This window comes from Citrobacter sp. W9 (assembly GCF_026719375.1).
GTDB lineage: Bacteria > Pseudomonadota > Gammaproteobacteria > Enterobacterales > Enterobacteriaceae > Citrobacter > Citrobacter werkmanii.
In genome coordinates this window covers 1-43,920 of sequence record NZ_JAPPTE010000031.1, presented here as the reverse complement: position 1 = coordinate 43,920, position 43,920 = coordinate 1, and the positions used below count along the sequence as shown (strand labels likewise).

General features: G+C 48.3%; 59 protein-coding genes and 3 pseudogenes. 45 read left to right on the top strand and 17 right to left on the bottom strand.

Going from position 1 to position 43,920, the window contains the following annotated elements; translation table 11 throughout:
• Nucleotides 1–208: 208 nt before the first annotated feature.
• A complete protein-coding gene (locus OOJ59_RS26055; RefSeq protein WP_007372141.1) occupies nucleotides 209–712 on the bottom strand; it encodes a hypothetical protein in 504 nt (167 codons plus the stop codon).
• Between the two features lie 253 nt (nucleotides 713–965).
• On the opposite strand from OOJ59_RS26055, the gene umuD reads away from it, so the two are divergent.
• From umuD to OOJ59_RS26025, 6 genes are all read left to right on the top strand, one after another.
• Nucleotides 966–1,382, top strand: coding sequence for a translesion error-prone DNA polymerase V autoproteolytic subunit (gene umuD, locus OOJ59_RS26050; protein ID WP_008786793.1), 417 nt, complete (start codon nucleotides 966–968; stop codon nucleotides 1,380–1,382).
• Nucleotides 1,382–2,647, top strand: a complete 1,266-nt coding sequence (gene umuC, locus OOJ59_RS26045) for a translesion error-prone DNA polymerase V subunit UmuC (RefSeq protein WP_009652912.1) — start codon at nucleotides 1,382–1,384, stop codon at nucleotides 2,645–2,647. Before umuD ends, umuC begins: the two co-directional genes overlap by 1 nt.
• A gap of 149 nt (nucleotides 2,648–2,796) precedes the next feature.
• Nucleotides 2,797–3,687 (top strand): DNA replication terminus site-binding protein, encoded by an 891-nt coding sequence (locus OOJ59_RS26040; protein WP_007372144.1) that lies wholly within the window; start codon nucleotides 2,797–2,799, stop codon nucleotides 3,685–3,687.
• Between the two features lie 312 nt (nucleotides 3,688–3,999).
• Nucleotides 4,000–4,380, top strand: coding sequence for a type I-E CRISPR-associated protein Cas6/Cse3/CasE (locus OOJ59_RS26035; RefSeq protein WP_127649377.1), 381 nt, complete (start codon nucleotides 4,000–4,002; stop codon nucleotides 4,378–4,380).
• 288 nt (nucleotides 4,381–4,668) lie between these two features.
• A complete protein-coding gene (locus OOJ59_RS26030; protein WP_001333498.1) occupies nucleotides 4,669–4,926 on the top strand; it encodes a helix-turn-helix domain-containing protein in 258 nt (85 codons plus the stop codon).
• A 170-nt stretch (nucleotides 4,927–5,096) separates the two neighbouring features.
• Entirely contained in the window at nucleotides 5,097–5,588 is a 492-nt protein-coding gene (locus tag OOJ59_RS26025) for a GNAT family N-acetyltransferase (protein WP_000217395.1), read from the top strand.
• A gap of 85 nt (nucleotides 5,589–5,673) precedes the next feature.
• Here OOJ59_RS26025 and OOJ59_RS26020 read toward each other — a convergent pair whose 3' ends face one another.
• Nucleotides 5,674–6,357 carry a hypothetical protein gene (locus OOJ59_RS26020; RefSeq protein ID WP_008786796.1) on the bottom strand — a complete coding sequence of 228 codons (684 nt, stop codon included), beginning with the start codon at nucleotides 6,355–6,357 and terminating at the stop codon, nucleotides 5,674–5,676.
• A gap of 356 nt (nucleotides 6,358–6,713) precedes the next feature.
• Here OOJ59_RS26020 and OOJ59_RS26015 point away from each other — a divergent pair, with 356 nt between their 5' ends.
• The 5 genes from OOJ59_RS26015 (at nucleotide 6,714) to OOJ59_RS25995 (ending at nucleotide 9,217) form a co-directional block, all read left to right on the top strand.
• Complete coding sequence (locus OOJ59_RS26015) at nucleotides 6,714–7,115, top strand: hypothetical protein (RefSeq protein WP_008786797.1); 402 nt, start codon at nucleotides 6,714–6,716, stop codon at nucleotides 7,113–7,115.
• Nucleotides 7,116–7,300: 185 nt separating this feature from the next.
• Complete coding sequence (locus OOJ59_RS26010) at nucleotides 7,301–7,591, top strand: hypothetical protein (RefSeq protein WP_007372147.1); 291 nt, start codon at nucleotides 7,301–7,303, stop codon at nucleotides 7,589–7,591.
• Nucleotides 7,592–7,668: 77 nt separating this feature from the next.
• The gene (locus OOJ59_RS26005; RefSeq protein WP_007372148.1) at nucleotides 7,669–7,905 is read left to right on the top strand and encodes a hypothetical protein; all 237 of its coding nucleotides are present in this window, start codon (nucleotides 7,669–7,671) and stop codon (nucleotides 7,903–7,905) included.
• A 29-nt stretch (nucleotides 7,906–7,934) separates the two neighbouring features.
• A complete protein-coding gene (locus tag OOJ59_RS26000; RefSeq protein ID WP_007372149.1) occupies nucleotides 7,935–8,486 on the top strand; it encodes a hypothetical protein in 552 nt (183 codons plus the stop codon).
• A gap of 326 nt (nucleotides 8,487–8,812) precedes the next feature.
• Complete coding sequence (locus OOJ59_RS25995) at nucleotides 8,813–9,217, top strand: hypothetical protein (protein WP_008786799.1); 405 nt, start codon at nucleotides 8,813–8,815, stop codon at nucleotides 9,215–9,217.
• A 26-nt stretch (nucleotides 9,218–9,243) separates the two neighbouring features.
• Here OOJ59_RS25995 and OOJ59_RS25990 read toward each other — a convergent pair whose 3' ends face one another.
• A complete protein-coding gene (locus OOJ59_RS25990; RefSeq protein ID WP_007372150.1) occupies nucleotides 9,244–10,233 on the bottom strand; it encodes a hypothetical protein in 990 nt (329 codons plus the stop codon).
• A 122-nt stretch (nucleotides 10,234–10,355) separates the two neighbouring features.
• Between OOJ59_RS25990 and OOJ59_RS25985 the strand changes: the two genes are divergently transcribed.
• From OOJ59_RS25985 to OOJ59_RS25915, 15 genes are all read left to right on the top strand, one after another.
• Nucleotides 10,356–10,679, top strand: coding sequence for a hypothetical protein (locus OOJ59_RS25985; protein WP_020996132.1), 324 nt, complete (start codon nucleotides 10,356–10,358; stop codon nucleotides 10,677–10,679).
• Nucleotides 10,672–11,742, top strand: a complete 1,071-nt coding sequence (locus OOJ59_RS25980; protein WP_007372151.1) for a phosphoadenosine phosphosulfate reductase domain-containing protein — start codon at nucleotides 10,672–10,674, stop codon at nucleotides 11,740–11,742. Before OOJ59_RS25985 ends, OOJ59_RS25980 begins: the two co-directional genes overlap by 8 nt.
• Nucleotides 11,743–11,851: 109 nt before the next feature.
• Complete coding sequence (locus tag OOJ59_RS25975) at nucleotides 11,852–12,169, top strand: hypothetical protein (protein ID WP_020996134.1); 318 nt, start codon at nucleotides 11,852–11,854, stop codon at nucleotides 12,167–12,169.
• Nucleotides 12,170–12,177: 8 nt separating this feature from the next.
• Entirely contained in the window at nucleotides 12,178–12,513 is a 336-nt protein-coding gene (locus OOJ59_RS25970) for a PerC family transcriptional regulator (protein ID WP_008786801.1), read from the top strand.
• Nucleotides 12,514–12,896: 383 nt separating this feature from the next.
• A complete protein-coding gene (locus OOJ59_RS25965) occupies nucleotides 12,897–13,358 on the top strand; it encodes a hypothetical protein (RefSeq protein ID WP_009653863.1) in 462 nt (153 codons plus the stop codon).
• 90 nt (nucleotides 13,359–13,448) lie between these two features.
• On the top strand, nucleotides 13,449–13,850 hold the full coding sequence (locus OOJ59_RS25960; RefSeq protein WP_020996135.1) for a hypothetical protein: 402 nt from the start codon (nucleotides 13,449–13,451) through the stop codon (nucleotides 13,848–13,850).
• Nucleotides 13,851–14,049: 199 nt separating this feature from the next.
• Entirely contained in the window at nucleotides 14,050–14,934 is an 885-nt protein-coding gene (locus tag OOJ59_RS25955; RefSeq protein ID WP_007372154.1) for a hypothetical protein, read from the top strand.
• 79 nt (nucleotides 14,935–15,013) lie between these two features.
• The gene (locus tag OOJ59_RS25950) at nucleotides 15,014–15,541 is read left to right on the top strand and encodes a hypothetical protein (protein WP_007372155.1); all 528 of its coding nucleotides are present in this window, start codon (nucleotides 15,014–15,016) and stop codon (nucleotides 15,539–15,541) included.
• A 5-nt stretch (nucleotides 15,542–15,546) separates the two neighbouring features.
• Nucleotides 15,547–15,852, top strand: a complete 306-nt coding sequence (locus OOJ59_RS25945; protein WP_032941601.1) for a hypothetical protein — start codon at nucleotides 15,547–15,549, stop codon at nucleotides 15,850–15,852.
• A 12-nt stretch (nucleotides 15,853–15,864) separates the two neighbouring features.
• On the top strand, nucleotides 15,865–16,317 hold the full coding sequence (locus OOJ59_RS25940; protein WP_007372157.1) for a hypothetical protein: 453 nt from the start codon (nucleotides 15,865–15,867) through the stop codon (nucleotides 16,315–16,317).
• 82 nt (nucleotides 16,318–16,399) lie between these two features.
• Nucleotides 16,400–16,930, top strand: coding sequence for a hypothetical protein (locus OOJ59_RS25935; protein ID WP_007372158.1), 531 nt, complete (start codon nucleotides 16,400–16,402; stop codon nucleotides 16,928–16,930).
• Between the two features lie 322 nt (nucleotides 16,931–17,252).
• On the top strand, nucleotides 17,253–17,810 hold the full coding sequence (gene ssb, locus OOJ59_RS25930; protein WP_008786804.1) for a single-stranded DNA-binding protein: 558 nt from the start codon (nucleotides 17,253–17,255) through the stop codon (nucleotides 17,808–17,810).
• Between the two features lie 55 nt (nucleotides 17,811–17,865).
• The gene (locus OOJ59_RS25925) at nucleotides 17,866–18,219 is read left to right on the top strand and encodes a hypothetical protein (RefSeq protein WP_154050669.1); all 354 of its coding nucleotides are present in this window, start codon (nucleotides 17,866–17,868) and stop codon (nucleotides 18,217–18,219) included.
• A gap of 277 nt (nucleotides 18,220–18,496) precedes the next feature.
• Nucleotides 18,497–19,177, top strand: coding sequence for a hypothetical protein (locus tag OOJ59_RS25920; protein ID WP_007372161.1), 681 nt, complete (start codon nucleotides 18,497–18,499; stop codon nucleotides 19,175–19,177).
• 27 nt (nucleotides 19,178–19,204) lie between these two features.
• Entirely contained in the window at nucleotides 19,205–19,519 is a 315-nt protein-coding gene (locus tag OOJ59_RS25915) for a hypothetical protein (protein WP_127649449.1), read from the top strand.
• Between the two features lie 17 nt (nucleotides 19,520–19,536).
• Here OOJ59_RS25915 and OOJ59_RS25910 read toward each other — a convergent pair whose 3' ends face one another.
• Entirely contained in the window at nucleotides 19,537–19,884 is a 348-nt protein-coding gene (locus OOJ59_RS25910) for a hypothetical protein (RefSeq protein ID WP_127649446.1), read from the bottom strand.
• A 133-nt stretch (nucleotides 19,885–20,017) separates the two neighbouring features.
• Between OOJ59_RS25910 and OOJ59_RS25905 the strand changes: the two genes are divergently transcribed.
• The 17 genes from OOJ59_RS25905 to OOJ59_RS25825 all read left to right on the top strand — a co-directional run bounded on the left by OOJ59_RS25905 (nucleotide 20,018) and on the right by OOJ59_RS25825 (nucleotide 31,861).
• On the top strand, nucleotides 20,018–20,431 hold the full coding sequence (locus tag OOJ59_RS25905; RefSeq protein ID WP_007372162.1) for a hypothetical protein: 414 nt from the start codon (nucleotides 20,018–20,020) through the stop codon (nucleotides 20,429–20,431).
• A 62-nt stretch (nucleotides 20,432–20,493) separates the two neighbouring features.
• Entirely contained in the window at nucleotides 20,494–20,820 is a 327-nt protein-coding gene (locus OOJ59_RS25900) for a hypothetical protein (RefSeq protein ID WP_223227020.1), read from the top strand.
• Complete coding sequence (locus OOJ59_RS25895) at nucleotides 20,810–21,154, top strand: hypothetical protein (protein WP_032951317.1); 345 nt, start codon at nucleotides 20,810–20,812, stop codon at nucleotides 21,152–21,154. Before OOJ59_RS25900 ends, OOJ59_RS25895 begins: the two co-directional genes overlap by 11 nt.
• Before the next feature lie 13 nt (nucleotides 21,155–21,167).
• Nucleotides 21,168–21,467 carry a hypothetical protein gene (locus tag OOJ59_RS25890; RefSeq protein ID WP_009653866.1) on the top strand — a complete coding sequence of 100 codons (300 nt, stop codon included), beginning with the start codon at nucleotides 21,168–21,170 and terminating at the stop codon, nucleotides 21,465–21,467.
• 72 nt (nucleotides 21,468–21,539) lie between these two features.
• Nucleotides 21,540–22,823, top strand: coding sequence for a DNA polymerase III subunit beta (dnaN, locus tag OOJ59_RS25885; protein ID WP_223226826.1), 1,284 nt, complete (start codon nucleotides 21,540–21,542; stop codon nucleotides 22,821–22,823).
• 150 nt (nucleotides 22,824–22,973) lie between these two features.
• On the top strand, nucleotides 22,974–23,795 hold the full coding sequence (locus OOJ59_RS25880) for a DNA adenine methylase (protein WP_007372165.1): 822 nt from the start codon (nucleotides 22,974–22,976) through the stop codon (nucleotides 23,793–23,795).
• Entirely contained in the window at nucleotides 23,792–24,022 is a 231-nt protein-coding gene (locus OOJ59_RS25875) for a hypothetical protein (RefSeq protein WP_007372166.1), read from the top strand. Before OOJ59_RS25880 ends, OOJ59_RS25875 begins: the two co-directional genes overlap by 4 nt.
• Nucleotides 24,009–24,992, top strand: coding sequence for a recombination-associated protein RdgC (gene rdgC, locus OOJ59_RS25870; protein ID WP_007372167.1), 984 nt, complete (start codon nucleotides 24,009–24,011; stop codon nucleotides 24,990–24,992). The genes OOJ59_RS25875 and rdgC overlap by 14 nt, the downstream gene beginning before the upstream one ends.
• Nucleotides 24,993–25,003: 11 nt before the next feature.
• A complete protein-coding gene (locus OOJ59_RS25865; RefSeq protein ID WP_094543383.1) occupies nucleotides 25,004–25,882 on the top strand; it encodes a hypothetical protein in 879 nt (292 codons plus the stop codon).
• Nucleotides 25,879–26,481, top strand: a complete 603-nt coding sequence (locus OOJ59_RS25860; RefSeq protein ID WP_227643483.1) for a hypothetical protein — start codon at nucleotides 25,879–25,881, stop codon at nucleotides 26,479–26,481. Before OOJ59_RS25865 ends, OOJ59_RS25860 begins: the two co-directional genes overlap by 4 nt.
• An 18-nt stretch (nucleotides 26,482–26,499) precedes the next feature.
• Nucleotides 26,500–26,928 carry an HNH endonuclease gene (locus OOJ59_RS25855; protein WP_032951321.1) on the top strand — a complete coding sequence of 143 codons (429 nt, stop codon included), beginning with the start codon at nucleotides 26,500–26,502 and terminating at the stop codon, nucleotides 26,926–26,928.
• Between the two features lie 97 nt (nucleotides 26,929–27,025).
• A complete protein-coding gene (locus OOJ59_RS25850; RefSeq protein ID WP_094543384.1) occupies nucleotides 27,026–27,508 on the top strand; it encodes a hypothetical protein in 483 nt (160 codons plus the stop codon).
• Nucleotides 27,498–27,938, top strand: a complete 441-nt coding sequence (locus OOJ59_RS25845; protein WP_227643482.1) for a hypothetical protein — start codon at nucleotides 27,498–27,500, stop codon at nucleotides 27,936–27,938. The genes OOJ59_RS25850 and OOJ59_RS25845 overlap by 11 nt, the downstream gene beginning before the upstream one ends.
• 51 nt (nucleotides 27,939–27,989) lie before the next feature.
• Nucleotides 27,990–28,142: a hypothetical protein gene (locus OOJ59_RS25840; RefSeq protein ID WP_160955733.1), complete on the top strand. Its 153-nt coding sequence runs from the start codon at nucleotides 27,990–27,992 to the stop codon at nucleotides 28,140–28,142.
• Between the two features lie 621 nt (nucleotides 28,143–28,763).
• Nucleotides 28,764–30,473 carry a DUF4942 domain-containing protein gene (locus tag OOJ59_RS25835; RefSeq protein ID WP_094543386.1) on the top strand — a complete coding sequence of 570 codons (1,710 nt, stop codon included), beginning with the start codon at nucleotides 28,764–28,766 and terminating at the stop codon, nucleotides 30,471–30,473.
• A gap of 153 nt (nucleotides 30,474–30,626) precedes the next feature.
• A complete protein-coding gene (locus OOJ59_RS25830) occupies nucleotides 30,627–31,382 on the top strand; it encodes a hypothetical protein (RefSeq protein ID WP_094543387.1) in 756 nt (251 codons plus the stop codon).
• Between the two features lie 266 nt (nucleotides 31,383–31,648).
• Nucleotides 31,649–31,861 (top strand): EAL domain-containing protein, encoded by a 213-nt coding sequence (locus OOJ59_RS25825; protein WP_072041631.1) that lies wholly within the window; start codon nucleotides 31,649–31,651, stop codon nucleotides 31,859–31,861.
• Nucleotides 31,862–31,883: 22 nt separating this feature from the next.
• Here the strand turns inward: OOJ59_RS25825 and OOJ59_RS25820 are convergent.
• From OOJ59_RS25820 to istA, 10 genes and pseudogenes are all read right to left on the bottom strand, one after another.
• A pseudogene (locus tag OOJ59_RS25820) lies at nucleotides 31,884–32,141 on the bottom strand (IS66 family transposase); the annotation flags it as partial.
• Between the two features lie 49 nt (nucleotides 32,142–32,190).
• Entirely contained in the window at nucleotides 32,191–32,529 is a 339-nt protein-coding gene (gene tnpB, locus OOJ59_RS25815; protein ID WP_029497456.1) for an IS66 family insertion sequence element accessory protein TnpB, read from the bottom strand.
• Nucleotides 32,530–32,582: 53 nt separating this feature from the next.
• A complete protein-coding gene (gene fecE / locus OOJ59_RS25810) occupies nucleotides 32,583–33,350 on the bottom strand; it encodes a Fe(3+) dicitrate ABC transporter ATP-binding protein FecE (protein ID WP_004152282.1) in 768 nt (255 codons plus the stop codon).
• Nucleotides 33,351–34,307, bottom strand: coding sequence for a Fe(3+) dicitrate ABC transporter permease subunit FecD (gene fecD, locus OOJ59_RS25805; RefSeq protein WP_004118246.1), 957 nt, complete (start codon nucleotides 34,305–34,307; stop codon nucleotides 33,351–33,353).
• Entirely contained in the window at nucleotides 34,304–35,302 is a 999-nt protein-coding gene (gene fecC, locus OOJ59_RS25800) for an iron-dicitrate ABC transporter permease FecC (RefSeq protein WP_004118243.1), read from the bottom strand. The genes fecD and fecC overlap by 4 nt, the downstream gene beginning before the upstream one ends.
• Complete coding sequence (fecB, locus tag OOJ59_RS25795) at nucleotides 35,299–36,201, bottom strand: Fe(3+) dicitrate ABC transporter substrate-binding protein FecB (protein WP_004118241.1); 903 nt, start codon at nucleotides 36,199–36,201, stop codon at nucleotides 35,299–35,301. Before fecB ends, fecC begins: the two co-directional genes overlap by 4 nt.
• A gap of 44 nt (nucleotides 36,202–36,245) precedes the next feature.
• A complete protein-coding gene (fecA, locus tag OOJ59_RS25790; RefSeq protein ID WP_094543495.1) occupies nucleotides 36,246–38,570 on the bottom strand; it encodes a TonB-dependent Fe(3+) dicitrate receptor FecA in 2,325 nt (774 codons plus the stop codon).
• A gap of 86 nt (nucleotides 38,571–38,656) precedes the next feature.
• Nucleotides 38,657–39,610, bottom strand: a complete 954-nt coding sequence (gene fecR / locus OOJ59_RS25785; RefSeq protein WP_017146590.1) for a ferric citrate uptake sigma factor regulator FecR — start codon at nucleotides 39,608–39,610, stop codon at nucleotides 38,657–38,659.
• Nucleotides 39,607–40,128 (bottom strand): RNA polymerase sigma factor FecI, encoded by a 522-nt coding sequence (gene fecI, locus OOJ59_RS25780; RefSeq protein ID WP_001572456.1) that lies wholly within the window; start codon nucleotides 40,126–40,128, stop codon nucleotides 39,607–39,609. Before fecI ends, fecR begins: the two co-directional genes overlap by 4 nt.
• Nucleotides 40,129–40,603: 475 nt before the next feature.
• Nucleotides 40,604–41,728, bottom strand: a complete 1,125-nt coding sequence (istA, locus tag OOJ59_RS25770) for an IS21 family transposase (RefSeq protein ID WP_032237994.1) — start codon at nucleotides 41,726–41,728, stop codon at nucleotides 40,604–40,606.
• A 12-nt stretch (nucleotides 41,729–41,740) separates the two neighbouring features.
• Between istA and OOJ59_RS25765 the strand changes: the two genes are divergently transcribed.
• Both OOJ59_RS25765 and nthA read left to right on the top strand, forming a co-directional pair.
• On the top strand, nucleotides 41,741–41,971 hold the full coding sequence (locus tag OOJ59_RS25765) for an amidase family protein (protein WP_024193449.1): 231 nt from the start codon (nucleotides 41,741–41,743) through the stop codon (nucleotides 41,969–41,971).
• 105 nt (nucleotides 41,972–42,076) lie between these two features.
• Nucleotides 42,077–42,636: pseudogene (nthA, locus tag OOJ59_RS25755) on the top strand (nitrile hydratase subunit alpha).
• Between the two features lie 91 nt (nucleotides 42,637–42,727).
• Here the strand turns inward: nthA and OOJ59_RS25750 are convergent.
• From OOJ59_RS25750 to OOJ59_RS25740, 3 genes and pseudogenes are all read right to left on the bottom strand, one after another.
• Nucleotides 42,728–42,889 (bottom strand): annotated as a pseudogene (locus tag OOJ59_RS25750) (FAD-dependent oxidoreductase); the annotation flags it as partial.
• A gap of 120 nt (nucleotides 42,890–43,009) precedes the next feature.
• The gene (locus tag OOJ59_RS25745; RefSeq protein ID WP_224776059.1) at nucleotides 43,010–43,423 is read right to left on the bottom strand and encodes a GMC oxidoreductase; all 414 of its coding nucleotides are present in this window, start codon (nucleotides 43,421–43,423) and stop codon (nucleotides 43,010–43,012) included.
• 103 nt (nucleotides 43,424–43,526) lie between these two features.
• Complete coding sequence (locus tag OOJ59_RS25740) at nucleotides 43,527–43,778, bottom strand: pentapeptide repeat-containing protein (protein ID WP_227643485.1); 252 nt, start codon at nucleotides 43,776–43,778, stop codon at nucleotides 43,527–43,529.
• Between the last annotated feature and the right edge of the window lie 142 nt (nucleotides 43,779–43,920).

Here is a 43,920-nt window from a genome sequence, read left to right as displayed (position 1 = left end):
TGACGATTCATCATGGCCGTTTATAGTACCGCAGTCTCTCCCCTTTATTTTTACTGAAGAGCAGACAGAAACCATAAACACCGGCGTTGACACGCCGGGGAAGCCCTTATAGTACAATAATTTTCGATATCCAAACTGACCCCAAGTAAGGACGGTCGCGCCTGTGGTGGTTTTATCTCCGTGGAGCGCCTGGCCCCGGCCATAATTGTTAGTTCGATACCCCATGAGTCACGCCTCCGGGTATTGCCAGAAAGTCGGGGGCTTCAGCCATACCTTTGCGCGATAACAGCACTAATCTGTCCTGCGGGGTCGAGACAATTTCATCCCCGTTATCCAGTACGCTGCCCACCAGCGCGAGCCCTTTCTCGAAGTGTGTAGCTTTCTGGCCAGCGCTTGAAACAATCCGTGCAGATGAACCATCGGTATAAGTGACTGCATCACCCTCCACTGCGATTTTGACCATTTGACCGTTGCCTAGATCCATAACCCTGGCGCTATCAACAGCGGTTACGACACCACCTCGCGCAGTCAGGCTTCCCTCGACCGCAACACGCCAGATTGCTGTTACCGGGTGTTGGCGATCCCTTTCAGCGTTCTGCTCAATAATTTGTCGAGCATCCACATCCATTGCGGCCAGATCAGCGTCAGAGAAAGGGGATTTGTCAAAGTCGGCCAGCATTTGTTGAGTTGCTTCATTTGTAAACTGCTTCATCGTTATTACTCCTTATAAAATGTACGGATAAATTCCGAATTGTATACGAAGTAAGCACGAGTAAATTCTGAAAATGAACTGAGGAATCATATGGTTGCAATTTGTTATGTGCAGTTACCCACTTCTGGACAAGTGATAAGAAAAACCTGAAGAGTGATAGCGGAAAATAACTTTCGGAAAAGGAGGTGCGAAAATTCCTGGCTCCTGTCTATAATACTGTATGGATATACAGCACCACGAAGAGCAGAGCATTATGAAACTTATCCCAGTGACACAACAATCACCAGGCCAATTCCCGTTGTTCGTTGAGCCTGTCAGCGCAGGTTTCCCTTCAGTCGCTTCCGATTATGTTGATGAATTTATTGATCTAAATACTCACCTCATCAAACATCCATCTGCAACCTACTTCTTACGAGTAACAGGTTCATCGATGGTAGAGGCACGTATTCACGAAGGCGATCTGGTCATCGTGGATAGCTCACTTGAGGCGAAAGAGGGGGATATTGTGATTGCGACCGTTGATGGTGATTTCACCATTAAGCGGTTGCAGCTAAGCCCGGCTCCCGCGCTACTGCCAATGAATAGCCGGATGTCACCGATCTATCTGAAAGAAGGCGAAGAACTGGCCATTTTTGGCGTGGTGACCTTCATCGTGTACAAGGCCTTGTGATGTTCTGCCTGGTGGATTGCAACTCATTTTACGCCTCCTGCGAGAGAGTCTTTCGGCCCGATCTGGTGAACAAGCCAATTGTATGCCTTTCGAACAATGATGGCATGGTCGTGGCACGTTCAGCGGAAGCTAAAAAATTAGGTATCCAGAATGGTGACGTGTACTTCCAGAAGAAAGCATTCTTTGAAGCTAACGGTGTACATGTTTTCAGTTCTAACTATGCCTTGTACGCGGAGATCTCCCGTAGGGTGTGTGAGACATTATTTAAATTCTCCAGTAATACTGAGGTCTACAGTATTGATGAAGTTTTCCTTTCGTTTGAAGGAATGCAGAAAAATTATAATTTTGATGACTATGGAAGAGAAATAAAGAAAACCGTATTAAAGAGCACCCATATACCCGTGGGGGTGGGCATATCGACAACTAAAACTTTGGCAAAACTAGCAAATAAAGCTGCAAAAACATGGACTAAAACAGGCGGAGTGGTTGATCTCAGCAGTCCAGAAAGACAACGTAAATTATTGCCATATATTGACGTAAGCGATGTCTGGGGGGTGGGCCGGAGATATGCCACCAGACTGAACAGCATGGGCATCAGGACTGCTCTCGATCTGGCCAATGCGCCAACATCGCTTATCCGTAACACATTTGGAGTCGTACTGGAGCGAACGCAGCGCGAATTGAATGGCGAGTCCTGCATAGCCCTGGAAGAGGTGAGGAAGGTTAAGCAGCAGATCATCAGCTCGCGTTCATTCGGCCAGAAAATAGAGCACTACGAAGCAATGCACCAGGCGGTGTGTGAGTATGCCGAACGTGCAGGCGAGAAGCTGCGCGAAGAGAAGCAATACTGTCGCTGCATAACGGTTTTTATTGGCACAAGTTACTATTCGAAAACGGCCCCTTACAGTGGCCAGCAGACAGTCAAGCTGGAAAACCCCACCGCCGATACCCGGGAAATCATTGCGGCTGCGGTCGCAGGGCTCCGGCATATCTGGCAGGAGGGATACCGATACCATAAAGCCGGAGTGATGCTATCTGACTTTTATGATAGCGCCACCAGCCAGCTCGATTTGTTTGGTGAGAACCGACTCTTTGCCAATGGTGAAGCGTTGATGGGCGTGATGGATAGAATTAACCGGTCAGGTCGGGGGAAATTATGGTTTGCGGGCCAGGGCATCGACAAAGACTGGACGATGCGGCGGGAGTTATTGTCACCATCCTATCTCACTAACATTAATGAAATCCCTCGCGTCAGGATTGGCTAATCAGCAGTGAAAACTTCATTCGTCATCGATAAAATTCGTCTGTAAACAAAACGAACTTGATATACTCGGTTTCGCTTGTTATGAGTATGTATGTACATACAGTCCTCCGTGCAGCGGAGGGAGTTTAGAGCCCTTTTTCGGGGATAGAAATGAATATCTCAACAACTTTCCAGACGCTGGAGAGCGAGATCACACAACTTCGTGGAGTGCTGGGTTCCCGGCTTCCGCTCAAGGCGAGTGTCTGCGTCCTGCCAGCCGTTGCTGATGGCGAAGAAGATATGGCCATCGAACACATCATGCCTGAGCTGAAACAGGGACACGATGCTGTCCATGCTGCCTGCGCGGCATACGCTGACCTGCATATCAGGGATGGCTATTCGCAGAAGTCCGCTCGGCGCACTACCGGCGTATTATGGTACGACAATACAGATGCGGAATTCTCTCAGCTGGTTACCCGTTTGGTGACATCCATCAACCAGCATAAAGAGAGCATTCAACGCCACATCATCGAAAACTACGGTGGTGATCGCCGACCGGAATACATGCGCTTCAACGCGCTGCATAGCGCCTGCCCTGGTGTCATGACCCTGCATCTCTATCGGCAGCTGCGTATGTTTGATAATGCTAACGTCAATCTGGTCAGTTTCGGCTGGAGGCAAAAGACGCTTTTTAGCAGGGTTAACAAAATCGAGTTGCTCCAGAAGATGGGCAAGGACATCGAGGAAGATGAAGATAAATCAGTCAGACTCAACTCGTTGATTAAGGCTATTGCGCGTGTACCGGAAGAAAAGCTTCGCTTACGCCGTCCGGTTAAAGTGCATCCAGCTGCAAACATCGCGATGGCTGATCCTGAACACCCCGACCAGATACTGCGTCTTTCTGCCGCTTCATCTATGCCGTTCATTATCATTCAGGATGAGCACGTGAAAATTCGGCCATTGCCAGAGTTCGTGGCCAATGAAGTAAAGCCGAGGAGTAACCGCCTCAAGACAGATGTGATCGGTATATTCCACGGCGAAAGTATCGAAATGATTCTCTGACCACACCGGCCAAAGGACTGGCCGTATTCCCCCCTCATAATTTCGTCACTCGCCGTCCATGCCATACCCTGAAACTAATATTGAAAATTCATTATGTTCAGCAAGGAATGTGGCGTGAAATACTTTGAATGTGCGCTCAGGTTCAGAATCGCCCCAGGTGACGTGTATGGGATCCACCAGCAACTGGATAAGGTAGTCCAGGAACGTTCTGGGTCGCGACTCCCATACACCTTCTACTCTCGCAAACAAAGTGCCTCCGACACCCAGGTTGTTCTGAGAACGGCTGTTGCACTCGGGCTCCCTGGCGAAGTCATGAAGGAAATCATGTTTGTGTCTGGCCAGAAAATTCGAATCTGCGGCTCGCTGGCCACTATTCGACGCGAGGAAGCTGGAGGCCGGAAAAGAGAGATTTGTCCACCTGCCCATGAACTCCCGGATTATATCCACTATCACCTGGAACGGGCCGGAGTGATCTGTGGACGGTTACGTATCGTTCGAAGCACCAAGTTCCATATTATTAAGCCCGGGAGCGTTGGCCGTACATCCCACAAGATCATTGTACCGATGAGCCAGTACGATGCTGAATGCGTGATTGAAGATGTCGGCGCACTTGAACAGGCATACGCTTTCGGGATCGGCAGAAAGCGGATATTCGGCTTTGGCTATATGAACAGCATCGAAGTGCTTTCCTGAACAGGCCATTAAGCATAGTTATTATCTGAATTTCAAACCGACTCGCAAACTTACGGCATTAACACTTCTGATACACCCTTTAAATGCTGTAAACTGTTGTAGCCCTTACTAAATCGTAAGAGTGGGGATTTGCAGCCCCGACTAATGACACGCCGTTCATGTACTTGAACGGTTCGCACTCGCTCGCCTGTTTTTTGTCAATGGTGGGTCGGGGCGTGGGAGCCTTACGGCTCGCCAGTCGTCATTAGCTGGTACTGCAAACCATGTTCCGATTCACCACCAAAGGAAATGGAGATGGAAAAACAGGACTGGCATAAGGCAGACATCATAGCTGCGCTACATAAGAAAGGTTTGTCACTTGCCTCACTGAGTAGGGCTAACGGTCTTTCAAGCAGCACTCTGGCAAATGCACTGACACGTGACTGGCCTAGAGGCGAGATCATCATCGCTAATGCAATTGGTGAAGAACCTCAAGAAATATGGCCAACCCGATATTTTGATAAGGCAGGAATGCCGATCAAGAGAATCATAAGAAAACCGGTTTAAATGAAAAAGGCTGGCATTTTTGCTGGCCTTATATACCTCCTGGCTCTGCTACTGAAACCACTAACACCGATCAAATGGTCATCAGCGAAATACCCCGTTCATTTCTATTGACCTCTTTACCTCCATGTAATCAAATTGATGGAATAATAACGGTTACGAGAGACAAACTGATGACGGTGTTATCTGCCCCTGAAATGCGCTTTGGAACCAAACAGGATGTTCCCTTTATCATAGCGGTGATTCGCGACGGTATGCGGGATGGGTATTTTAACTTTGATGATGATGACGGACTGTCTCAGTTCGAAAGTCAGATCTCAGAAGCCATTGCCAGGCGGGAACGGGGAGAGAATTGCGCCGATTTCTTGTTTGTCTTTGATGCTCAACATAATGGCGCAGCGATAGGTTTTGCCCTACTGACGGGCAAAAATGGTGCAAATGGACTTGCTTCACATCTGGAAATCAGGATGTTTGGTGTTACCAGGAGTCAAAGACAAAAAGGATTTGGGCGCTCCATGTTGCAAAGTATTCTGGATGCTACTCCCGGCCATAAAGTGGAGGCATCCTGTCTTCCTGCATCAGTTGTCATGGCCAGGATGCTGACTAATGCGGGTTTTCACGTCAAAGAGATAAGCCCGTTTGGAAAGCGTACTTTCAGACGCTAATGTAAAATTCAGATAAAAAAACCGGCTGACGAATTCAGTCGGTTTAGTAATCCTGCAAAAGGATGCTGGACAGCGACGGACGACTTCAGAGCTGTGGCAATGGCCCCTGGTTATCTTCAGTCGCAGCCTGGTCTTTATCCGGGGTGGCCGTTGCAGTCCGCGAGGCATCAAATGAGACCGTTGGGTCGCTGAGAGTCAGGATGCCAGTGTCTTCAACTTCTCGCGTTGTCAGCGTAAGCTCAGATTTACTGTCATCACACTTATTCGTTTTCTCCGCCAGTGCCTTGCACCAGATATAACGACCTCTCTGGGCATCAGAGACTGAAGGCTCTCCATATTTCTCGATCGCCGACTTCAGTAAGAGATCAGGGTTGCTGAATGAAAAGCGGATTTTGTAAGCCACCGGCTCAATGGGGTCAACTGCCGTATCGGGGATAAAATAGACCACCGTCTCCTGGTGAGCATCTCCCCAGAAAATACTATTCAATGAGTTGTTACTGTAGCGCTTTTGAATTTCTTCACCAGCAGACTGGCCAAGTTTGTCAGTGATAGCAGTGATCGCTTCAGAAGCTGTCATCCGCAGGCTTACCGGCCCTATAGAAAAAGACATAACATCAAAGCTATTCAGGGGGGTAATGGTGCTTTCTGGAGCGGTAGATGAATCGGGTACGTCATCACTGTACAGACTGTCATCCCCCGGAGAAGGCGTTACAGGTGCTGAATTTTGGATGTCAGGTGTGTAGCTGGGATCGGGAGCGTATAGGCCCATTGTATCATTCTGTACAGCAGAATATACCGAAGCGGTCGGCAGGACGGTAAGGAGCGCAAGGGCGCAGTATCCAAGGTATCTGGTCATATTCACCTCGTCAGTAGCAGTTGTCCTACTGTAACAGCGCGAGGTTTGAGAACATCATGGAAATGGGGTCAAAGCGGGGCGAAAAACAAGCCTGATTCACATGGCTTACGTAGCAGCATGGAGATCTCCTGAAGTCGGAGAAAATGAGTCAGATAACGCGAATATCGAAAATGGAACGAAGTACTTAATTACCTAACAGGAGGTACATGTTAACCTGACGAACATTGCTTACTGCCTATTTGTAGATTCAGGCTACAGGGAGAATCCAAGTGCCAAACTGCATACCCCTTAATCCGGTATTACCTAAAAACTTCGACGATACACCTAATGAAAAGCGCTCAAAGTCTCAGCTTGATGCCTGGTGGGATCATCCATATGGCATTACTTGCCCGGACGGGAAAATCACTGTTCGATGCCTGAATGGAGGAGCTTGGGATCGTTCGACAGTGCTGGGAGTAGCGGACAATTACGAAGAAGCCTGCGAGCTCGCAGAGCGCGAGCAATCAGCATGGGTCAAACGCCGTGCGGAGCCAATATTCTACTATAGCGGTGAAGCTCCATTCAGAGCGATAAGGGATGCACAACGTCCTGATCAGGAGCAGACCTTTGTCGCGTCTTTTGACACGCAAGATGAGCTAATCAGCTGGCTTAATAGTCAGAAAACCAGTTAATACCAAGTCTGGAAGTCTGCTTCTCAACAGACTTCCACATTTGATTATCAAGCTCCCCATAATTTGGGTTCAGTATAAACATTCCATTACGTTCTATTCCCCTCATTACATTCATCTATCCGTAAATTTCGTTAGCCAGCACATCGGGGTGATACTGATGTCAGGTAAACAAAACGGATGCAAAAATGCAGACATGTTCGGAAGTCCTGGCGGTTGAAATATTCAATCAAGTTGGACGTGAGGCAGCTATTGCTCAATATAACTTAATTTGTGAAATAGCCCAGCGACGTTACGAAGACAGCCTGGCCAAATATGGTTCCGTGCCAGCTGGTTTCACCGCGCTCAATTTCCTCCATCCGGCAGAACTTCAGGAGCGTTACATCCTGGGGTTGGGAATTCAGCTTTGTATCGATGAGCAGCATGAAGCCAGGGAACGGGTTTTAGCTCGCTGCCTGGCAAGAAAAAGGGCCGCATAAACAGGTGATAAAACAACTCAGCTATAGCTGAACACGCACTAATTGGCTATGTTAACAAAACGAACAAGGTGGCGATTATGTACAGTGAATCTATCGATCGTGCTATCAGTATCCTCAAGGACGCGGGCGAAAAAATCGGTATGGAACTGGGTAGTAATGTGACATCTCAGGAATCAGAACTGCTTGAGGATGCGCTGGTGGGCCTGACTAAAGTTAAAGGGCAACTCTGCGGTAATCACTCCTTAACTGATGTAAAAGCGGACGTCGTGCCTTTTAGTCTCAGTTCGACGAAGAACGTCGATAGCCCGCATTAATTAACAACCACCAACTGGACGGAAGGGATATGACTGAAGACAACGCCGGTAGTGTTTCTGGAAAAGCACAGAACGCCCCAAAAGCAAATGCCCACCTGGACAGGCTCTTTGATTTCATTGTGACAGAAATCAAAGAGCAGGGTGCAGCACCGTCTTACGAGCAGATCTGTTCTTCTCTGGGGTATTCAAAAGGGCTCGTTTCCCGGCGTATCCGGCAGTTGCATGACCAGGGACGAATCATTATCGATGGTGAAAGAAAGTCTATGACGCTGCGCGTAGCGAAAGGACAAGGTCATGATGACATTGCCGAACTCCCGGACATGACCAGTGACAGGAAAGCAATCATCACGTATGTCAAAAAATACATGAACAGAAATGGTGGCCGTGGGCCATCAGTTCACGCAATAGGGAAAGCGCTCGGCTTCTCGAATAACAAGGCGCGTAGACATGTGGACTATCTCGACGAAGTAGAGAGGGTACGTTACAGCCCTCATCTTAATGAAGTAATCGTTATCAATCAGGGTGATTACGTTAAAATTACCCAGGACAACGATGAACCACCGAGCCCGGCAGAAGGTTAGCCATGATTCGCATATGGAGAGAAGTTGTAAACGTAAAGGTTCAGGACGGGAGCCGTAACGGACGAATCTGGTTTCTTGAACTTTCGTGTGGCCATCATGCTGTCAGACGTATACCTCGATTACGTCTGCATAATCTGACGCAATTCGAACGACTTGAGCCACCAGCTAAATGTCACTGTGTATTGTGTGAAATAGATGCTATTGCAGGACAAAAATAGCAATAAACACAACATAAAAGCCCTCAATTTGTCCCCATTGTTTTTAGCCTGACAGCATTGGTACTGATAGCCTAATCATATTTAAACGCATAACCCTATGGTGGACATATGAAAAAAGCTGTTTTTGGCCTTTTAGCACTATTGCCCTTCATAACCAGCGCAGAATCGATCGATCCGAACGATTTCTATGCTCAGCAGCCTTCTCAAAACTACCAACAACCTGCTGCCAGCGAGCAACAGGACGATGCTGACAATTCCAGTGACCAGACAGCTGCGATCGTATTGAACCTGGAAAGTTACAAACCGCTGGGGAATTTTGTAGTCCCCCAGGGAGTAGAACGCCCATTCATTGGTCTTATTAACAGCAAAATTTTCATACTGTCTGAGCAACCAGATAAACGCTTGGCTGGCCTATGGATAGGTCGTAGTCAGGATGGTCGTGAAGCACTTTGTGGTTACCTGAACAACAGTATGCAGGTCAGAAAATGTTATTACATCTTATATCGTGAGTAAAAAATGGGGCCGTAGCCCCATTTATTTTAATGTTTGAATGAGGGTATAAAGGGTATTACTGGATTTGTTCCTAGCGAAGCTAATTCGTTAGGCGCAAGATAACGTCGCAGTTCAGTAATCAATATATCAACTGATTTATCCCAGCCATCTCTCACAATGTTTAGAATGTGCCGAGCTGGATAATGTGTTAGAAAAGGATGGTTGGGGCCAAATTTATTAAGGTGTTCAATAGTACCTATTGCATCGAGATAATCTGTAACAAGATGGTGTTCTGACTCAAAAATAGCGACAAATTTATAACCATCAGCAGCGTTTACCCACTGGCAAGTACAGTCATTAAGCTGAAATTGATTAGAACGTTTTTCCCCCTTGGGTTTAGGATTGACTCCAATACCAAAAGACAAATACAAACCTTTCCTTCCCCAGAAGGCCGGTCTCTTCAAGTCCTGACCATTGTTTCCTTCGACCTCTCCAAGAATGCCAAACAAAGTAGCTGATTCTTGGTTAGGATTCGTTCTCATACGGAAAAGAATGCATAGATCTGCAAACTTTAAGCTATTATAAACTGAATTATAAAAGACATTCTCATGGCCAAGTAGATAAGGATTATGCTCTACCGCAAAATTAGTGCCACTTCTAAAGTCACGGCAGCTAATGAATACACCAAACTGGCTCATATTAGCGAGGATATCGACATTGCGATAATCAGACAAATTAATAAGTATAGTATTTAAGACTTCTCTACCTTCATAACTCATCAGATAGTGGCAGAGCAAATTTTGTAGACCGAAGTTTCTGAACTGATCTTTAATTAAAGAAAAATATCCTTCACCAGCTAATGAAACTAGGTTTCTCATTGTTGGTGTATGTTTCCCCATGAGAGGGGAATTAAAACGTACCTTCATCCGGTTATTATCATAAAGGGTTTCAATAATTGAGCAAAAGTGCATCGCCCAATACGCGTTGTTATCACCAATTAAACCGGGTTTCACTACAGTAGTTTTAGAAAAATCCATTCTGTCTCCAAAGCAGTAATCAGTCACTCATAACACGATATTTGCAGTGAAAGTTATATCTGTAAGCAAATTTCGTCAGCTGTTAGCGTCGTATTAGGCTTAGTAAAAAGCCGGAGGTAGATATGCCTAAAGACGATGTTGCAACAATCATAATCCAGAATGGGTTGACGCATAAAGTAAATGTGATCTGCAAATTCAGCGCACAAATCGACAATCAAATGTTCTCATTCATCATCCATCGCACATTAAGCGTATGTCGATATGCGCTTGTCTGTAAGGCAACAGGCCAAAGAATTGCAGTTCTTGATACCAGTCGAGTAAAGGCACTTGGTATGGAAGCAGCAGGTAAACTAGCGCTATCAGATCTGGCCTCATCATTAGGCGAGACTAGACTTGCTGCGATTCTGACAAATTCACTTCAGAGCAGGAGCGCGGCAAGTGAGTGATTTAATCGACGATAACTTTATTATTCCTGCACTGAGTAGCATAGCAGGCATCACCACGCCACTATCAGGACAAACGTACAGGAACGCTCCAGATATCGACATATCTTGCTATGACGTGATAATCATTTGCCTTAGCGGCGGAAAAGACTCCATAGCCTGCCTTCTCCACTTAATTGACATCGGGGTCGATCTGTCCAGGGTGGAACTCTGGCATCACGATGTTGATGGCCGCGAGGGAAGTACTTTAATGGACTGGCCATTTATGGCCGACTACAACCGCAAAATAGCTTCAACATTTCAGATACCGTTGATGTTCTCCTGGCTTCAGGGAGGAATGGAAGGTGAGATGCTGAAAGAGAATGGCTACAGTCGCCCGCAATGTATCGAAACCCCAGATGGATTAATAATCGCGGAACGTGATATCCAGCGAAGCACTCCCGCCACGCGACTTCGGTTCCCTCAGCAATCACCAAGCCTTAAAACACGTTGGTGCTCATCAGCACTAAAAATTGATGTTGGTCGGCGAGCACTCACAAATCAGAGACGCTTTGACGGAAAAAAGGTGCTTTTTATTACGGGGGAAAGGAGAGCGGAAAGCTCTAATAGATTCAATTACTTACAACTGGAGCCACATACCAGCAGTTGCAAAAAAAGACAAGTTGATGCCTGGAGGCCAGTACTTGAATGGTCTGAAGAACAAGTCTGGGAGATTTTAGCAAAACATCGTGTTACAGCCCCAGTACCGTATCGTCTTGGATGGGGTCGCAGTTCATGCTTAACGTGTATATACAACAGTGCTCGCATATGGGCAACCATCAAACATTATTTCCCCGAGCGTATTCACGCAATGGCCAACTATGAAAACCGCTTTGGGGTCACTATCAGTCGTAAACGAATAAATGTTCTGGATCTAAGCCAGAATATTTCTCCTATTAATATCACGGATGAGGAAGCGCTGCTGCAAGCGGTAAATCCGGTCTATACATTGCCCGTCATTAACATGTCAAAAGAATGGGTGCTACCTGGTGGGGCGTACAACCGGGAGAAATGCGGGTCAGACTAATTAGCCATCAGCGATTTATAGCTGAGATTTCGTCACCTGAATATTACGTGGAAAATAGATATCAAATAGCAACATTGATACAGGCTTAACCGCCTCTGAAGGAAATATTATGACGATGGTAACGGCCAGAAATTGTACTGAAACACGGTTCAACCAGTTATGGGATGCTCTGCATGAAAAAAGCAGTGCGGAAAACGAATCCTTGTTTCAGCAAGAATTGCATCGCTGCCGCAGTAAACGTCAGCGAAGTAAACTGGCCGGGCGATTCGCCGGTGCCTGGCAAACCTTATTCGATGCCTTCTGTGAAGGTCGGGTCTTCTGCTCACTTCTGGACTCGGTTATCCACCAGGAGAGTATCAGCGAATGGCAGGTTGAAGAGTTAATCTCATTCACTTCTGCCCAGATGTCGACTCTATACAAAGGGTAGAGGTAGATATGGGACAAAGAAAATGTGCAGCAGCGTTCCTGCTCGCTGAAGAAATGTACCAGATACCAGCGACCAAATCGGTGATACTTGCCCGGGACCTGGAAGAAAGAGGGTTGTATCTCCGCGCTGCCAGGCAATGGGGAGAGGTCATGTTTGAACATACCCAGTGTACTGAGTACATTGTTGAACAACGGGAACGTTGCATTCGGTTATCCAATTCTCGCCATGAAGACCGTATCAGACAGCATGAGCAGGCAAGTGATCTTCAATATATTCACAAGCATATTAATGATGTATACACACGGATGGGACTAAAAGACGATGGTGTCTTTAATACCGCCTGATTTGTCGACCTTTTCCGTTCATTAAAAAATGAAACTGAGGAGAATGAGCGCACTCTTGACTGATTTTGACGGAGGATTACGTAAGTGGTTAAACAAAGTTTATTTGACCTTATAGGAGCTACCACGGGCCCAGAGCGAGATCTGTTGATCGTAAGCCTTCAGTCTCTACATCGTGAACGAGTAAGCTCATACAATGCATTGTGTACAGCCTGCTCAATCTCTGGAGATAAAGTCCCGCCAATGTCTTTATTCGGCATAGACGAGGTTACTGATGCACTACGCCGGTTAGGTGCATTACCGATCAGATAGTTCTTCAAGTAGTCAGGGTGAACAGGTTTGAATTGATACAAACGGCCTATGCTGAAGAGGAACAGAGATAACTGATGAAAACAAACGAAAACCTGCTGAACAGCATTGGAAAAAGTATTCGAATGTGGCGAGATAACTGCTTCCCTCCATTTCAGCGAGCGTATGGAACATGGTTATTGGTTCTGGTTTCGGTTAATGCCGGGATATGGTTTTACATAACCTCTGACTGGTCTGTACAGTTCGTCGGCAATATAGCAGGGCTCTTGGTTTTCCCAATGCTGGGTCGAAAGGTTTTTACAAAACGCGCCAGATCTTGGCAAGAAGAACTGGATATTAAGCTGGCAAAATACAAACCGCATAACATAGCTGCATGGAGGGAGTTGCAGGCTTATGCCTTGGAATCCAATACGCTATCTTCACAAATTGTTGAACGGTGGTATTTCAAAGAGCGGGAATTTATCAAGACGGCCCAAAAAGGGAAGCCGGGTAGTTCTGAACTCAAATTTCTCAAGAATAATACTGGATCAAAGCCTTAAGGAATCTGAGAGCCGGTGCGTAATGCAGAACCCACAGCCGAAGGGTTTTGGGAGTTAAACTGATACAGCTTTTACCGTGAGGTGGGATTTATGTCGAATGTCTTGCAGAAAGAAAACATCATCATGTCTCTGCCTCATCGTGACTGGAGTTGTGAAGTCATCGAGTGCCGATTAAAAGTGTGCCCCGTACCTGACGAACTCGACAGGGGGAATAACATCTTTTTCATCGTGGAAGACCTTTACCAGCTACGCGAGAACAGTGAATCACTTAACGTGCTTGGACAAATTCTGGCGAAACGTTTCCCACACATACCACCAAAAAGAATGCACCTTGTGCTGCACCGACGTGATGTGCAGAAAGCTCATGGAGTAGCCATCCACCTCTACCGCTTCATGCGTAGCGAGAAAGAAAATAACCGTAGTATTTTCATTGGTCGTAACCCTACTGAAGTTTCCCAGAAGACGGCATACGCCTCGATGTGCATTTTCTGACCACCAGCTGTTGAATCGTCACAATAGCCGACATAGTCGGCTATTTTTTTACGCTAAGAAAAACCATTTATGCCCACAAATTGCGGTTGAAAAAGCTATTTATTTTTGGGTGCAAAACGTCCTCATTCTCACTGTAACAATAAATTTCAACATGTGATTATAGTGAGAGTCGAAGCTGAAACATGAATGGTGGCTACATATGCATGATCTCCAGAATTCGTTAACTAGCAAAAATACCAACATTATCCGTGCTGAATTTGAAAATATGCTTTCTGCGCGTGGAACATCTATCGTGCGTTTTGATACCAACGCAGGGGCGAACAGCGGCGAGTATATAGGAAAAGGAATTCAACGTGAGTGGGTTGGGTATTTGCTAAACCATACGAGTTCTGGCCATACGGTCAAGGCATTTGAACCGGTGTATTCTATTCCTTTAAAAATCAGGCCAGACCTTCAATCCAGAAATATTGCAGACCACCAGACTAAAGTAAAAAAGTTATTTGAAAGTTATGATGAAGCGTATCTTACAGCCGCTATAGACTCAGAAGAGTATTGCAAGCCATTCTGGGTTTATCAGAATGCAGATGACGGTCATTACTCGATCAGTACTCGCGGTTTCAAAAATGCAAATGCACCTGCAAGCATTCCGAGCGATAATCGCATTGATATCGCTCAGATGAAAATGGGATATCCCATGCTCGATTATTGCCATAACATTATACCGTCCTCAGTCGTGCGATTAGGATTTAATGGGCGAGTGTTTACGCAAGGTAAGTATTATTACACCAATGAAGAGGTTTTCAGTTGGTTGTCCCGGAACCCGGATAGCGCAGTTTTCATTACGTTCCCAAAAGTTAACCAGACTGATAGATCTGAATTGATGTCAATTATGAAACGAGAATTCCTGAATTCGTGGGGTTTATTCTCATATTATCGCTGGCTGGGACGCAGCACCGCATTACTGGCATTGAGCCCGGTCAGTTCTAATGCTTCTGTTAAGTTAAGAAGTAGCAATGCACACTTCTTCAAAAATGCAATGCTGGCTGTTAACACGATCATTCCTAAAGGTAACGGAATTTCGTAATCGGAATAGTTACCGTTAGAGTGATTTAAAGATCGATTCATTCTGGAAATTGAACGAAGAAAATTTAATGGGAGTAACTATGACTGCACTACGCCGTATCTCAACAGAACCAAGCTGGACTCCAGTTGGCATCCGGGGCGAAGGGTTACCGACTAAAGCAGGTGTATACCGTTTTATTGTTCCCCGGGAAGCCGATAGCTCAGAACATATTGAGTTTCTGGCGTTAGTGCGCTGGCGTAAACACGGTGTTCATCAACTGTTATTTCCCACCTTTGAATACATCGTATGCGACGAGAATATCGTGCTCCCAGAAGGCACATGCTGGCGTGAACGCGAACCGTGGGATCCAGATACGCTGGGGGAAACCGAGTTCATCATCGTTCCTGAAATGAGCGCGGGTGCTCAACGCTGTCCGTTCTGCAAAGAAGTTCCGCGCATCGTTGGTGATAAATACAACTTTGAGTATAAGGAAAACTACATCACGAAAATGCCTCACCGGTTTAACCGCCTGTGGTTCAGCTGCTGTAAATGGGTTGCTCCTGTGCCCACTTCTGGGATTCAGTCACTGATTACGGCCTGGAACAAAATGCTCGGGTCATCCCGGTAGGAGTAATGATGAAATGTGCGTACCTACGAAAGTTTCTGATCATTGCTTTCATAACCGGCATTAGCGGATGCCAGAGTCTCGGAATAGGGTTAAGCCTGGATGAGCGCTACCAGAAGGCTTATCAGAAAGTACTGGCTGACCCTAATGACGATAACATTAAGACTTTCATGAAACTCAGCCAGGAAAAAGGCGAAAGAGACATGCAAGAGGCAAATTCGAAAGCCGCAGCCGACACTCGTGAAAGCGATAAGGGGTTTACTGAGTATTTTAAATCATATGGCAACGATGGATTTAAGCGGGCCAGACAATAAGAAAGAGGTTATATGTCATTACAGCAATCGCATGAAAATCTGGAGTTCCTGAAGGGGGCGGTCTGGTGCGCCGCAAAACTCGTTCAGGAAATTGGCGATTCAAAAGGTGCAGCTATTCTTATCACAAACTTGCCGGTTGGAATTTTCCCTCAATGTAGCGAAAGGGATTTATTTGTTCTGAGGCAATATGTCAGGAAAGATCTGCCACTTGGTATTGATGCCGAATATAGCGATATCAGGCCGGTCTTAATTGATTATCTGGGAGAGCCAGTAGACCTTCCTGAGTGTGAACTGGATAATTATGAACCGGCTCCTGGTGAAATGCTCCGCTGGGGAGTAACTGGAGATCTCAGTTCCGGGACACGATGTGTGCTGGTGGATAATCTTGCTTATCTCGCTGAAGCAATTGGTATCAGCAACGCACTAAGGCAACAGGCCGCAGAGTCAATCCAGCGCACCCTGTGATTAGTGAGTCGCCCCGAATTTCGTAAGCAGCATAAATGCCCTTAATCTTTATCCTACATATTTCAGGTTGTTGGGGTTTACCATGTACAAAGACCATTTTCCACAAGCGTGTCCTTCATCGATAAAAGAGGGCCAGTCATGCTGGCGGGTATTTATTGATATGGACGTAGACAACCCGTCGAAAATAAAAACCAGCGTCGAATTAATAGAAGTTGGCGTAAAAACAATTCGAATGAAAAAGAATGCGGCAGAAGGCAGTGAAAAAACTGTTTTTCTTGTGGATAAAATCCCTGGAATCACATTTATCAAAATTCGGCCTAGCGACAAAAAGCCAAGCGTCTGGAATACAAGCATCAGCAGTTTCTATAAACATGACGTGGAAATCGGGAAAACATTCCCCGTTGGTATCAGAACGACTAAAAGCGCTGCGTTTCGTACAGCAACAAAAAAAGTTGAACAGAGTATGCAAGAATACACTGATACTATAGCTAAGCTTGAAAACGACTATGTTAAGAATGAGACGGAGATTGCTGAGTACAAAAATGAACTCGCTGCTTACCAAACAATACTCCAAACCCTAAAACGTATGGCAAAAAGGCATCTCAAGCAATAATACATTTCGTCTCTTTTCAGGTAAACAAAATGGAAACACAATGTATTTTCATTGCAGGTTTCAAAAATTGTTTCACTCTGGGCCATACATGTTTAGTATGGGGACATAACAAAGAGAACGCTGGCGAGTACGCTGGCATAAAGATCACCTTTCCCGGCCTGGCCGGGATTTTTTTTGTCTGATGTGCCGTCCTTCTCACCACAAACTTAATATCCTGACTATTTTTATGGATGTGCAGTGCAATTATTTAACGAATTACCATTCGTCACCAGACCGGACAGGCTGATAATAATGTCATCCGATACAGAGCTGGGGAGGGTGTATGACTAATCGTGGCTATAGCAAAGTAATTATCGAAGGTACTGTAGGCCGTGAGCCTGAAATCCGACAACACCCTACCCACGGCATCTACGCAAAGATTTATGTAACAACATCTGAGTCCTCAATGGAGGATAAATCTGGTCTGGAGAAAATTACGGAAGAACACTATCAGATCATTTTGCTTGGTCAATTTGCTGATGTGGCCCGCAATCATCTTCATGTCGGGACAGGAGTGTACCTGGAGGCCCAATTGCGTACCCGCCTAATCAAGGAGGATGGTAAAGAACGCTTCTTTATGGACGTACTTGTCAACCCCGTGAAGGGGCATGTTCTTCGCAAAGTCAATGTAGGCGGTAATAAACTGGTGAGTCGTCACCTCCAGCAGAACCGTGGGCAGGATCACCGGCAGAATACCAGTTATAGCCGCAGGCCACAAAACACGAACGCGAGGCCAGCAACACCACGCAACTCGCCCCCAACAATGGAAAATTATTATTTGGGAAATCAGGATGAAGTTCCAGGAAGCACTGGTGCTTATGGAACTGAGATAGCCTTTTAATGATTAGCAGCATATCTGTTTTAATTTGTATCATAACTAATGGGGAATTATTGCCGTGAATGAATTCAATAACGCACTCCAGACGATACTGGAAAATGGGTCTATGTCATATGGCCAGGCTGCTATTTATGCCGGTGGTGCAATTTGCGTTGCGGCCCTTTTTTCGGCGATACTCAGAAGTGGACTACTGGTAATTTTGGGAATTGTCTCAGGCTTTTATCTGTTCAGTCTCAACACTCCAGACAGTACACTGGCGTATACTGCTGCTGCCTCAGACCGTCTCATCGAGCAGGTTAAAGCTGTCGGTGGATGCGCCACTAGACACATTGAGGATGCGCAAACTCTGGGTATCATCATAAAAAATGGCGATGTTATCGAGATAGCAAAGCAGTGCGGTATTATAAAATAATAACCGTAGCATATTATGATTGATGAATGCCTGAATGGTAATCTGCTCGCGGATTACCATTATTTTTTGAGATGTCTTATAGAACTTATCTAAAATTACATACGACTGTCATGACAGTATAAGGTCTTTATGAAAAACGTCGTCAAAACTTTACTACCCTCAGTGAACACTGGTGATCAAGACGAAAGCGTAAAATCGGATACGCTGACTGGCACTACTAAACCCTGCGACCACGGACTGGTTCATAATCATCTTTTAGGGCAGGAGGCCTGTTACTATGCCAAACACTAACGACTCGCTGACAGGACTCAACGTCGAGCTCGTTGGTGCATCGAAACAAGAGTTTACTCTCCTCACTGAAAACCATCTGATGCGCCGCATCATAGTGGCTTTATCTGAGTTAATGCGTAACGCGGAAGGCGTGATGATTGATTCTCATGTTTACCCGTGGGATCAAGTTCTCCCTGCTGCGATGGACATTCCATCATCCAACGCTTCTGATGAAGAGATACAGAACTGGATGATCAGTGCCTGTAAGGAGTGGCAGTGCGAATACAATCGCCGGGTTCAGTCGTTTACCGCATCAGAAGTAAAAAGCAAAAGCGACACCGAGAACGATAACCTATTCCTGCTGAATATCACCAACCTAGCCCATATGCTGATTGACCGGTTACTGCCGTTTGTCAGTATCGAGGAGATTAATCATGAGGATCCAGATTTACTCCCCCAAGTTATTGATATCGTGAATTATATGGTTGGTGTTATAAATGGTACAACCAGCACACAACAAGTCAGACAAGAATTGTTTACTGCCGGTGCTGATGACGCAGTATTTGCACTCAAACTAAAGCACAAAGAGCTAACCAGCCGGGGTGAAGATGCTGGATGGCTTGAAGAGGCAATGAAGATAATCGAAGAAAACAAACGCCAATCCATCGACTTTATGCAGCGCAGCTAATCGTTCCCATAATAAAAGGGTAATGCTATGAGTAAACATCTGTACTGTATTAAGGGTGTTTTAAAACCCAGGAAATTTTCTGTAAGTCTGATAAGAAATAAACTTAGCTCATTTGGTTTAAGGGGAAGTACTCTTCGTAGCGAAACCGCTCGCATTCTTGCCGGGCCAATAGATGGTATTAAGGGTACGTATCCCTTCGGCTGGTCAGAAGAACATTTTGACCGCAGGATGAAACGCATATTCATTCGCGCCGGTAATGCTTCCAGACTTTCTGATAATCGTCCATTTGCATTAAAACGACGCAGCGCTTTAACTATCAGTAAAAAGTATCTTTCTGTGTAACCACCAGCAGACGAGTTTTACTCGTCTGCCTGGCCCCATGCCTCTAATCTTCGCACCCGAAATGAAGTTGCCTGGAGTTCTCCTGATGAAGTTAACTCAAATGAAACTGTAAGATCGTTTTTGTTCCGGTACTTCCATACATAGCCATTTTGCTGCAATGTTTTGAGTGACTTACGTAGGTTGGGCTCAGCTACATCCTGGCTGTCTGGAACAGAGTTAATAAACCCCAGCAACCTGGTGAATGGCACTATCGCAGTGCCTTTTTCTTTGCACAAAAGAAGAAGTACCAACGCATCCTTCTGAATACGGGAAAAGCGCTCCAGGCGATGTTCAGTACCATCTCCCTGCATATTGGCATTGTTCATAATCAACCTAATCATATGGGATATGATTAAGGTTAAAAAACACCCCCCGTTTTGTCACCCTTTTTTTTTCTTACTCACCACTTAAAGCAGTAAGCTCAGTTCGATAAATCTGAATTAAATAAGGCGAGGTTATATGAAAACGAAATTATTGCTGGCGCTAATTGCGGGATCGACTTTCTGCATCAATATTGCTGAAGCCAATATTCCTCTTAGAGCAGATGGAAGTCCAGCAGCGGGGCAGACACCAACTCAGTTCATTCAGCTTAAAAATGAATGTCCTGAATGCGTCATGGTCGCAACTGATGTAGTAAAGATGCGTAGCGATAGCTGTAAACAGCAGGCATCCATCGATTCTACAATCCTACAGGATCCTGTTTACGCATATCTCAACAGTATCCGTCTGGTAGTTGCCGGGAATGGTGGTTATGCAAGTCCAATCTATACATCCGCCCGTCAGGTCGTAGCGTCAAACATCAATTGCAGTGATGCAAACGACTGGGTAGCGAGAAGTAAAACGGTAATGGATAACACCTTCAAAACGCCGTAAACAATCCCTGAATATTTCGTTGCAGTAATGCTATCCCGTAGTATGACGTTAAAGGCGGAGCTTTGAATCGGGAAAAAATAACTACTGCACTTAGAGGTATTTATATGGGTCGTCACTTTACTGGTCTGATTGATAGTTCGCAGCAAAATTTTACAATGCCAATCCGTCCGTATGGACGGAGCCGCATGGCTGCAAAATTAAAAGGAATCTCCCGATTGAAAAAATCTGAAAAGCATGACGATGAATATCCTGATGAACTCTGGAAATTTATGAGTCCTTCAGAGAAAGCTAAATTTCTGGTCGCGGATGTATTTTCACGCAGTAGTAAAGACTCTTCCGCCATTCAACCGGGAGAACATAAGCAAAAGGAGCATGATAATGAGCACTGATAATTTACTAGCAGAACTCACTTCAAAAACAGGCCTGACAGAAACGGAACTTAATCGGCAGGCATTGATTATCGGTTTGATGGCATTGTGCCACCCGGATGCTATTGCCGGTGATTTGGTGAGCGCGGCACTTACGGGGTCATACTCAGATAGTACTGATAAACTACTTACCCGTGGTGATAACGCATCAGACAGTGTGTTGATGTCCATGCGTATCTTACTTCACCGGTTGAGTAAGTATGAAGGGTCTGATGGCAAAGTAGGTCAGATCAATAAAATGATGCACCGACTCGGCTACTTTAAGGCATCCGATGTGTTACGCGAGGCTCAATAAAGAGGCTCAATTTATGTTCACCATGACGAATTTCGCGTCCAATATTCTTGACATGGTTTTTCTATCAGAAATGGAAGGGGAACTCATTTATATAAAAGCGCTTAGCGGCGTTACTGGTTACGTTCCTCAGATCCATCTTTTCCGCCTCCAGCTTATCGCATTTGATATAGGTTGGTACTACGAGTACAGATTGAATTCAGGCAACCTCATTATAAAGGAAATTGTTGAGGCCATCACATCTCTTGGATGTGCTTTAAATGAATACCAATGGCAGTTCGCGTTTGAATTAGGTTATCGCCGTCACCACAAATAAACTTCATTTTTTCATAATTTGCTATTCGTCACTTGATTGACCGGGGGTACGATTAATTTAACACGGATAATTATGGGAGACAGTAAAATGACAGACGCATCTACAATAGACGCAGTTCAACCAAAGGCAAGACGCTTATCATTTAAAGAGCTTCCAGGGTTTGATATTTCTGCTGAAGCACTTCTCAAAATTATCGAAATGCCGTGTATGGTTATTCGCCGGTCTCCTGCAATGAAAGTACTGGAGATGATCACGCTGCGGTTACGTGGGGATTGTCTTTCTGCCCTTGGCATTGACTTAAACTCTGCCCAAATTACCAGTAAAGGGACGGTATCGGGGGGCAATGGTGATATGGACGTATCAGTACCTGCAACACAACTCTTTTCTTTAATCCGCAACATGCGCGGCGAAGATGAAATTAACGTCCGCTTCCATGCGGCAAAAAACCATCTTGTCATTCGCACCGACAAAAACTCCTATAACATCCCGGTTTGCTTAGACCATATACCCGAAATTCAGGCTGAGACGCTGGAACATAATTACAGCGTTTACTTTCCAACGCAGATGCTGAGTCAGATTATCAAGCGTGTCAGCCACGCTGCGGCTCAGAACGATGTCCGCTTTTATATGAATGGGGTCTACCTCGGTATCGATAATGGCCAATTTATTGCTGTAGCCACTGATGGACATCGTATGGCCGTCAGTTCTCATGATATCGACTTCAGCGATGACGTGGGCGATGAGATTCAATCTCCGACAGCTCCTACCTCTATCAGTAACACGAATGCAGGTGTGATTTTACCCAACGGGGTTTTCCCCGTGCTCCATAAAATCCTGAGCGGTAGCCAGGGTCAATTCAAAATTGACTACAGCAACCGTAACCTGACATTTACGCTCGGAAGCCATACAGTCATTTCAAATCTTGTCGATGGCCGTTACCCGGACTGGAAGCGCGTGGCCAGCACGGTAGCCAAAAATACTGAACTGTTTAAGGTTGATCCTTCTGAACTCACCACCGCACTAAAACGCGCAACCCCATTGCTTAAAGAGGGCTCGCCAAACAACACCAGTGTTTGTGTGATGTCATTCAAAGACAACGCCCTACAGCTTAAGTCGCCCGGCTCAAATGCAATCAGTTGCAAAGAGGTGATGGACATTGCGAAAGAGGCAGGCGAGCCCGAAACAATTGTTGATATCGGTATGAATGCCGATTACCTCCTGGAATCACTGGCAAGCCTGGGGGCGTGTTCGGAAGAAGGAGAAGCCGCACAGATTGCTTTGCGTGATACAACGACCGGCATATTGATTTCAGTAAACAAAAACAATTACGACATCATCATGCCTGTCCGTGTCTGACAAAACGCTCTCGTTTTGTCGGCCTTTTCGAAATAGCCAATTTCATGGGCGTGATAACGTTAAAACAAGCTTCCTGACGGGATGGCTATATGCCATCTCGCTCCCATTGGTCGCGATCACTGCGTCCTAATATTCTGGAGCCAGAATGAAATGAAAAGCGTTCTGAAGTGGGTAGGAGCCAAACACAACATTATGGCAAGTCTTAAGCATGTACTACCGAAAGGTGGTCGGCTTATTGAGCCCTTTGGCGGTTCAGGCGCTGTAATGATGAATACGAATTACCCAGAATACATTTTGGCCGATATTAATAGCGACCTGATCGATACATACCAGAGTATTTTTAAGTCGCCTGAAAAGGTACTTTCTGAGCTTAAACGCCTTTACTGTCTCGGGCGTTCTGAGGACGCCTATTATGAGCTGCGAAGCCAGTTCAATAATCATGATAGTGCAAGTGACACTCAAGCTGCTCTGTTTATCTATCTGAATAGGTTTGGCCATCGCGGACTATGCCGATACAACCGGAAAGGCATCTTTAACGTCCCCTGGGGTTATTACGCCAACCCCTATCTCCCAGAGACAGAGTTATACGCAATGGCTGAGAAAATGTCCTCAGCAACTTTACTTTGCGCCAGCTTCCAGACCACGCTATCAATGGCCCGCCCGGGTGATGTGGTGTATTGCGACCCACCATATGTTAATCCCGGCAGATTCACGGCTTACCATGCCAGCGGTTTTACACCCGCTATGCAGATTGAGCTTACCAAACTGCTCCAGTTGCTGCCTGAACGCGGGGTTCATGTCATCGCATCATGCCACGATGCGCCTGATATTCGTGAGCTTTATCAAGCCTTCGCTATTCATGGTGTGACTGCCCGGAGAAGCATATTTAAAGGCAGCGGGGATGGGAAAAAAGCTTCAGAAATCTTCGCGGTCAAATTAGCGGATAACTCGAAAAAGGGAGCTGCGGCATGAAACGCTTCCATTGTTCTGAAAAGCTGCATAACCCAGAGACTGAGAAATTTTGTCAGGATATCGCCGAACAATATCGGACAGCACCTGATATTGCCGTGGCGCAGTTTAAACAAGTGCTGAGCTCTAAGCCTCTAACTTACTGGGAGTGTGTCGTGATCCGCGAGCGTGTCTCTGACCTTATTAAAATTAATCAAGCAACAGCTGAGGGCCACGATGAGCCAATTTAAACCCAAAAGCCTTGTAGTCTACCGCATCCAAAAAGCTCTGGAATTAGACAAGCTGGATGAACAGTTAAGTGAGTTGAAATACACTCCCTGCGGGCCTAATGATATGGCACGGTCAGGATGGATCCCGCCATTGGGTGAAGATGTCGAGCTGTTAAAGCATGAGTCGAATAATCTCATTCTTCTGACTGTTAAGCACGAATCGAAAATACTTCCTCCCGCGACCATCAAAGAAATTGTGCGAACCCGGGTTCAGAAACTGGAGAAAGAGCAAAACCGCAGGCTAAAGAAAATGGAGATCCAGGCCGTCAACGATGCCGTGCTCGCTGAGCTCATACCAAAGGCTTTCAGCAAATACAGCACTACAAACATTTGGGTGGATACTAAATCACGTCTACTGCTTGTTGAGACCACCAGCCATAAAAAAGCAGATGATGTAACAGCTTTGCTACGTAAAACTATTGGCTCACTTCCAATTATCCCATTCACGCTGGAAACGCCGGTAGAACTGACGTTAACAGAGTGGGTCAAAACAGGAAGTCTGCCGCCTGGCCTAGCTTTATGCGACGAAGCCACGCTCAAAGATGTGCTCGAAAACGGGGGGGTCGTTACAACAAAACGCCAGGATTTGATATGTGATGAGATCGCTCATCACATCGAGGCCGGAAAGCTTGTGACAAAGGTTGCACTGGGCTGGATGAACCAGATGTTTTTCATCCTGAATGACAATTTCATCTTTTCACGACTGACCTTTACGGAAGAACTTATTGAACAGAACGATGACATTTCGCCAGAAGATCACGCCCAAAGATTTGATGCCGATTTCGTTTTGTTTACCTCTGTTGTTATGGAGGTTCTGGACACAATGATAAAAGCCCTCGGGGGTGAAAGCCCAGGACTCATCACAACGCCGTCAGACGAACAACAAGGTGTCGCGGCAGAAGCCAAACAACCAGAAAAAACCTTCCATTAAAGGGCTGAGAGATGATTACAGCTACAGAACTCCAAGAGTTATCACGCCAGGTTGAAAATGCTAACATTGCCCGAGCCCTGGCAGTTAAAGAGTTGGTTAAAGAGACAAGAGATCGTCAGTTTTCATTGTGGGCGCTATTTATTGGTCTCTTCAGAGAGACACCGGCGCGAAAAAAGCTGAACGAATGTGAATTGCATCTTAACCTGCTGCTGCCAAAATGCAGGAGCATCTTTCTTCAATACGTAGTTATGTCCTCGTTGGAAGAAATTTCGAAATCACCAGATTGTGAGATTTATCAGCATCTAGTCAACTGCTGGAAAGAAGCTCAGATAAAATATAACGAGTCAGGCAGACGACTCAAACTTGCAGAAAATGCCCGTGAACTATTAAAAACAGCAAAGGATGAATGTAATAGTGCTTCCACAACTGAATTTCTGGATATGGTTACTACCAGTAAAGCAATATCCATACTTTCAGCAATAGACACATCCTCTGCGAGTAGTTCGTTAAAGAGAGCTATGGGTGCGCTTAAGCGATTAGCAGATGAAATGCCTGCCCGGCAATCACCTATTGATTCAAATTTACCAGATGACATGCTTGATCTGTTTGTCGATCTGACTATAAATCCTGTTATCGATATTCTCTCCTGGTTAAATATTGAAAAGCTGAATAATGCCGAAGTGCAGTGCAGCAAAGCCTTAAAGAAACTTCAGACGTTATTAGGACAACTGGGTGCTGAGCATGATTTGAGAACTAAGGATTATCAATCTCAATTAGATACGCTGAAGAGAATTGAACAACCATACATCAAAAAGGTGATGCGGCATATACCCGAAAATATGAAGTTCAAGGAGCCTGAGTATCTCCAGACTATAGGAATGAACCCATGACTCTAAAATATATAATCGCTCTCGCAATATTTCTGACATTTGTGTGCTTTGCAGCTTTCATACTTATCTACGCGAGTCGAACAAAACGAGAACAACAACAAACTCAGCAACCTTTGGACGAGCATGATCAGCAGGCAGATATTAATGCCGATGCCGACGAGAACGCCGCACTTGATGGGTTGAGCGAGTACTTCATCAAAAAAAATTCAATATTGCCAAAAGTCCTGATGGATCTTTATGTGCGCTTGAGTGCGGTGTTCAATGGTCAGTACATTATCGCACCCCAGGTGCTTGCCCGGGACTTAGTAGGGCTGGAGCTCGAAGATGAACCGGTTGCCCCGGTTGACGTACTTCAGGCGCAACAGTACGCAGATGAATTCGTGTTCGATTTTGTTCTCTCCGATGCGCATACCGGGGAACTAGTGCTAGCAATGATCAATGAAGATGCTATCAGCGCTCAGCCTGAAGGAGAGTTCATTATTGCCCTTTTTAAAAGAACTCACATTCCTGTCTTTCGCTATGAAACGTTGTCAGGCTTGGACGATAACGCCCTGGCAGTCAACATCGCTGAATCAATAGACGATGGCCGATTCTCTTAGTTCCACAAGGAATTTATTATGTCTCTGTCAAAAAAACAAAGAATAGTACTGAGGGCTAAATTTGGTGGTCGATGTGCATATTGTGGCGAGGTACTGAAAGAAAAAGGTTGGCACGCTGATCACGTAGAGCCTGTGCTAAGGAAATCCGTCCAGGATATGCAAGCTGCGGCCAGAGGGAAATTTAAGCTTAAGGCTACCGGTGAAGTGTTTAATGAAAGTGCCAACTGCTTAGAAAATCTTTTCCCAGCCTGTGCGCCCTGCAATCTGCTCAAAACAACATATTCACTGGAAATGTTCCGCAAACAAATAAGTTTACAGGTTGAAAGGGCACGGAAGAGTAGTATGAATTTCAGAACGGCAGAAAGATTCGGCCAGATAAGCATTGTAGAGAAACCCATTGTTTTCTGGTTTGAACAGTATTCAGAGAAAAATGGTGCTATCAAATAAACGACTAATTTAACATTATCATGGCGCGTATCGCGCACTGCTTCGTCAAATATTCAGCCGTGATAATATTGTTTAGTAGGCCCATTACGGAGCGTATATGACTAATCATACAAACTGGACTGGAGACCTGACCGAAGGCGCAACTATATTTGTAGCCACACCAGATGGCCAGCTCAGCAAATGTAGAGTCGAGTCCGTTCGAGACCGACATTTCTCGGTCGAGGGTATTGAACGTGAATTCGATAAGTTGAATGCCTGCTCAGTTGATGGGTTACTACACTCTTACCCCGACGATTTCGAGTCGAGGGAGTTATTTGGTGTGTGCCAGCAAAAAAACAGGCTCAAGTCTCTGCAAATTGATTCATTATCGTTACAGCAAGTCCAGTACATGCTGGCTGGCCTGGAACTTGCCAGGAAGAGATATGGATACCAGTACCGAGGCAGCAAAGCCGTAGATACCAATCAGAAGGGTAGACTGGCCATGAGCATTGATGATTCGCTTCACCCAATTCAGATCGCTTATATACTGGCAGGTTTAAAATTATCTCTCCTTCAAACAGAGGTGAACCATGACTGCTAACCAACGTAAACGCCCTTCGCGTAACAATCGAGCTGTCCAGTTAACGTCCGAGCAGTTGGTAGAAGCGAAGACGCTTGACCTGAAAGCCCACCATTCGTTTAAAAACCTTATGGGTCTTGCTGCAATCAGTGTCGTGGTGTTTGTCTGTCTTGGCTCCTTGATCCATAAACAACGCTCAGTAATGAACGAATGGGACCTGGGTGAAGTGATCAGAGGCGTTGATTTGAAAGCCGGAACCCTCGCAAAAAACAACTTTTTCATCACCAACAAAGGGCAGTTTGAAGCAAATGGCGTTACAGTGTCACTTACGGGTACAAAACTGAAATTACAGCAGCATCAGGACGGAAAATATTACGTTTGTAATTCTGCAACAGGTGATTGTGTTCTGGTATCCGATGTACAAGCTGAAAAAATTCGTGACCAGCTGTAGCGAGGGGAAAATATCGGTTACTGTCACCGGTAACCGAAGGAACCTTCGTATATGTCACGACAAGAAGCCGCAACGCAGTTATTTATGTCTGCACCACCAGCAAGTATTGATGTCGTTATTGAGCAGTTGGAAAGGGACGCTCAAGCAGCCGGTATCGATATCCATACAATCTCTGTAATGGCAGCCTGTTACGTGATCGAATAGAAGCATACAGTGACGTGCTTAAAATCGAGCCTGAGCGGGTGATACACGCACTTGAGGTACTGCGAGGTACGGAAGTGCCGTGGGCTTTTTACACTCCGTCCAGGCTACCTGAGCTTGAAGATGTTCATTGCTGGGAAACTCCTCACGATTTTGACCAAGACCTAGGTGAACACCAGCTGCGGCGCTATATTTGCCCTAAATGCGAGCATGAATCAACCGACCCAATGCGCTGCACCGCTGGCCATGCTCCTGGAGTTAACCAGTATCCTGAAAGCTGTGATGCCACTATCTGGAATTCGCCCGATTCTTGGGATAGTATTAACCCTATAATAAAATTAATTATCAAATCTACGTTCCTGGCTGACCTGACTGTTCATACAATCTTCTATCCGAAAGGGTTGAAGCTTCCTGAAATTCAGGACGTTGAGTAGTCTGCTTCGGGCTCTGTGATCTGATAGTTATATATACCTCATTTAAGACCCCTTACTGGGGTCTCTTTTTTTGGACTTCCGCCGTGCTATGTACTTCACGGTATCCCCAAAATCCCGGCTTATGTAGTTCGTCGATTTGCTTCGTCACCTGCCATACCTGTCTCATAATTTCTCTATTTGGAGAAATCTGATGAACCTACCGACAGCTGTATTAGCGAATAACGATGAAAATGAATCAGACGTCCTCAGCCTTTATGCTAATCCCGTAGACAGTCAAAGTGGCCTCATTGAACATGACGGCTTTCAAAAACTAAATGCCATGCGCGATCTGCTGGTGGAATACAACACAACACTGAAGCACATGCAGGCCATGTATGATGCAGTGATGCGGAACCGGCATGATGAAGCATGGCGCATGTTCTGTGATTCTTGTGACAATTCCATCAAATATACGCTGGCTGTAGAAAATTTGTTCTGTATAGAACGGGCCCGCTGTGCTCTCGATGAAAAGTACTGGCAAAAGCTGCTCGATCTGACCGGCGTAAAACCATTTATGCCCACCGAAAGATACGATGACTGGAACGAAGGATTAAGGGCATGGCGAAAATCATCAGAATCAAATTTTGAGAAGCTTAAGCCTGTACCCTTCAACGAAGAAAGTATCTTTTCTACCGCATTCGCATTGAATGAAGAGAAAAAAGACTACTTCGCCCAGATGGTTCATGGTGTGTTTGAAAAGCTCTCCACTCTGCACAAGACTAACCGTGCCCAGGGCTTCAGCAACAAACTCATCATAGCCAGCTGCTTACCAAGTAGAGATAACCGCAGATCCTATGACTATCTCAACTATTTTAATGACCTTCGTAAGGTTATTGGACTGATGTATGGGCGAAGCGGTGCTGAGGATGTGAATTCGGCTGCGGTCAAAGAGTACATGATGAGTAACCCTGGCGAATGGGTAAGTATTGATAACGATAGTCTTAAAGTGAAGGGGTTTATTAACGGCAATGTGCATATCCTGATTGAGGAGGAAACTTGTGACAATCTCAATCTGGTACTATCCCATTTAATGCCAGGCTGCATTCCTCTCGATCGCCGATACACCACCGGCCATAACTCCGCAAGAACTGTAAAAACCAATGAATATCGGTCGCAGTTGATATCATTCTCTGCTGTTAACTCCTTAATATCATATGCCACTGACCATTTGAACGCGGGCAAACACCTGTCACCGGGGCCGCACACTTTTATCCTGCGGGACAACCAGTCTGTTAGTGAGAAAAAAGAACTGGTGAACATATGGGAGTCATTGGGTGCTGTCAGAAGATATAGAGAAGTATATGACTTTGACTTTAGCCCCGTTGAAGCATTCAAACTTCTGGCATTACATGGTTCTATACCTGACCGCTATACGCACCAGTTCTATGCAACGGTCGGAGAACTCCAGAAACGAGCAATTGATGAATGTATGGTGGCTTCAGGTATGCGTTTGCTGGAACCGAATATCGGTCTTGGTGCGCTACTGAAAGGGTTACCAGAGGGGGTGGATGTTACTGGTTTTGATATACACCCCGCAGCTGTTGCAATTACTGGCCTGCGCTGGAACGTCACCCTTAATGATTTTCTATTGGTCAAGCCTGAAAATACCGGCTTGTTTGAAAGAATTCTGATGAATCCTCCATTTAGTGACTCACGCTGGATTGCACATTTTCAACATGCGATGAGATTCCTGAAACCGGGAGGACGCTTGATAGCAATACTGCCAGGGAGCGTAAAGGAGCATCTTTTAACCCGAGAAGCTGGGCCCGGTTACGACATCAATATTCTGGGTTGCTATGACAACGCCTTTGAAGGAACCGCAGAATCCATAAAACTTTTCTCCGTTGATGCCCATGAATAGTGGGGAAAGGAAGAGCTGGTCGAGTTAATTTCGTCACCCGTAACTGAACAGAAAAAATGAGATAGAGAAAAAGCCGTCAGTTTGTCGATGTTAAATGCTATTCAAATTTTTCAACATGCGACAATTAAGCCAACTACATGAAGAGGAAACACAATGTCAGCATTTCTCATCAATAAATTATCTTTCGAAGATACCAAACAAATAATGTTGTCCTCCATGAAAACAATGGCATCTCTTCATGGTATTTTGGCAATATTCTTGCCGATAATTGCTGGTGGTGGACTCCTGACACTCATCATGAAAAATGTGACAATGGAGGGGCTTGCATTTTTTATCTTACAGCCAGTTGTACTCACCCTCTACCTTACGGCTATCTTATGCCGATATCAAAGCTCAGAGCTAAGATTGAATATCTGGGAAGAACTACGCAACTTTATCGTTGTGTTAGTTTATGCATTATTCCTGACCGTATTAATGATCGTAATATTGTGGTTAGTTAAATTTATGATTGCTTCAGCGGTTGCGGGTGAAACCAACCATGTTGAATATCAACAACCAACATTAACAAGCATTAGTCTGGCTTACTCCAACCTAATAGTGTATTTCAATATGTACGCCCTTGCCACTTTGAGCGTATTTATCGCTACGCCAATGCTCGTTTTATTCATACCAACAGTTACGCGGTGTAAAGGTTCTCTGCTGAAAAGTATACCAGTCATTTGTAAAAGTACTTTTATGAATATTGGGCCGTTGTTCGCATTTTCAGCTATCTCTGGTGTTGTTTTACTTTCGTGGTCATACTTTTCACTCAGGTATGAATGGTTAATCCCGGCAGCAACTATACCTCTGGCCTACTTATCAATATTGAATTACCAGCTGTCTGAAGCAGCATTGCCTCGTAACCAATAAAAAGGAAACCTGTGATGAGAAAAATAATATTAAATGCGGTTGTTTGTTTAATTGCAATTAATGCATCAAGTTTCGCAATATCAGCGGAAAGCTCTCCATCTCGTGACGAACTGAATGACGTGATGAAAGTTCATGCTTCCGAGATTGCGGTAATGATACCAACGTGTTGATTTCGTATTTTCACTGACACCAGGATCATCCTGATGTTACAAGGATTGAATGACTACAGATTAAAATAGTCATCAACAGGTTGACAGCATTACCGTATTTTTATTGCCAATATTGATGACCCGGTGAAGCGAGCGCTACTTGTTTCTGTGGTGAAAGGGTTACGTGGTACTGGCAAACCACTGGTGTTTGAAGGGGTGGAAACGCCAGGACAGTTTGAATTCGTCCGTTCTCTTGGCCCCGGTTACCTAGTTCAGGGCTGGTATACCGGAAAACCCGAAACAATATCTGCGATGAATATTCAGGGTTAAAACGATACGGGGCCCGGCCCGTATCGGCAACCCGACCCGTCAGCGTATCGCTTTCTGTCTGAAGCCGGTTCAGGTCGGCTTCTATCTGCGCGATGCGGCGGGAGATTTATTCAGAACGACTGCCGAAGTTCATCCGGCGAAGCTTATCCAGCTGCGCCTGCAGATGGTCTATTTCGCGCTCCCGGTCGGCCTGCTTTTCCAGCAGGGCGCGGTTCAGCGCTTCCTGTTCGGACAGGCGCTGTTTCAGCAGAAGGATGTCGTCAGGGTAGGTGTTGTTCATAAGCCCGCATTTTACCAGGCTTATTCAACGACAACCAGGATAAAGAGGCCTACAACATGGTCAGGGACGTAAGCAGTCTTTTAGGCTGCCGCCAGTCGATGCCTTCCAGAAGCATTGCCAGCTGCGCCGGGGTCAGGAACACTTTGCCATCGCGGGCAGAGGGCCAGGCGAAGCGGCCGCGTTCCAGCCGTTTGGTCAGCAGGCACAGCCCGTCGCCGGTGGACCACAGCAGTTTGACCTTACTGCCGCTGCGGCCCCGGAAGATGAAGACATGGCCGGACATCGGGTCATCTTTCAGCATCGTCTGCACCTTTGCGGCGAGACCATTGAAGCCGTTGCGCATGTCGGTGATACCGGCAACCAGCCAGATTTTGGTGCCTGTTGGCAGGTGGTTATCACTTCCTTTATCTGTCCTGTGATGATCCTTATGACTTCGCCAGACTACTTCACCACACACATGGGTCTGCCAGATACCGGTTCGGGATGGATTTCCGCTTCTACGCTGAACACCGTCTTTAGAAGCTCTGGTTTCATCACTGCTTCCGGAGCACCTTGCGCCATCACGCGACCGCTTGCCAGTACCACCAGATGATCGCAATAGCGGCTGGCCTGATTCAGATCGTGGAGTACCGTCACTACGGTTTTCCCCTGCCTTTTGAGTTCAACCATCAGGCGCATCAGTTCAACCTGATGATTGATATCGAGGTAGGTCGTAGGCTCATCAAGAAGAATGAGTGGGGTATCCTGTGCCAACACCATCGCCAGAAACGCACGCTGGCGCTGGCCGCCGGAAAGCTGGGTTAACCTGCGGTCAGCCAGATTGCGCGTCCGGGTCTGACTCATTGCCACGTTGACCCGCTCGTTGTCTTCCGCGGAGAGTCGCCCCCACAACGACAGCCACGGGCTGCGGCCGTAGGAAACCAGTTCCCGTACAGTGATCCCCTCGGGGGATAAATGGTGTTGCGGCAGTAAAGCCAGGCGGCGAGCCAGCTGGCGGGCGGAAAAACCGGCTATGGGTTTTTCATCAAGCAATATCTCGCCAGAGTCTGGTGTTAACAGGCGAGAAAAACAGTTCAACAGCGTCGATTTCCCGCAACCGTTAGGGCCGAGCAGGGCCGTGATTTTTCCGGCAGGCAGGGCGAGAGAAAGTCCATCCAGCACGGTTTGTGCGCCATAGCTGACGGTCAGATTTTCAGTACGTAATCTCATTTATCGCATTCTCACAAGCAGCCAGACAAACCACGGTGCGCCGATAATGGCGGTCAGCACGCCTGCCGGAAGCTCCAGCGGCGGATGAATGATTCGTGCCAGCAGATCGGCAATGACCAGCAACAACGCGCCCGTCAGGGCCGAAACGGGCATCAGCCAGCGGTGACGCCCGCCGGCGATCCTGCGCACCATGTGCGGCACGACGAGACCAATAAAACTTATCGGGCCACAGACGGCCACGCCGGTTGCTGTCATCGCGACAGCCAGCATCAGCCCCTGGAACCGGGTGCGCTGAACCGACACGCCGAGCGTGGCTGCTCGTGCATCGCCCAGCGCCAGCAGGTCGAGATCGCGACAAAAGCGCAGGCTCAGCGGCAAAAACAGAATGAGCAACGGCACGGCAATCTTCACAAAGTGCCAGTCGCGCCCCCATAAGCTACCCGTCAGCCACAGCAGGGCACTGTTTACATCCTGCGGGTGCAGGAGCATCAGGTAATCCGTCAGGCTCGCCCAGCAGGCGGAAAGCGCCACGCCGGTGAGCGCCAGCTTCATCGGCTGGTGGGTCTTTGCCAGCATCTTCAGCAAGATCAACCCCGCCATACCGCCCGCAAAGGCCAGCAGCGGCAGCACCATCACGGATAGTGATGGCATAAGAAGCAGTGCTCCCACAGAGGCAAGGCTGGCGGCATGGTTAATGCCGAGAATATCCGGTGATGCTAGCGGGTTACGCACAATCCCCTGTACCAGCACGCCCGCCACGGCGAGGGCTGCACCGACAAACAGTGCCAGCAGCAAGCGCGGCAGTCGGTACTCCATCAATACATAATAATGCTCGCGTCCGTCCTGCCAGTCGGTCAGCAGCGCGCGCCACGGCACGGGGATCACCCCCATATGGAGTGATAACAGCGCACAGCCTGCCAGGGCAAGGGTGATGAAAATGACCAGCGCAATTTTCATCCTCGCCTCCTCACCAGCCAGACAAAGCAAGGACTGCCAATCAGCGCCAGCACTGCGCCTGCGGGCAGATCGCCGGGGAAGGCCAGCGCGCGTGCGAGTACATCTGCCATCAGCATCAGCGTGGCCCCCAGCAGCATGCTCACCGGCAGTACGTTGCGCTGATCGAAGCCTGCCCAGAAGCGCGCCAGATGTGGCACCAGCAGGCCGATAAACGCCACCGGACCTGCCACACTGACGCACGCGCCAACCAGAAGCAGCACTAACATATTGATTATCAAACGTAGTCTCGGCAGGTTCACTCCCAGCGTATGGGCGGTACTGTCGCTGACGTTGAGCAGGTTCAGTTGATTCGCCAGCAGCAACACGACAGGGACTGCAGTGACCACCACCGGCAAGAGCTGCCAGACATCCTGCCAGTGGGCGTGGGACACTCCGCCTGCCAGCCAGTAAAAGATGCCGTAAGCATGATCTTCGGCCAGCAGCAGGGTGATGCGGGTCAGGGCCATACAAAAGGCCGACAGCGCGATACCCGCGAGGATCAGTTTGTTTCTGTCCTGGGTATGACGAAACCCGCCTCCTGCGGTCATGACCAGCAGCCAGCTCACGCCGCCCCCGCATGCCGCGATGAACGACAGGGAATAGCCTGCAACCGGCGTCGGACTCAGCGCGCTGGTAAGCGCCATAGCCAGCGCCGCGCCGCTGTTAATGCCGAGCAGTGAAGGAGAGGCCATTGGGTTGTGGGTCAGGGTTTGCAGCAGCGTGCCCGCGAGCGCCAGGCTTGCGCCGATCAGAACGGCGACCAGGCTTCGCGGCAAACGAAGGTTTTGCACCAGCGCTTCTGGTAGCGTTGGCGTGTGTCCAGGCAGCAGGGCGCGGATTGCGTCTGCTCCGGAAACAGGAATGGCCGAGTAGCAAAACAGACTCAGCCAGAAAATAATAATAAGTACTGCAACGGGAAGCCCCCACAGCAGCACCGGGTGTTTTAGCGCGGTCATTTCACATCGGTAAGCGGCTGATGGTGGAAGATTTTTACCGTGTCAGCGGCAATACGCTCTGCGGCAAAAATACCGCGCATCCGCGCCCAGGCGTTACTGTCGACTGAAGCAACCTGCTGCTTCTGCGCGGCGGTTAATATCTGCCAGAGCGGATCTTGTTGCCAGCGTTTAACAATGCTCTCTTCGCGATAGTGGGCAACCAGCAGCCAGGCAGGATTGACCGCCAGCAGTTGCTCCAGGCCGATGGACGGCATGGACGCGCCCGCCATCGCAGCGGGAACGTTCAGCCCCAGAGAAGCCAGCACGCTGCCGGTCCAGGTCTCCTGGGTATGCAGGTTGAATAGCTGTTCGCGTGATGTGCCAAAGGCCACGCGTGTCCCTGTGGGAAGCTGGCTGGCCCACTGCGCCATCTTCTCTTTATGTTGTTCCAGACGCGCCTGCATCTCTCGTTTTTTACCTACCACTTCGCCGATGATAGCCGCTGAGTGCAAATTTTCAGCGTAGGTTTCGTTGCGGGACTTAAGCAGCAGTACCGGCGCGATTTGCTGCAAGGCGGTGTAAATCCCCGCATGGCGACTGCTGTCGGCAATGATCAGGTCTGGTTTCAGGGCAGCAATGGCTTCCAGGCTCGGCTGCGCGCGCGTTCCGACGGACTGCCACGGTTTCAGGTGCGCACGCACTTCGGGCAGGATGCGTTTTGCATCGTTATCGTCGGCAATACCGATCGGGCTGACGTCCACGGCGGCCAGCGCATCGGCGAACGAGAGTTCCAGCACCACAATCCGTTGTGGCGTTTTATCGAGTGTAAACGTGCCGTGTTCGTCCTGAACCGTGGCGGCAAAGGCGTGGCCGATCACCAGCAGCAGGCCTGCAAAAAGAAAACGGATAAATGCCAACATAGTCACATTCCAGCTAAAAGCCCGGCAAGCCGGGCGTTAACACATCAGAACTTCAACGACCCCTGCATATACAGCGTGCGCGGCTGGCCTGCGTAGATGCCTTTGTTGTTGTCGTCATAAGAGCGGATGAAGTAGTCCTGGTCGAAGATGTTTTTCACACCGAACGCCAGGTTCAGATCTGCCATCTGCGGGCCAAAGTCATACGCCACGCGTGCGCCCCAGAGCATGAAGCCGGGAATGCGGCCGGTACTGCCGTCGGCGCTCTCTTTCACCGTATTGGCGTTATCCACAAACTGGCTGGACTGGAAATCGCTGTTCAGATTGAACGTCCAGTTGCCCGGCTTGTAGTCCACGCCCAGCGTGCCTTTATGTTTCGGGGAGAATGGCACCTGATTGCCATAGGTGTCGCCTTTCTCGCGGATTTCCGCTTTCACATACGCATAGCTGGCGTAGACGGAAACGTTATCAAGCGTTGGCGTTAGCGTACCCAGGTCGTAACGTGCCTGCGTTTCCAGCCCGGTATGGCGCGTTTTGCCACGTGCAGTGACGGTGTCGTTGGTCTGGTTGGAGTCGTACTGATTGTTAAAGTTAATCAGGAACAGCCCCATTTCCGCCGTCAGCGCGCCGTCGTCGTAGCGGGTACCGAGTTCCCAGGTTCGCGCTTTTTCCGGTTCCACATTGCCGCTTTGCACAGCCTTGCCAATCTGGCTGTACTGTACGGTGCCGAACGAGCCTTCAGTGTTTGCATAAAGATTCCAGCTATCAGTCAGGTGATAGAGCACGTTCAACGCCGGAAGCGGTGCGTTATAGCTCACCTCTTCGTGCGTGCCTTTGATGGCGTTGTTCTGGTATGACTCGATATGTTCGAAACGCATACCCGGCGTGATGGTCCAGTTGCCGATGTCGATTTTGTCATCCAGATACCAGGCGTGCGCCTCGGTGCCGGAACGCGTGTCGCGGTCGTAAGGGCTTGAGCCGGACGGCAATTGCCCGCTGCTGGTGGCGGTGTAGTAACGCATTTCATGCGTTGATTCATTCACATAGCGATAGCCCACGCCCACTTCGTGCGCGGAAGGGCCGATCATAAAGCTCTGGCTGTAGCGTGGCTCAATACCGCGCACCCAGTAGTTACGCGGCGAGAGGGTGATGCGTTTGCCTTGCTCCAGGTAGCCGCTGCGCAGGGTTTGGGTGTAGAACCCCTGAATGTTGAATTTATGCTGGCTGTCCGGCTGGAACTGGTAGCCCAGGCTCGCCAGCTTGCGACGGCCCCAGAAGCGGTCATACGGGCGGGTGGATTGCCAGCGATCGGCGTCGTAATCCGCGCGGGACAGGCCGCCGGGCATGTCGGCTTCACCATCGTAATATTGCAGCAGGCTGTTGAAGGTGTGCACCTCATTCGGCGCATATTTGCTTTTCAGCATCAGGTCGTCGATGCGGGTGGCGCTGTGCTCGCGCCAGTCACTGCCGCGCGTGCCGGAGTAGAGCAGCGCGGTGCCAAAACTGTTGTCCGCTGTGCCGCCCACCATCAGGTTGTGCGTCTCTTTCGGGTTGTTTTGTGAAGAGGTTGGGCTGAGCTGACCTTCCACCCCCGCCTCGATACCAAAGTCCTGCGGAATGGCGCGGGTAACAAAGTTCACCACGCCGCCCACGCTCTGCGGTCCGTAACGCACCGCACCACCACCGCGCACCACGTCAATGGCATCCATGTTGCCGAGCGAAACGGGAGCCAGTGAAAGCTGCGGCTGACCGTAAGGGGCAAAGGGGACGGGGATGCCGTCCATCAGGACGGTCGAGCGGCTGGCGAGGCGTGGGTTCAGGCCCCGGATGCCAAAGTTCATCGCCAGGTCGTGGCTGCCGGTGCCGTTGTTTTCCGGCGCGCTGACGCCAGGGATGCGGTTAAGCACCTCACGCATGGTGGTTGCGCCGGTTTTGGCGAAATCCTCACGGCGGATCACGTCACGCGCGCCAGCATGTTCAAATACGTCGTTTTCACGCGCATCGCCCAGCCAGTCGCCGACCACGGTCAGGGCATCTTCTTTTGGCGCGGGCGCGGTCTCCAGCGTCCAGCTGTTATTTCCCAGCGGTTTTACCTGCAGTCCGCTGCCGTCCAGCAGCTGTTGCAGGCCGCTCTCGACGTCGTAATCTCCGTGCAGGCCGTTGCTCTGCTTGCCGCGCGTCAGGCTGGCGTCAACCGAGAGGGTAATTCCGCTGTGTGCGGCATACTGATTGAGCGCTTTGTCGAGCGATCCCGGTGCGATATCAACCTGTGCAGCAAAAGCGGAAAACGAGAGACCGGCCAGCGGCAGCAGGCTCAGGCGAATGGCGTTAACCAAAGGTGTTGTTTTACGAAAAACGCGTAACGGCGTCATACCTTCTCCATCATCATTTTTGTTGTGTTCAGCTATGAGTCGAACGAGAAGGGTAAAAAGGACAATCGAAATGAGAATTATTTTTCTTACAGCGGTGAAATGTTTATCCAGTACCGCGTAATAGACTGAATTTTAACGGGAAGCGTTTGAGCGATAACGTTCAGGATCGCATCGGTATTTTTCAGCGGGAACGTCCCGCTCAGGCGCAGCCCGGCAACGGCGGGATCGCAGCGCAGCACGCCGTTGCGGTAACGGCTTAGCGTGGCTATCACCTCACCCAGCGGTTTATCGCTGAAGCTCAGGATGCCCTTCGTCCAGCTTGTACTCTCGTCATCCAGCGGTTTCACTGCGCCAAACTCAGAGGCGCTGAACTGCAGGCTTTCACCAGCGTTCACGATGCGTTTTTGCGCGGGGGCACTGGCGAGAAGCACTTCCACGGCGTGCTGCTGCACGTCAAGCTGCGTGAAATTATCCTGCTGGCGGACGGTAAATTCTGTCCCTAAAGCGGTGAGTTGGCCCTGACGGGTCAGGACGCGGAAGGGGCGTTGCTGCGCATCTTTCGCGGTAGTAATGGCGATTTCACCGTACCAGAGCCGGACGGTGCGCTGATGCGCATCATAACGCACATCCGCCGCGCTTTGGGTATTCAGCGTGAGCAGGGAGCCATCTTCCAGTTGCTGACGGCTGACTGCGCCTTTGGCGGTGCGGTAATCTGCCCGCAGACCTTCGCCGGTTTCCGACTGCCAGAGTTGCCAGCCTCCGCCAGCGCCGAGCAACAGCAGTAATCCTTTCATCACGTGACGGCGGGTGAGGCGGGTATCGTGCAGCGCCCGGCTGGCAACGTCGCCAGGCACACCGCCAAGCTGGTTGCGCAGGTTTTCAACCTGCTGCCAGGCCCACTGGTTATCCTGATCCTGTTCATACCACTGTTGCCAGCGCGCTTCCTGTTGTGGGCTGACGCGCTCGCCGCTTAGCACGGCATACCAGTGGGAAGCTGAACGCAGCGCCTGACGGCGGGAATCGGTTAACGAAGGATTCATAACCCATGCTCCAGACGAAACAGCAGGCAGTGCTCGACGGCTTTCGCCACGTATTTTTTCACGGAGCTGACGGAAACACCGAGTTTGTGCGCAATCTCGCTGTATGTCAGGCCATCCAGTTGCGAAAGCAGAAACGCTTCACGTGTTTTTCCGTTTAGCCCGTCCAGCATGCTGTCGACGAGTTGTAGGGTCTCGAGCTGGCTTTCGCGTTCCTCAGGTGAAGGCGCTACCCCCTCCGGCATAAGCGCCAGCATCTCCAGATACGCTTTTTCCAGCGCGTTTCGGCGAAACAGGTCCACCATCACGCGTTTGGCGATAGTGCACAGGAAAGAGCGAGGATCGCGGATCGTCGAGAGCGTTTCGCTGCTCATTACCCGCAAAAAAGTGTCCTGGGCAATGTCATCTGCATCAAAAGCAGACTGGAGTTTGCGCGTCAGCCAACTTTTCAACCAGCCGTTATGGGTGCCATAAAGCGACTCGAACGTTAAGGAAGCTGTGGTAGTGGCACGGTCAGACATGTGGAGTGCATCAAAAGTTAATTATCACGTAGCCATATTAATATGAGAATGGTTATCATTACAATTGTAAATAAAATTGTTTCCAATAAACATTTTTAACATGTTGTTTTTCTAAGTGTTATAAGGTAGGTATAAAATGGGATGGATCCTCTGCTTCTGGCATCTGTCGGTCAGAATGACATCATGATGTGGTCTGCTATTATTGACATCCTCCCCGCCCTTTAGGGCGGGGAGGATGTCAACTATGAGTGTTGCCTGAAATGTCGCCAGCCCCCGGTACAGCAGAAGTATCTCGGGCTTTTTGCGTTTGCTCCTGGTGGGTATGGCCCCCGCAAGCGGGGGTTATTGCTAACTGTCGTTTCAACAAAAAGTAACTTTTTTCACTTTGCCCCTCAGTACAAATTAGGGGCTTGCCGCGGATGTACCATGCCTGAATATCTTCGAGTGATGATTTGGTGCGGCTTTGTTGAATAAATCAGATTTCGGGTTCCACCTGACTGACCTGCTGCCAGAGCGGGGCGTGATGCTCCGGCACGGTCTGCCAGCCGGATGCAGCCGAACAGAGACGGTGCGATGCCATCTGCTGCTCATTACTGTAGATCCGCAGTTCATCATCCAGCGAGATCCGTATTGATACCGGCTGGCCACACAGGCTTTCCGGCACGCTGTAACGGTTTCCGCCAACCTCGATATAGCCATCCCAGGAGACATGACGGATATCGAAGTAGCTGGTATCGAAGTCCGTATCCGGCAACGGCTGCAGATGCTCCTGTTCCTGCGTGAAGCGCTGTTCCGGTGTCTGCCTGAACTGGCGAAGTTCTCGCCTGTCGGCATCGTCAGCCATCCACTGCTCCAGTAGCTGATTAACCTGGGCGAAGCTGTCGAACCGGCGGTACCGGACGAAGAAGTTCTCCTTGAGGTATTTCACCATCCGCTCCACCTTACCTTTGGTTCTGGCCCTTCGTGGACGGCATGCCCGTGGCAGGAAGCCATAGTGATCGGCCAGCAGCAGGAACCCGGAGTTGAACACCATCTTCCCGTTGTTATTTTTCAGCACTGCGGCTTTCTGATTATCGACCAGCACGGTTTTCACGCTGCCGCCGAAGTAGCGGAAGGCGCGGACCAGTGACTCATAGGTATGTTCAGCATCCTGCTTTGGTGCCGCGAAGACATGGAAGCGACGTGAGAACCCCAGCGTGTTAACCGCGAAGTTAACCCTGCATCGTTGCCCGGCAACCTCAGCCTCAACTTCTCCCCAGTCATGCTGGAGCTGGTAACCGGGCTGAGTTTCGAAGCGAACCGTTTTCTTCGATGGCCGCATCTTACGTTTTGGCTGGATGTAGTAACGCAACATGGAGCGTCCGCCGGTATAACCCATCGCTTTGATTTCCGCGAGGATGACCTCGCCGTTCCAGACATTCTCAGCCAGACGCATGTCGATATAGTCCATGAACGGCCTGAGTTTGGCCATTTTGTGGCGTGTTTTTCTGGCCGGAGGTTCCGGGTATTTCAGGTACCGTCTGACAGTCCGCTCAGAGCAACCAACCTGAGTGGCAATATCAACAATATACGCACCCTGCTGGCGCATTTGCTTTATCATGTAAAAGTCCTCATGAGCATGTTTGGTCAGGACGAAACACTGTTCAGTGGTGTGCTGCGTTACACCAGCGTTTTTGATTTGACCTGCCACCCAACTCTGACATTGCCCTGCGGGCGTACTGCTGCAGGCGCACCAATCGCCTTCCAGCTTGTTGCACCACATTTTGGCGAAACCGCATTGATACAGTCTGGCTGGGCGTGGCAGCAGGTTACTGACTGGCATCGCACTCATCCCGCCCTTTAATTTTCTTTGCTCCAGCCAACAGGCTGGAGCAATCAGTTATGAATCACTTACAGTGGAGTCAGCATATCAAATCATGATGTCTTACCTTCCGAAAATGCCATCAAAGTGCGGGCGATTCAGTCATTCCTGACGGAGAAAGGTCAGCTCGATCCAGAAACTTCAGACGCCATCGTGGACTATTTTGAAAACAAGATCGGTCCCCGTAACGGTGCCAGTGTCGTGGCGCGCGCCTGGCTTGATGCCGAATTTAAAAAAAGCTGCTTGAAGATGGCACGGCTGCCATCAGCGAGATGGTTTTTTCAGGTGCCGAAGGCGCAGTCATTCACGTCCTCGAAAACAGTGATGCGGTACATAACATCGTTGTTTGTACGCTGTGCTCCTGCTATCCGTGGCCGGTTCTGGGATTGCCGCCAATCTGGTTTAAATCTGCACAGTACCGCTCCCGTGTGGTGATTGATCCAAGAGGCGTGCTGAAGAAGTTCGGTACTGAGCTTCCACCGGAGAAAGAAATTCGCGTTTGGGACAGTAATGCCGAAATTTGCTATTTCGTACTGCCGCAACGCCCGGCTGGTACGGAGAACCTGAACGAAGAACAACTGGCCGCGAGAGTAAGGCGTGATTCAATGATTGGTACGGGCCTCCTCTACCGGCGTAGGCTTCAATAAAGCCTTTGTTATTAAACGTGAATGTCTTTTTGAACAGGTGCGAGCCTACCGTTCTCAGACCATGCGTAAGGGCTTTATTTCCCTGGGGGAGTGGCACGAGATTTTTGAGTCCGATTGAACGGTTCGGCACCGTATCGCGCCAGGGACCACGCTCCAGCATTAAGACATCTCGACCCGCAGCGGCCAGGCGTCGTGCGGCAATCACGCCGCCAAAACCGCTGCCAATAATCAGTACTTCAACTTGCTTTGTCATTGACCAACCTTGTAACTGATCCCGCCGGGACGCTGTTAAGCGGACATCCGGGTGGGACGCTGGGAAGGGCGGAGCGGCTGGCTAAACTGCTCCGTTCGGAAAAATTCGTGCTTTGGGGTACTAACGGGATTGCGAAGCCGGATAGTGCTGTTGCAAAGACTCGTGCCTGAGCGTGTCGAGGAGTCTGTCGGCAACATTGGCAGCCCAGACGGTAATGGTCAGGCTGGGTGGTCTGTCAGGGGACTCGGGTAGCGCGGCCGCATCGGCGATATACAGGCCCGGATTGTCAAACATCTCACCGTTGGCACCAATCACGCCGTCCTGATTAGAAGTACCCAGACAGGCGCCTCCGAGGGGCTGGACGGTGACGGGTGAAGAAGGGGAGTAGATTTGGGTACCGGTCCTGGCTTTAATCTCGCTGACTTCGTTATCTATCTCCTGATAGACGTGACTTTCCGATTTGTTATAGGCCACATTGAATTTGCCACGTTTTAACGACATTACGCCGTTGTTATTATATGATTTTAAATACATAAGTTTCTCCAATCTCACATGGGAATACTTTTATAATTTACCTAGTTTTGTTAATTACTGTTCTTAATATCGCACTGAGTAAATTATTAATGCTCAACCAGCATCATGAAATAATAACCCCCATCCTTCTAAGGATTATAAAACCGGCATCCTGATGGATTTTCATTGAAGAAATATTATTTATTTCATGATTTATATCAAGGCCATCAGTCAATGAAAAGTCACAGCGAGATAAATCACAATGCCTGAATTCGGTATTATAAAATTCCGACTCGGTGAAATCAGATTTACGGAGTTCAGTTTCTTCAAATAAACAATCTCTGAACTTTGCAAATAAAAAACTTGATTTCTGCAATCGCAAACCGACTAAGGAAGGTGCGAACAAGTTCCTGATATGAGATCATCATATTCATCCGGAGCGCATCCCAGAGGGACATCATGAGCCATCAACTCACCTTCGCCGATAGTGAATTCAGCACTAAGCGCCGTCAGACCCG

Bases quoted from the DNA above. Each gene is read 5' to 3' on its own strand.
- fecC (WP_004118243.1), bottom strand. From the start codon at position 35,302: ATGACCGCGCTAAAACACCCGGTGCTGCTGTGGGGGCTTCCCGTTGCA.
- OOJ59_RS25945 (WP_032941601.1), top strand. From the start codon at position 15,547: ATGATGAAATGTGCGTACCTACGAAAGTTTCTGATCATTGCTTTCATA.
- OOJ59_RS25985 (WP_020996132.1), top strand. From the start codon at position 10,356: ATGCCTAAAGACGATGTTGCAACAATCATAATCCAGAATGGGTTGACG.
- OOJ59_RS25935 (WP_007372158.1), top strand. From the start codon at position 16,400: ATGTACAAAGACCATTTTCCACAAGCGTGTCCTTCATCGATAAAAGAG.
- OOJ59_RS25975 (WP_020996134.1), top strand. From the start codon at position 11,852: ATGACGATGGTAACGGCCAGAAATTGTACTGAAACACGGTTCAACCAG.
- OOJ59_RS26035 (WP_127649377.1), top strand. From the start codon at position 4,000: ATGAAGGAAATCATGTTTGTGTCTGGCCAGAAAATTCGAATCTGCGGC.
- fecD (WP_004118246.1), bottom strand. From the start codon at position 34,307: ATGAAAATTGCGCTGGTCATTTTCATCACCCTTGCCCTGGCAGGCTGT.
- OOJ59_RS25940 (WP_007372157.1), top strand. From the start codon at position 15,865: ATGTCATTACAGCAATCGCATGAAAATCTGGAGTTCCTGAAGGGGGCG.
- OOJ59_RS25970 (WP_008786801.1), top strand. From the start codon at position 12,178: ATGGGACAAAGAAAATGTGCAGCAGCGTTCCTGCTCGCTGAAGAAATG.
- OOJ59_RS26020 (WP_008786796.1), bottom strand. From the start codon at position 6,357: ATGGGCCTATACGCTCCCGATCCCAGCTACACACCTGACATCCAAAAT.
- umuD (WP_008786793.1), top strand. From the start codon at position 966: ATGAAACTTATCCCAGTGACACAACAATCACCAGGCCAATTCCCGTTG.
- istA (WP_032237994.1), bottom strand. From the start codon at position 41,728: ATGATAAAGCAAATGCGCCAGCAGGGTGCGTATATTGTTGATATTGCC.
- OOJ59_RS25950 (WP_007372155.1), top strand. From the start codon at position 15,014: ATGACTGCACTACGCCGTATCTCAACAGAACCAAGCTGGACTCCAGTT.
- OOJ59_RS26055 (WP_007372141.1), bottom strand. From the start codon at position 712: ATGAAGCAGTTTACAAATGAAGCAACTCAACAAATGCTGGCCGACTTT.
- OOJ59_RS25880 (WP_007372165.1), top strand. From the start codon at position 22,974: ATGAAAAGCGTTCTGAAGTGGGTAGGAGCCAAACACAACATTATGGCA.
- fecR (WP_017146590.1), bottom strand. From the start codon at position 39,610: ATGAATCCTTCGTTAACCGATTCCCGCCGTCAGGCGCTGCGTTCAGCT.
- OOJ59_RS26005 (WP_007372148.1), top strand. From the start codon at position 7,669: ATGTACAGTGAATCTATCGATCGTGCTATCAGTATCCTCAAGGACGCG.
- OOJ59_RS25905 (WP_007372162.1), top strand. From the start codon at position 20,018: ATGAAAACGAAATTATTGCTGGCGCTAATTGCGGGATCGACTTTCTGC.
- OOJ59_RS25830 (WP_094543387.1), top strand. From the start codon at position 30,627: ATGTCAGCATTTCTCATCAATAAATTATCTTTCGAAGATACCAAACAA.
- OOJ59_RS25990 (WP_007372150.1), bottom strand. From the start codon at position 10,233: ATGGATTTTTCTAAAACTACTGTAGTGAAACCCGGTTTAATTGGTGAT.
- OOJ59_RS25860 (WP_227643483.1), top strand. From the start codon at position 25,879: ATGACTCTAAAATATATAATCGCTCTCGCAATATTTCTGACATTTGTG.
- OOJ59_RS25765 (WP_024193449.1), top strand. From the start codon at position 41,741: ATGAGCATGTTTGGTCAGGACGAAACACTGTTCAGTGGTGTGCTGCGT.
- fecI (WP_001572456.1), bottom strand. From the start codon at position 40,128: ATGTCTGACCGTGCCACTACCACAGCTTCCTTAACGTTCGAGTCGCTT.
- OOJ59_RS26000 (WP_007372149.1), top strand. From the start codon at position 7,935: ATGACTGAAGACAACGCCGGTAGTGTTTCTGGAAAAGCACAGAACGCC.
- OOJ59_RS25840 (WP_160955733.1), top strand. From the start codon at position 27,990: ATGTCACGACAAGAAGCCGCAACGCAGTTATTTATGTCTGCACCACCA.
- OOJ59_RS25835 (WP_094543386.1), top strand. From the start codon at position 28,764: ATGAACCTACCGACAGCTGTATTAGCGAATAACGATGAAAATGAATCA.
- fecA (WP_094543495.1), bottom strand. From the start codon at position 38,570: ATGACGCCGTTACGCGTTTTTCGTAAAACAACACCTTTGGTTAACGCC.
- umuC (WP_009652912.1), top strand. From the start codon at position 1,382: ATGTTCTGCCTGGTGGATTGCAACTCATTTTACGCCTCCTGCGAGAGA.
- OOJ59_RS25865 (WP_094543383.1), top strand. From the start codon at position 25,004: ATGATTACAGCTACAGAACTCCAAGAGTTATCACGCCAGGTTGAAAAT.
- OOJ59_RS25920 (WP_007372161.1), top strand. From the start codon at position 18,497: ATGCCAAACACTAACGACTCGCTGACAGGACTCAACGTCGAGCTCGTT.
- OOJ59_RS25850 (WP_094543384.1), top strand. From the start codon at position 27,026: ATGACTAATCATACAAACTGGACTGGAGACCTGACCGAAGGCGCAACT.
- OOJ59_RS26040 (WP_007372144.1), top strand. From the start codon at position 2,797: ATGAATATCTCAACAACTTTCCAGACGCTGGAGAGCGAGATCACACAA.
- OOJ59_RS25745 (WP_224776059.1), bottom strand. From the start codon at position 43,423: ATGTATTTAAAATCATATAATAACAACGGCGTAATGTCGTTAAAACGT.
- OOJ59_RS26010 (WP_007372147.1), top strand. From the start codon at position 7,301: ATGCAGACATGTTCGGAAGTCCTGGCGGTTGAAATATTCAATCAAGTT.
- OOJ59_RS25995 (WP_008786799.1), top strand. From the start codon at position 8,813: ATGAAAAAAGCTGTTTTTGGCCTTTTAGCACTATTGCCCTTCATAACC.
- OOJ59_RS26030 (WP_001333498.1), top strand. From the start codon at position 4,669: ATGGAGATGGAAAAACAGGACTGGCATAAGGCAGACATCATAGCTGCG.
- dnaN (WP_223226826.1), top strand. From the start codon at position 21,540: ATGGGAGACAGTAAAATGACAGACGCATCTACAATAGACGCAGTTCAA.
- OOJ59_RS25895 (WP_032951317.1), top strand. From the start codon at position 20,810: ATGAGCACTGATAATTTACTAGCAGAACTCACTTCAAAAACAGGCCTG.
- fecE (WP_004152282.1), bottom strand. From the start codon at position 33,350: ATGAGATTACGTACTGAAAATCTGACCGTCAGCTATGGCGCACAAACC.
- OOJ59_RS25960 (WP_020996135.1), top strand. From the start codon at position 13,449: ATGTCGAATGTCTTGCAGAAAGAAAACATCATCATGTCTCTGCCTCAT.
- rdgC (WP_007372167.1), top strand. From the start codon at position 24,009: ATGAGCCAATTTAAACCCAAAAGCCTTGTAGTCTACCGCATCCAAAAA.
- OOJ59_RS25915 (WP_127649449.1), top strand. From the start codon at position 19,205: ATGAGTAAACATCTGTACTGTATTAAGGGTGTTTTAAAACCCAGGAAA.
- OOJ59_RS25965 (WP_009653863.1), top strand. From the start codon at position 12,897: ATGAAAACAAACGAAAACCTGCTGAACAGCATTGGAAAAAGTATTCGA.
- OOJ59_RS25855 (WP_032951321.1), top strand. From the start codon at position 26,500: ATGTCTCTGTCAAAAAAACAAAGAATAGTACTGAGGGCTAAATTTGGT.
- OOJ59_RS25845 (WP_227643482.1), top strand. From the start codon at position 27,498: ATGACTGCTAACCAACGTAAACGCCCTTCGCGTAACAATCGAGCTGTC.
- fecB (WP_004118241.1), bottom strand. From the start codon at position 36,201: ATGTTGGCATTTATCCGTTTTCTTTTTGCAGGCCTGCTGCTGGTGATC.
- OOJ59_RS25875 (WP_007372166.1), top strand. From the start codon at position 23,792: ATGAAACGCTTCCATTGTTCTGAAAAGCTGCATAACCCAGAGACTGAG.
- OOJ59_RS26025 (WP_000217395.1), top strand. From the start codon at position 5,097: ATGACGGTGTTATCTGCCCCTGAAATGCGCTTTGGAACCAAACAGGAT.
- ssb (WP_008786804.1), top strand. From the start codon at position 17,253: ATGACTAATCGTGGCTATAGCAAAGTAATTATCGAAGGTACTGTAGGC.
- OOJ59_RS25890 (WP_009653866.1), top strand. From the start codon at position 21,168: ATGTTCACCATGACGAATTTCGCGTCCAATATTCTTGACATGGTTTTT.
- OOJ59_RS25910 (WP_127649446.1), bottom strand. From the start codon at position 19,884: ATGAACAATGCCAATATGCAGGGAGATGGTACTGAACATCGCCTGGAG.
- OOJ59_RS25955 (WP_007372154.1), top strand. From the start codon at position 14,050: ATGCATGATCTCCAGAATTCGTTAACTAGCAAAAATACCAACATTATC.